The sequence below is a fragment of the Xanthomonas sp. AC360 genome (assembly GCF_979258225.1).
Window position 1 is genome coordinate 3672771 of record NZ_OZ409846.1, and the last position, 57338, is coordinate 3730108.

The following is a 57338-nucleotide window of genomic DNA, read 5'->3' on the forward strand; positions in this document are numbered from 1 at the left end:
CGTGGTGCAGGGCGATGCGGAGTTGCTCGGTGAATCCGCCGACCTGCTGTACCACCTGATCGTGCTGCTGCGCGCGCGCGGCCTGGGCCTGGGCGATGCAGTGGCATTGTTGGAGTCGCGGCACAAATAAAGCGATTGGTAGGAGCGCACCCGGGCGCGACGCGTTACCGACACGGCCCGCGTCGCGCCCGGGTGCGCTCCTACGACGTGGTGTGCCCGTCTCATTCACCTGGCCGCAGAGCAGGTACACGTCCCGCCGGTCTTTGCGTAGGAGCGCACCTGGGCGCGAAGGGGTGTTACCGGTAAAGCCCCGTCGCGCCCTGGTGCGCTCCTACGATGCGGTGCGGTGCGATGTGGTTTGCACGCCCGCGCCGTCCACGTTGGCTCGGCGGGTACAATTTCCGTTGGTCTTATCGCGGGAACACGCATGCAGCTTCGCTTCGCTCTTCTAGCCCTGGGTGTGCTCGCCGGCAGCGCGTATGCACGCGATGCGGTGGTCGATGGCATCGTGTACGAAGAGCGCGACGGGCGTGCCGGTCGCGGTGCCGATGAGTCCGGTGTTGCCGATGTGGCGGTGTCCAACGGCACGCAGATCGTGCGTACCGATGCACAAGGTCGCTATCGTTTGCCGGTGCGCGAGGGGCAGACGGTGTTCGTGATCAAACCGGGCGATCGCAGTTTTGTGCCCGCCGCCGATGGCTTGCCCGGGTTCTGGCGGCACTACGCGCCGCGCGGTTCGATCAATCGCAAATATCGCGGCATCGCCGCTACCGGTCGCAAGACGCATGACTGGAATTTCGCGCTGACGCCGCGCACGCAGGCGGCAGGCAGCGGGTTCGACATGCTGGTGTTTGCCGACACCCAGACCGCCAGCCTCACCGATGTGGGCTACTACCAGCGCGATATCGTGGCGCCGCTGGTCGGCAAGACCGCCGCCCGGCTCGGCACCACATTGGGCGACATCGTCAGCGACGATCTGAGCCTGTATCCGGCTTTGAACAAGGTCACCACGCAGCTCGGCGTGCCGTGGTTCCATGTGCCCGGCAATCACGATCTGAATTTCGATGCCGGCGATGATCTGCAGTCGCTCGACAGCTGGCGTGCAGTGTACGGGCCAGACACCTACGCGGTGGAAGAAGCCAACGCCAGCTTCGTGTTTCTGGATGATGTGATCTATACGCCCGGCGGCAAGCCGGCGTATGTGGGTGGTCTGCGCGAAGATCAGTTCGTGTTTCTGCAGAACTATCTGGCGCAGCTGCCACGCGAGCGCCTGCTGGTGCTGGGCATGCATATCCCGTTGTTCGATGCAGCCCCGGGGCAGGAGACCTTCCGGCATGCCGACCGTAGCCGCCTGTTCGCGCTGCTGAAAGATTTCCCGCATGTGCTGGTGCTCAGCGGGCATAGCCACACGCAGCGGCAGGTGGAGCATGGCGCGGACGAAGGCTGGCAGGGCGCGCGCCCGTTGCACGAATACAACGTCGGCGCGGCCTGCGGTGCGTTCTGGTCCGGCGTCAAGGATGCCGACGGCATTCCTGCTGCGACGATGAGCGACGGCACGCCCAACGGTTATGCGGTGCTGAAGGTCGCTCCCAGCGGCGACTACACCCTGGCCTATCACGCCGCGCGCGCGGCCGACGATGCACAGCTGTCGCTGTCTGCGCCCAAGGTGCTGCGGCAGGGTGCGTATGCGGCCTGGGGCGTGTACGCCAATGTGTTCATGGGGCAGGACAGCACCGTGGTGGAGTCGCGTATCGACGGTGGGCCGTGGCAGGCGATGAAGCGCGTCGAGCGTGCGGACCCAGTGCTGCTTGCGGAGAATGCGCGCGACGATGCAGCGCCGGAACTGCGTGGTTACGACCGCTCGCCCGAAGCCACGCCATCGACGCATCTGTGGCGCAGCGCGTTGCCGACCACGCTCGGCGTTGGCGAACATGTTGTCGAGGTGCGCGCTACTTTGCCGACCGGGCAATACAGCGCACGCACGGTGTATCGCTTGCAGCGCGCCGATCCTTGAGCAGATGCGCGCGTGCAAGGTGGCAAGAGGCGGAGCGGTAACGCCCGCCGCGCCCAAGTCCGCTCCTGCGGCATCGCTGGTGACTCGGTATCGAGCCCCACAAACGCAAGCGCCTCCACAAAGGAGGCGTCTTGAGATCCGGGCTGGCAGGCGAAGGCGCGCTGGCGAAGATCGGTGCTGGCTGGCGGAGTGCTGGCTGGCTGCGCGAGTGTAGCGATGCGCAGATATTGCTGGCGAAATGAGAATTAGTCTCAGCGCGTCGCCTTTATCGCGATGATGCGGGCGTAGGGCGAGTCGGCGCTTTGCGTCGCGACACAGTCGATGCCGCTCCCGCGGTATCGGCTGCTGGTTCGGCGTCAGCCTCGCTCTGTGCTTCGGCGTCCATATCGGCGTTGTGGTCGACCTCCAGCGGCGGATACGGATAGGCAATTGCTGGGCCGAGGTGCAGCCCGGCGCGCCAGCGCGCCACTACCGGCGCAATGCGCCGGCCCAACGATTGTTGCGGCAATGACGGCAACTCGCCGTCCTGTTTCTCGCGCGCGGTGATCGCGGTCTTGGCGATGTCGAAGGCGGCCAGCGGATCGTCGCTGCGGTTCATCGCATCGATCAGCCAGGCTTGGCCGAAGTAAGTGGCATTGGACGTGTTGCCACAGCCGAACGATGGCCGATCGGCACGTGCCGCGGTCAGGATTAGCGTGTCCGGCGAGCGCAGCGCCGGAATGAAGCCGCCCGAATAGCAGGCCGACAGCACGATGATGCGATTGTCGATACCGGAATCGTCCAGTGCCTTGCGCAGATCCTGCGGGCTGATGAAGTCTTCTTCGTTCTGATCCACCTGCACATACAGCGTGTGGTCTTCGGTACCGTGGGTGGTGACGAACAGCAGCAGCGCATCTTCCTTGCGATCCATGCGCTTGCCGATCGCAGCGAGCGTGTCGTAGAGATTGTCGTAGGTCGCTAGCGGTGCGTACGGCTGCTCGCCCAGATTGTCAGGATTGTTGACCAGCGTGACCACGCGGCCGCGCGCGTCGAAGCGTTGTTCGAACAATTGCTTGAGGTACAGCGTTTCGTTACGAAACACGTCGTCGCTGGCATCGCCGGCAAAGCCGACGACATACAGGTCGGTGACGCCGGGGCGTTGCGGCTGCACGGCGGCCAGCGCTTTTTTCAGCGCGGCCTGGTCGACCGGGTCCACCTGCGCCGCATCGTCTGCGGTCTGTGCGGGCAACGCCGCGCCCGCATCGGGATGACAGCCGGCAACCAGCAAGACCACGGCGAGTAGCACCAGCATCCGGCGCATCAACGCGTGCGACACCAAGCGTGATTGGAGCGATGGGGACAACGCCGATGCCTCGATGATGCGTGGAATGGGAATGTGTGGAGCGGTCGATCGAACGTTGCATCTGGCGACTGCGACTGCCCTCAGACAGATGCGGCGACTGCTCAAGCCAGAAGGGGCGGGGCGCAGATCAGAACGCATCGTCCAGCTTGCAAGCCGCTGCGCATCGTCTTCCAACCCGTGGTTGGCGCATGCATCAGCTGGCGAACCAGTTAATCCACTGACGCATGCACGAGCTGGCATGCGGTTGCGCCAAGCCAGCCTGCTTCGGTCGCTGCAACACGGCTGTGCTGCTTACAAGATGCCCTCATGCGACCGCAATCAGTCGTCGTACAAGGGCCAATCCGTCACATGACGCTTCGGTCCAGGTGCCTGGAGGTCCTACGTGCAACGCACCACACAGGGCGTTCTTGTAACCTCACCGGCCGCCGCACCGCGACAGCCGATGTCTCAGCGAACTTGCCAGCTCAAAACACCAGCTGCGAGAAACTTTCCACGCGCAGGTGGCTGCCCACGTCCTCGGCCGAGCGTGGCGTTGGGTAGTCTTCGCGGCGGTCCAGCAGCGCGGTGCGCATGCCGGTGCGCTTGGCGGCGTCGAGTTCTTCGATCACGTCCGACAAGAACAGGATCTCCGTTGCAGGCTTGCCGATGCGCTCGATAATGCGGCGATAGCTGGCGCTCTCGCGCTTGGGGCCAAGCTCGGTATCGAACCAGTCGGTGATCAAACCACTCAGGTCGCCGGCATCGCTATGCGCGAAGAACAGCTTCTGTGCCGGTACCGAGCCGGACGAATACACGTACAGCGGAATGCCCTGCGCGTGCCAGGCCTGCAGCTGGATCGCCGCATCGGCATAGATGTGCGCGGTGAAGTCAGCGGTCTTGTAGCCGTCGCCCCAGATCAGGCCTTGCAAGGCCTTGAGCGCGGTGTGCTTGCGGTCCTCGTCGATCCAGGTCTGCAGCGTGGTGATCAACACCTCGTCCGGCACGTCTTCTCCGATCTCGTCGGCCACCTGGTTGAGCCAGTGACGCACCTGCGGGTGATTGCCGTGCTCGCGCACGTAGGCGGGCATGGCACGGCGTGCATACGGAAACAGTACGTCCTTGACGAACGAAATGCTGCTGGTCGTACCTTCGATATCGGTGAGGATCGCTTGCGGTCGTGTCATCGTCAGCTGGCCTTGTGAGGTGTCTCGGGGGCGTAGCGGGGGAATTGTTTGGCGATTTCGGTGCCGGTGAAATGTCCGACCCAGCCGTCCGGCTCGGTGAAGAAGCGGATCGCCACAAAACGCGGCTCCGGCCCCATGTCGAACCAGTGCAAGGTGCCATCGGGCACCGCGATCAGGTCATCCTTGACGCACTCGATCTCGTAGACCTTGGCATCCACGTGCAGCGTGAACAAGCCCGAGCCGGCGACGAAGAAACGCACCTCGTCTTCCTTGTGAAAGTGTTCGTCCAGGAACTTGGCGCGCATTTCTTCGCGCTTGGGGTTATCCGGCGCGATGCTCACCACGTCCACGGTCTTGAAGCCGCGCTCGCTGCTGATACGGTCGATATCGGCGCGATAGGCGGCCATCACTTGTTCGGGCGTGGCGCCGGGTTCGACCGGCTGGCTGGCAGCCCAGCGCTCGAAGGTGACGCCGATCTTGACCAGCTCGGCGGCGATCGCATCGCCATCGCGGCTGTCGAATTCCGGTGTGGTCGGGTTGGTGTCGGCAAAGATACGCAGTCGGCTCATGGCGGTCTGGCTCACGAATGGGGGACGGACAACACTCAGCGCGGGCCGCGCAGTTTCAGCAGTTCGAGTTCGCAATGCAGCAGGAATTCGAACGCTTCCAGATGGCGGCGTGCCTCGGCCATGTTGCGGCCCCAGGCATACAGGCCGTGTCCTTCGATGAGATACCCCCACATGCTCTGTTTGTCCAGCAAGGCCTCGACCTGTGCGGCCAGCACCTGCATGTCCTGGGTGTTGGCAAACACCGGCACGTCCATCGCGGTGTCGTGAGTGGTATTGCCTTCGAACGCCTTGAGCAATTCGTAGCCTTCCAGACGGATCGCGCCGCTGCCTGCATAAAGGCGGGACGCAATCGTCTGCACTGGCGAATGCGTATGCAGCACGCAGCCGATCTCCGGGAAGCGGCGATACAGCTGGGTGTGCAGCAGCGTCTCGGCGGATGGACGCAGCGGGCGGCCAACGGCCTGGCCATCGAAGTCCACCACCATGATGTCTTCTTCGACCAGGCGACCCTTGTCGCGGCCGGAGACGGTAATCGCGGCGTGCTGTTCGTCCAGGCGATGAGAAAAATTGCTGCTGGTGGCGGGCGTCCAGCCGGCCTGGGCCAGCTCGCGGATGTTGCCGATAAGCAACTGCGCCAGCTCGTGCAAACGGGCGGCGCTATAGGGCAGGGGGGCAGTGGTCGCATTCATACGGCTATTCTACTGCCCCACCAGATTACGGTCAGGTGCAGCGCAGCAGGGTGTTCGACCTGCCACGCCCGGACTCCGCACATGCGCAGGGTCAGCGGCTGTCGCGCAGACGGCTGTGGCGATAGCCGTAGCCGAAATAGACCACCAGCCCGACCAAGGTCCATAGACCCATCAGCATCCAGTTGTGCAAGGTCATTGCCGACAGCAAGGCCAGGCAGCTCAGCACACCGGCGCTGCAGATCAGCCACGCGGCCGGCATGCGGAACGGACGCGGCAGTTCCGGATGCGTACGGCGCAGGATCAAGACACCGGCGCAGACGGCAGCGAAGGCGATCAGCGTGCCCATCGAGGTCAGCTCGCCCAGCACATCCAGCGGGAAGATGGCAGCCAGTAGTGCGATGCCTACACCGGTGATGACGGTATTGATGTGCGGCGTGCGGTACTTGGGATGGATGCGGGTGAAGATCGCCGGCAGCAGGCCATCGCGCGCGATGATCATGAAGATGCGCGGCTGCCCGATGATCATCACCAGCACCACCGACGACAACCCGATCAGCGCGCCCACTTCCACCACCACCCGCAACCAGGCCAGCTGCGGATGCGCAGCCACAGCCGTCACCACAGGCTCGTCGGTGCCCAGCTGGGTGAACGGCACCAGGCCAGTCATCACTGCGGCCATGGCGATGTAGAGCACGGTGCAGATCACCAGCGACAGCATCATGCCGATCGGCAGGTCGCGCTGCGGCCGGTGCGACTCCTGCGCCGCCACCGACACCGCCTCGAAGCCGATATAGGCGAAGAACACCATCGCGGCGCCGCGCAGCACGCCCTCCATGCCGTACTTGCCCGGTGCTTCGTTGGCAGGAATGAAGGGATGCCAGTTGGCCGGGTCCACGTATTTCCAGCCCGCCGCGATGACCAGGATGATCAGCCCGGTCTTGAGGATCACCATCGCCATGTTCATCGCCGACGACTTGCGGATGCCGACATAGCACAGCCAGGTCAGCAACAAGACGATGCCGGCAGCCGGCAGATTGGCGATTGCGCCGGTGCGTTGCAGCTTGCCGTCCAGCGGTGCGCTGACCAGGGAGGCCGGTAAATGGATGCCGAAGTGTTCCAGCAGGCTGAGGAAGTAGCCGGTCCAGCTGACTGCCACCGCCGAAGCAGAGACGCCGTATTCCAGCACCAGCATCCAGCCGATGAACCAGGCCGCCAGCTCGCCGAAGGTGGCGTAGGTATAGGTGTAGGCGCTGCCGGACACCGGCACCATGGCCGCAAATTCGGCGTAGGCCATGGCGCAGAACGCGCAGCAGATCGCCGCGAGCACGAACGACAGCACGATCGCCGGGCCCGCATGGTCGGCCGCGGCCTGACCGGTGATCACGAAGATGCCGCCGCCGATCACCGCGCCGATGCCCAGGGCGGTCAGCCCCCAGGGACCGAGCGCGCGTTGAAGGCCCAGCCCGTCGGCCGCCTCATGGCTGGCGTGCGGGTGTTTGGTAGCCCAAAGTTGTTTGAACATGGAGCGGTTCCTGTTGAATCCCTGCGCGTGACGGTGCGTGCTTGTGCGGGATGTGCGGGCTGTTGCGAGGGACTCGCGTTGTCAAATCCCCGCACACGGATGTGCGGGCTGTTGCGAGGGACTCGCATTGTCAAATCCCCGCACACGGATGTGCGGGCTGTTGCGAGGGACTCGCAATCAAGCCTTGCGGGCCAGACGGCTATGGTGGATGCCATAGCCGAAATAGATGAACAGGCCGATCACGGTCCAGCCCACGAACACCTTCCAGTGCTCCTGGAAGGCCTGGAAGAACAGGAACAGGCAGGCCAATGCGCCCAGCGGGCAGATCACCATCGCCAGCGGCACCCGGAACGGGCGCTCCAGCTCGGGCTTGGTGAAGCGCAGCACCATCACGCCGGCGCACACGGTGGCGAAGGCGAGCAGGGTGCCCATCGACACCAGTTCACCCAGCACATTCAAGGGGATTACCCCGGCCAGCAGCGCCGCGACCACGCCGACGAAGATGGTGCCGACGTAGGGCGTATGGAATTTCGGGTGCACCTTGCCGAACAGCTTGGGCATCAATCCATCTTTGGCCATGGTGTAGAAGATGCGCGGCTGCGCCATCAGCATCACCAGCACTACCGAGGACAGGCCGGCGATCGCGCCGATCTCCACCGCGGTCTTGAGCCAGCTCAATTGCGGGTGCGCTTCCAGCGCAGTGGCCACCGGCTTGGCGGTGCCGAGCTGGGTATAGGGCAGCAATCCGGTCAATACCGCACAGACGATGATGTAAATAACCGTGCAGACCGCCAGCGACACCAGGATGCCGATCGGCATGTTTTTCTGCGGGTCCTTGGTCTCGCCAGCGGAGGTGGAGACCGCGTCGAAACCGATGTAGGAGAAGAACACGATGGACGCCGCGCGGAACACCCCATCCCAGCCGAACTGGCCCGGACCGGTGTTTTCCGGGATGAAGGGGTGCCAGTTCGCCGGGTCGATGTAGGCGATGCCGAAGCCGACGAACAGGCAGATCACCACGACCTTGATCGCCACCACGATCGCGTTGGCGAACGCCGATTGGGTGACGCCCACGTAGCACAGCATGCTCACCGCGGCGACGATCAGCACCGCCGGCAGGTTGACGATGTTGCCGGAGCTGACAAAGCCATGACCGTCCCAGGCCAATGGCGCACCCGCAAGTTCCGCCGGGAACGGCAATCCGAGCGTGCCGGTCAGGAAGCTGATGAGGTAGGCGGACCAACCGACCGCGACGCTGGAACCGGCAAACAGGTATTCCAGCACCAGGCACCAGCCGATGAACCAGGCGATACCTTCGCCGAGGGTGGCATACGAGTACGAATACGCGCTGCCGGAGACCGGCATCATCGCCGCGAACTCGGCGTAGCACAGGCCGGCGAAGGCGCAGGCGATACCGGCGAAGACGAACGACAACATCACTGCGGGGCCGGCGTGATTGGCCGCGGCCTGGCCGGTCAACACGAAGATACCGGCGCCGATCACTGCGCCGATGCCGAGCATGATCAGGTGCTTGGCGGTGAGGGTCCGTTGTAGCGTCGCTTCGCCCTGCAGGCTGCCGTCGACCGGTTCGCCCGCATCCACATGTCCAGCGGGCTCGATCGGTTTGACCCTCAACAGAGACTTCAGCATTCGGTACATCCCTAAGTGGCAGAACAAAGGCGCGCGCGCCTGGGCGAAGGTGTGCGCCGCATCCCAGTGGGACAGGCAAGCGGCCTACCTTGCCAAAGCTACACGCTCACGACAAGCGCGTACGCAGCATGAATGGCGATAATGGTCGCTGATCCATGCGCAGCCGAGAACGACAGATGGTGGATGCAACCCTGCGGCAGCAACTGGCTGCCTACCGCGCACGTTGGCCGGACGAGGCCGAGGTGGCCGACCAGTTCGTGCAGCTGCTGGACGATGCCACCGATCCGTTCGTGCGCGAGCGTGTCGAAGGTCATTTCACCGGCTCGGCCTGGGTGGTCAGCGCCGACGGCAGCCGCACGCTGCTGACCCACCACCGCAAGTTGCAGCGCTGGTTGCAGCTGGGCGGCCACGCCGACGGCGACCGCGATCTGGCGCAGGTAGCGTTGCGCGAAGCCGAAGAAGAATCCGGTCTGACCGGTTTGCGGCTGGCAGATGCCGAGCTGTTCGACCTGGACCGCCACTGGATCCCCGCGCGCGGCGAGGTGGCGGGGCACTGGCATTTCGACGCGCGTTACGTGGTGGTCGCAGGCGCGGACGAAGCGTTCGAAGTCAGCGAAGAGTCGCTGGCCCTGGCGTGGCGCCCGATTACCGAGCTGCTGGCCGAGCCGGAGCTAGATCCGTCGATGCGGCGCATGGCCGAAAAGTGGATGGCCCGAGGCGTGTGATGGGTGCTCAAGGAGTGCGCCCTCATCCGCCCTGCGGGCACCTTCTCCCGCAGGCGGGAGAAGGGATCAAGCGCGCGATAAGCGATGAAGCGCGCGATAAGCGATGAAGCGCGCGAGAAGGGATCAGGTGGGAGAAGGGAGCCTGCGGCAGAAGGGATCAAGCGGGAGAAGGCAGCAAGCGGGAGAAGGTAGCAAGCGGGAGAAGGCAGCACGCGGGAGAAGGATGACCTGCACTCCCTTCTCCCGCTTGCGGGAGAAGGTGGCGCAAAGCGCCGGATGAGGGCCGCTCCTCCACCAACACCTCAATACAAAATCCGCGTCCGCAGTGTCCCTTCGATCAAGGCCAGGCCTTCCTTCAGCGCGGTGGCCTGCGCTTCGCTGGCGCTGACGTCGATCACCACGTAGCCGACCTTGGCATCGGTACGCAGGAACTGGCCGTCGATGTTGACGTTGTGGCGCGAGAACAACTCGTTGATCTTGGACAGCACGCCCGGCACGTTGCGGTGGATATGCAGCAATCGCAGGCTGTCGGGGTGCTCGGGCAGCGTCACTTCCGGGAAATTCACCGCCGACAAGGTGCTGCCGTTATCGCTGTAGCGCACCAGCTTGGCGGCCACTTCGATGCCGATATTGTCCTGCGCTTCCAGCGTGCTGCCGCCTACATGCGGGGTCAGGATCACGTTGTCGTGCGCAATCAACGGCGATTCGAATGCATCGCCATTGCCCTTGGGCTCGATCGGGAACACGTCCACCGCCGCGCCGCCGATCTGGCCGGAGGTGAGTGCTGCATCCAGCGCGTCGATGTCGATCACGGTGCCGCGCGAGGCGTTGATCAGATGCGCGCCAGGCTTCATGCGGGCGATTTCTGCTGCGCCGATCATGTCCTTGGTGGATGGCGTCTCCGGCACGTGCAGCGTCACCACGTCCGAGCGCGCCAGCAGGTCGTCCAGATCGATCGCCGCACGGGCGTTACCCAGCGACAGCTTGGTTTCGATGTCGTGGAAGATCACCTGCATCCCCAAGGATTCGGCCAGCACGCCAACCTGGGTGCCGATGTGCCCATAGCCGACGATGCCCAGCACCTTGCCGCGCGTTTCGTGGCTGCCAGCAGCCGATTTGGACCAGCCGCCGCGATGGCATTCGGCATTTTTCTGCGGGATGCCGCGCAACAGCAGGATCGCCTCGGCGATCACCAGCTCGGCCACGCTGCGGGTGTTGGAGTAGGGCGCGTTGAACACCGGAATGCCGGCCAGCTCGGCCGCGTCCAGGTCGATCTGATTGGTGCCGATACAGAAGCAGCCCACCGCCATCAGCCGCTTGGCATGCGCCAGCACCTCGGCGCTCAACTGCGTACGCGAGCGGATGCCAACGATATGCGCGTCGGCGATGCGCGCGATGAGCTCGTCTTCGGGCAACGACTTGGCGTGCAATTCGATCTGCGAATAACCGGCGGCGCGGAATACATCCACGGCGGTGGGGCTGATGCCTTCCAGCAACAGGACGCGGATGTCCTGCTTGGGAAACGAGGTTCTCTTCGGCGACATGGGGGAGCGCATTGCAGCAATCGGGTCGGCAACTATGCCAGATGAGGTGCCGGATTGGGCGCTCGCCATGCATGGGTTGCACGCGGCAATCCCTTGCGCTGCAACGGTTTCAGCTGAATCCAACGCAGCGCAAGCGCACCACAGCGCAACTGGACGAGGCCGGCGCGCACTGGCACGCTGTGCGGTTCCTACTGCCGCGCCGTGCCCCATGACCGATCCCCGCATTCTTTCGTTGCAACAGGCCGTGCCGGCATTGCGTTTGAAGACCGAGCCGGCCGACCTGGAGCATTACGGCCGCGACTGGACCCGTCGCTGGACGCCCAATCCGCTGGCCATTGCACTGCCAGGCTCGGTCGAAGAAGTGCAGGCCGTGGTGCAATGGGCGAATGCGCAAGGCGTGGCGGTGGTGCCATCGGGCGGCCGTACCGGGTTGTCCGGTGGCGCGGTGGCCGCCAACGGCGAGCTGGTGCTCAGCCTGGAACGCTTGAATAAGCCGCTGAACTTCAACGCGGTGGATCGCACGCTCACCGTGGAGGCCGGCATGCCGCTGGAAGCGGTGCACAACGCCGCGCGCGACCACGGGCTGGTGTATCCGGTGGATTTCGCCGCACGCGGGTCCTGCTCGATCGGCGGCAACATCGCCACCAATGCCGGTGGCATTCGCGTGATCCGCTACGGCAACACGCGCGAATGGGTGGCCGGTCTGAAAGTGGTCACCGGCGGCGGCGAGTTACTCGAGCTCAACAATGCGTTGGTGAAAAATTCCAGCGGCTACGATTTCCGTCATTTGATGATCGGTTCCGAAGGCACGCTCGGCATCGTGGTCGAAGCGACGCTGCGGCTGACCGACCCGCCGCCGCCGAGCAATGTGATGCTGCTGGCACTGCCCTCGTTCGAGGTGTTGATGCAGGTGTTTGCCGCGTTCCGCGCGCAGCTGCGTCTGGAAGCGTTCGAGTTCTTCACCGACCGCGCGCTGGAGCACGTGCTCGCGCACGGCGCGCAGGCACCGTTTGCCGAGGTCCACCCGTATTACGTGGTCACCGAGTTCGCGGCCGGCGATGCAGCGCAGGAAGCTGCCGCGATGGCTGCGTTTGAAACCTGCATGGAGCAGGGCTGGGTCAGCGACGGGGTGATCAGCCAGAGCGATGCACAGGCCGCGCAACTGTGGCGGCTGCGCGAGGGCATCACCGAAGCGGTGGCGCGCTATACGCCGTACAAGAACGACGTGTCGGTGCGCATCTCGGCAATGCCGGCGTTTCTGGCCGAAACCCAGGCGTTGCTCGGCGAGGCGTATCCGCACTTCGATGTGGTGTGGTTCGGTCATATCGGCGACGGCAACCTGCATATCAATGTGCTCAAGCCCGACGACACCAGTCAGGCTGATTTTGTGACGGCCTGCGATCAGGTCACCAAGGTGCTGGCGCACGCGTTGCAGCGCTTTGGCGGCAGCATTTCCGCCGAACACGGCATTGGCCTGGTCAAGAAGCCGTACCTGTGGAGCACGCGCTCTGCTGCAGAAATCGCGCTGATGCGTGGCGTCAAACATGTGCTGGATCCTCAGCTTTTGCTGAATCCCGGCAAGCTGTTCGACATGGACAACGTGCCCGGCGCGACGCCTGCCGGGTAGTCTCTTCATCACCTCACATGGAATCGACACGCCGATGATGCGCTCTCTGGTGTTTTGTGCTTTGACCCTGCTGCCGCTGGCAGCCGCCGCATCCAGTCTTGCGGGTACTTCGGCCGGTGCATCGTCCGCCGGTTCGTCCAACAGCAGTAGTTCCGGCGACGACAAGGTGGTTGTCGACGCACGCGAAGATGCGGCCGGCTTTGTCGCCAGCGATGGCGCCATTCGCGGCGCGCGTCTGGAAGCGGCGTTGCTGCAATTGCGCAGTCGCAGCGATGCGGCGCGTGTGTCCAGCGATCTGGAACTGGCTCAGTCCATCCTGGCGCAGTGAATCGTCGTCGCCGGTGCGCATGGCTGTGGCTGGCCGCAGCGATCGCACCGGCGGCGCAAGCCCAATCGCAGCTTTCGCCTAAGCTGCAGGTGACGGTTGTCGCATCGGAGTTGACTGCGTCAGAGCGCGCTGCCAGCCAGGCGCTGGTGCAGCAAGTCTTACAGCGGTTGCCGCCGGACTGGGTAGGGCGCGACGCGGAACCCGTTCAATTGCAGTGGCGCCGCGATCTGCCAGCGCAGGTGCACGGCCGCGCGATCGGCAATCGCATCCTGCTCGATCATGCGTTGTTGCAAGCCTGGAGCGTGCAGTCCGCCAGTGCACGCTCCGACATCGGCGCGCCAGCCACGCGGGCGGCGATGGCAGCGGTGGTGCACGAATTGGCGCATGTGCGCGACCGTGGCACCGGCAGCAGCTTGTCGCGCGACCCACGCCTGCGCGATCTTGCCGGCTGGCAGGTGCGTCCCTGGCGGGTCGGACGCGGCGTAAACCGTTTCAGCGACCGTAGTCCCGATGCGTACGAGCGACATAGCCCGACCGAATTCGTTGCGGTCAATCTTGAGCATTACGTGCTGGATGCGGACTATGCCTGCCGCCGTCCCGCGCTGGCGGCGTGGTTTTCCGAGCGGCTAGGGCCGCCGCAGGAGGCGGCAGCATGCGCGCCGACCTTGCCGTATCTGCAGGCCGACAACGATGCCGGTGCGATGTCGTTGCTGACGCTGGATCCATCGCGGGTCTATGCGGTGGACTATCTGCTTGCCGAAGGCAACGAGCAGCCGATGAGTCGCTGGGGCCACAGCATGTTGCGGCTGGTGATCTGCGCGCCAGGTCGCGTGCCCGGGCCGGCATGCCGGCTGGATCTGCAGTATCACCGCGTGCTGTCGTTTCGGGCCTTCGTCGGTGATGTGCAGATCTCAAGCTGGCGCGGGCTGACCGGCTCGTATCCGTCGCGGCTGTTCGTGCTGCCGTTGAACCAGGTCATCGACGAATACACCAAGGTGGAACTGCGTGCCCTGTCGTCGGTGCCGCTGGCGCTGAGCCCGTATGAGATCGCCGCTTTGCTGACGCGCGCCGCGCAGGTGCACTGGAGCTACGACGGGCGCTATTACTTCATCAGCAACAACTGCGCGGTGGAAACCTACAAGTTGTTGCACGATGGCGTGCCGCGTCTGGCCGCAGCCGGCCTGTCATCGATCACTCCGCGCGGCGTGCGCCAGCGCCTGCAGCGTGCCGGCCTTGCCGATCTGCGCGTGCTGGACGACCGCGCGCAGGCCACGCGTCAGGGCTATTACTTCGAATCGGCGGCCGCGCATTATCAGGCCATGTTCGATGTGCTTCGACGCGGTATCCCGGTGCCGCAGACGAGTGTCGCGCAATGGCTGGATGCCGCGCCTGATGCACGCGCGCAGTGGTTCGAGCGCGGTGGCCTGCGCGAAACCGCAGCCGCATTGCTGCTGGAACAAGCCGCGTTACGGCGGCAGGAACTGGTGGCGCGCGATGCGCTCAAGCGCCTGTTGCGGCCCGGCATTGCCGAGCGTGCAGCAGTGCAGGAGCAGCTGCAGAGTCTGTTCGCCCGGCAGGCGCAGCTCAGTCACCCGGCGGCGCTTCTCGATGACTCCGATCTCGATGGCTCCAGTTTCGATGGCCCCGGCTACGGACTGCCGCAGGCCGACGAGCAGCAACGTGTGAGCGCGCAGGTCGCCCAGGCGAGCAGCGGCCTGGCCGATGGGTGGAGGCAATTGCAGGCCTTGGGCCGACAACAGTTGCCAGCCGAGTTGCGTACCGGTCTGGAGCAGGGTGAGGCGAACGTGGAAAGACTGCGTGCACGACTGCGGGTGCTTGCACAGCCGGTGCAGGCAGCTGCGGCGGTGCCGGTGCAGCAGGCGCTTGGCGAGCAATAACATGGGCGTCTGCGTGGGTTGGTGATTGCGCTGCAGACATTGCGCAAGTGCAGCCGAGAACCGGACAGGCGTGCGACTAGGTGGCTCTTCTAGACAAAGCGAGCAATTCGTTGCCGACGACCGCGCGCGTAGCGTTACCGCGCAAAAAATGCGAAAAATACGCGCTATCCAGCATGTTTCGGCGTGTAAGAGCGGCTTGTTTCAGCATGGAAGAACGGCGTGCTGCCATCGAGTGCGCAGCAAACCGGTACATCTCTCGCACGCACTGCTCAGCTCGCCGGCTGCAACTCCGCCTGGGTGGCGTATTGCCGCAACCACTGGCTCACCTGTGCATCGTTGCGGTACCGCTGCATCAGCTTGGCAAGGCGGGCCGGTGCCGGTGTGCAGAACTGCGCAATCGCCACTTCGATTTCGTGGCGACGGTCGGCGTCGTAGGGCTCTTCACCGGCGAAGTGTTCGCAGGTGTCGTAGTCCTCCACCAGCTTGCGCACATCCTCCGGCATGCCGCACAGGCCTGCCGGATGTTGCAGCCATTCTTCTTCCACCTTGGGATCGGTGCAGGCGACCGCAGCGGAGGCCGGCGCAGGGGCCGGTTCCGTGGTGCAGGCAGCCAGCAGCCCCAACGTCAGGGCAACGGCCAAGCGACGCATCAGTCGGCGCGGCCGGCAAATTCGCCGGTGGTGGTGTTGACCAGCACGCGCTCACCGTTGGTGATGTACTCGGGCACCATGATTTCCATGCCGGTGTTGAGCTTGGCCGGTTTGGGACGCTTGGTGGCTGTGCCGCCCTTGAGCTCCGGCGGCGTCTCGATCACTTCCAGCGTCACCGTCTGCGGCAGCTGCACCGCCACCGGCTGGTCGTCGATCACCTGCACATAGATGCCAGTCAAACCATCGGTGATGTAGCCGGCGTCGGTGCCGATCACATCGGCGTCCAGCGTGTATGGCGTGAAGTCTTCGTCGTCCATGAACACGAACGCTTCGCCATCCTTGTACGAAAACGTGGACAGGCGACGCAGCAGTTCCACTTCGGGCAGATTGTCGTCGGCATCGAAACTGGCATCGGTTTTTACGCCGCCCGGCACGCTGTACATGATGAAGCGGAAGCGCACGTTGCCGCCGCGCCCCTGCGGCGAGCTGCGCTCGATGTCGCGAATCTGGTAAATGCCGCCGTTGTATTCGACGACGTTGCCTTTCTTGATGTCGTTAGCTTTCATGGGAATCGTGAGTAGGGAATGGGGAATTGGAAAAGCCGGTAGCGGGGTGCTGAGAGTGGGGCGCCGTTGCGATTCCCCATTCTCGATTCCCCATTCCCGGCCTACTTGGGCGCCAACCGCACGCCGCCGTCCAGGCGAATCGTTTCGCCGTTGAGGTAGCGGTTGCGCAGGATGAAGGCGACGGTGTCGGCGTATTCGTCGGGTTGACCCAGGCGCGAGGGGAACGGGATGGAGGCGGACAGCGATTGCTGCACGGCCTCGGGCATGCCGTCGACCATCGGAGTCCAGAACACGCCCGGTGCAATCGTCATCACGCGGATGCCGAAGCGCGCCAATTCGCGCGCCATCGGCAGGGTCATGCTGACCACGCCGCCCTTGCTGGCGGCATAGGCCGCCTGGCCGATCTGACCTTCATAAGCGGCCACCGAGGCGGTGTTGATGATCACCCCGCGCTCGCCATCCTCGCCGGCGGCGTTGTGCTGCATCACATCGGCCGCGGCCTTGGCGACATTGAAGCTGCCGACCAGGTTGACCAGCACGGTGGTGCGGAAGGTCGCCAGCGGCATCGGCGCCTCCTTGCCCAGCACACGGCCGGCGCCGAGGATGCCGGCGCAATTCACCGCAAGATTCAGCCCGCCCAGCGCTTGCGCGGCCTGCGCGATATTGGCGGCAACCTGCGCCTCATCCGTGACATCGGTGGCGAAGTAATGCGCGTTGCCGGCACCCAGCAAGGCCAGCGCCGCATCGGCCTTGTCGGCATTGACGTCGAACAACGCGACCTTGCCGCCGTCGGCCACGATGCGTTGCGCCACTGCCAGGCCCAGGCCCGACACGCCACCGGTGATGACGGCAAGAACAGAAGATGGCTGCATGCGGTGGTTCCCTGGTAAAGACAAGCATGGCGGCGGATGCCGGCATGCGAACGGTGGACGAGGCGGCCGGCAATTCTAGCCGAAGCTTTTGCGTGATCGCGCCGGTGGACGCTGCCACTGCAACGGCAGCGGCGCGGTGTCAGCCGGCGGCCGCCAGCGCCTTGCCGACCTTGCTGCCGGTGTCGCGGCCCAGTAGCTGCGCCAGCCAGCGGCCAGTGTGGGCGAGGGCAGGCAGGTCGATCCCGGTCGAGATGCCCAAGCCGTGCAACAGATACACCACGTCTTCGCTGGCGACATTGCCGCTGGCGCCCTTGGCGTACGGGCAACCGCCGGCGCCGGACACTGCGGCATCGACCACGCGCACGCCTTGCTCCAGGCAGGCCGCGATATTGGCCAGCGCCTGCCCATAGGTGTCGTGGAAATGCACCGCTAGCGCGTGCATCGGCACCACCTCTGCCACCGCGGCCAGCATCTGGCGCGCCTTGCGCGGGGTGCCGACGCCAATGGTGTCGCCCAGCGAAATTTCGTAGCAGCCCAGCGCGTACAGCCGCTGCGCGACATCCACCACGTCCGCCACTGGCACCTCGCCTTGATAGGGGCAACCCAGCACGGTGGAGACGTAGCCGCGCACTCGCACGCCGTCGCTGGCAGCCTGTGCAAGGATCGGCCGGAACCGCTCGATCGATTCGTCGATACCGGCATTGGTATTGGTGCGGTTGAAGGCCTCCGACGCTGCGGTGAAGACCGCCACTTCCTGTGCGCCGGCTGCCTGCGCACGGGTGTAACCCTGCAGGTTCGGCACCAGCACCGGATAGGCGATGCCTGGCGCCTGGGTGATGCCAGCGAATACTTCGGCTGCGTCGGCCAGCTGCGGCACCCAGCGCGGGCTCACGAAGCTGGTCGCCTCGATGGTGCGCAGGCCGGTGGCCGACAACCGATCGATCAACGCGATCTTGTCGGCAGTGGCGATCGGCTGCGCCTCGTTCTGCAGCCCATCGCGCGGGCCGACTTCGACAATGCGGACGAAGTCGCTCATGCGCGAGCCCCGCTGCCTGCAGTAGTGCGAACAGCGACCAACACCACACCGCGCACCGTCGCTGCGGTGCGTCGGCAATCATCAGTGAAAGACATCGTTAACGTGCTCATGCGGCGCGGTGACAGACCACTTCGATGTTGTTGCCATCGGGGTCGAGTACGAAAGCGCTGTAATAGTCAGGGTGATACTGCGTGCGCAGGCCAGGTGCACCATGGTTGCGGCCGCCTGCAGCGAGCGCAGCCCGATGAAACGCATCGACCTCGGCGCGGTGGGTGGCGGCCAACGCCAGATGCGTATTGCCCGGCGCCTGTGGGTCGGCGCCCAGCCAGAGAAATGGCCGCTCGATACCGAAGCCGGCGTGGGCGCGGGTGCCTGTTTGTTCTGCACTCAGCTCCGTGATCAATGCAATGTTCAATGGAGCCAATGCGGCCTGATAGAACGCCACGCTGGCGCCCAGGTCGCTGCATGCAAGTCCCACATGATCGATCACGCTCATCCCGCGTTCTCCGGCATCCAGGCCGGCGAGCGTTTTTCCAGGAATGCGCCCAGGCCCTCCTGGCCTTCGGGCGAGACGCGCAAGCGGGCGATCCACGCGGCGTTGGCGGCATCGATGGCATCGCGGTCGGCGGCCGGCAGCATCGAACGGACCAGCGACTTGGCCGTACTGGCGGCCAGCGGCGCGGCCGCCAGCAGCAGACGCACCTGCCGCTCCACCGCAATGTCCAGTTGATCGGCCGCCACCAGTTGATGCAGCAGCCCCAACAACTGCGCGGTGCCGGCGTCGAAGATCTCGCCGGTGGCGAACCAGCGGCGCGCCTGGCGTGCGCCGATGGCGGCGATGACATACGGCGAAATCACCGCGGGCAAGAGCCCCAGCTTGCTCTCGGTCAGGCCGAAGCGCGCCTCGGTGCAGCCGATGGCGATATCGCAGCACGCCACCAGCCCCACGCCGCCGCCGAAGGCTGCGCCGTTGACGCGCGCGATGGTGGGTTTGGGCAGTTCGTCGAGCGTGCGCATCAGGCGCGCCAGCGCCAGTGCATCGGCGGCATTCTCGGCCTCGCTGGCGGTGGCCATGCCGCGCATCCAGTGCAGGTCGGCGCCGGCGGAGAAGGCGCCGCCGTCACCGGTCAGGATCACCACGCGAATGTGCGCCGCCGTGCCGGCCTGCTGCAGTGCGTCGGTCAACGCGGCAATCAAGGTCGCATCGAAGGCGTTGTGGACGGTCGGGCGGTGCAGTCGCAAGCTGCGGACCGGTCCCTGGTCCTCAACGATCAAGCCGGTGTCCTGCATTGCGCATACGTCCATGAATGGGATGCGAACCATGATAGCGGCACGGGTCGCCGGAGCCATGACGCGGTGCGTCGATGCTAGAATTGAGAACCATTCCTAACAATCAGGCCGTCTTTGTGACGCTGTCCGACATGCCTTTGCATCGCGCCGCCATCGTGGACTCCGTGGAGGATCGTCTCCCCAACGACACGATCGCCCGGCGCCTGCGCGAGCTGGGGTTTGTCGCAGGCGAGGAAGTGACCGTGCTGGCCACCGGGCCGGTCGGCCGCGAACCGTTGCTGGTGCAGGTGGGCTACACGCGTTTTGCCCTGCGCCGCAGCGAGGCCGCGCGCGTGCAGGTGCGGACAGACGGAGCATCGGCATGAATGCGGCGGCCGTGCCGCTGCGTCTGGCGCTGGTGGGCAACCCCAACAGCGGCAAGACCGCGCTGTTCAACCAGCTGACCGGCAGTCGCCAGAAGGTAGCCAATTACACCGGCGTCACTGTCGAGCGTAAGGAAGGGCATTTCCGTGCGCCGTCCGGTCGCGACTTTGCGGTGCTCGATCTGCCCGGCGCCTACAGCCTGCAACCGGCCAGCCTGGACGAAGCGATCACCCGCGACCTGTGCCGTGGTTTCTACCCCGGCGAGCCGGCGCCGGACGTGCTGGTGTGCGTGATGGATGCCACCAACCTGCGCCTGCATCTGCGCTTTGCGCTGGAGCTGCGCGAGTTGGGGCGGCCGATGATCGTGGCACTGAACATGGTCGACGCCGCGCAACGGCGTGGCATCGTGATCGATCTGCCGGCGCTGGAGCAGGCGCTCGGCGTGCCGGTGGTGCAGACCGTCGCGGTGCGACGCGGTGGCGCCAGGGCGCTGGTCGAGCGCATCGATGCGCAGGCCGCCAGCCTGGTGGCACCGACCGCCACGCCGCCTGCCGACGGTAATTATCATGCGCAGGTGCGGCAGATCCTGAGCGCGGCGGTGACCATGCCGACGCGGACCTCGCGCGTGGACGATGCGCTGGACCGCTGGCTGCTGCACCCGATCTGGGGGTTGGTGACGTTGGCGGTGGTGATGTTCCTGATCTTCCAGGCGGTGTATGCCTGGGCCACGCCGATGATGGACCTGATCGATGCCGGCACTGCACTGCTGGGCGAATGGGTGGGCACCACGCTGCCGGAGGGCCCGCTCAACAGCCTGCTCAAGGACGGCATCATTGCCGGTCTGGGCGGGGTGATCGTCTTCCTGCCGCAGATCCTGATCCTGTTCGCCTTCATTCTGGCACTGGAAGAATCCGGCTATCTGCCGCGTGCGGCATTCCTGCTCGATCGCATGATGGCGGCAGCCGGCCTGTCCGGGCGCTCGTTCATTCCGTTGCTGTCGAGCTTTGCCTGTGCGGTGCCGGGCATCATGTCCACGCGCAGCATCCAGGACCCGCGCGACCGGCTCGCCACCATCATGGTCGCCCCATTGATGACGTGCTCGGCGCGCCTGCCGGTGTACGCGCTGCTGATCGGTGCGTTCATTCCGCAGAAAACCGTCTGGGGCATCTTCAATCAGCAGGGGCTGATCCTGTTCGCCCTGTATGCCGCCGCCATCGTCAGTGCGTTGTTGGTGTCGTGGACGATGAAGAAGTGGCGTCGCGACAAAAGCGAGCATCCCTTGATGCTGGAGCTACCGTCGTACCGCGTGCCGCAGCTGCGCGACCTGGCCTTGGGCTTGTGGGAACGCGCGGTGATCTTTCTCAAGCGCGTCGGCGGCATCATCCTGGCGCTGACCATCCTGCTGTGGTTCCTGCTGTCGTTCCCGGCCGCGCCGGTCAATGCGACCTTACCGCCGATCGACTACAGCTTTGCCGGCCGCATCGGCCACGCGATGGCGGTGTTCTTCGCGCCGCTGGGTTTCAACTGGCAGATCTGCATCGCGTTGATTCCCGGGCTGGCCGCGCGCGAAGTGGCGGTGGCGTCGCTGGCCACCGTCTATGCGTTGTCGGCTGCCGATGACGACGCAGCGGCGCAGGCCTTGTCGCCGCTGATCAGCGACGGCTGGTCGCTGGCCACCGCGCTGTCGCTGCTGGTCTGGTACATCTACGCGCCGATGTGCATCTCCACCCTGGCCACGATCAAGCGCGAAACCAACTCGTGGAAGCAGATGACCATCAGTGCGGTCTACCTGTTCGCACTGGCCTATCTGGCCTCGCTGGTGACCTACCAGCTGGCCATGTTGTTTGGCGCCGGCTGACATGGATCTTTCGCTCACCCTGCAATACCTGGTCATCGCTATCGCGGTGCTGATCAGCCTGTGGGTGGTGATGAAGAAGCAATTCCCGAGCGCCTTGCGACGCATGCGCGGCGCGCTGGCGCTGGCGTTGCTGCGCGATGGGCGACCGGCCTGGATGCAGGCCCTGGGGCGACGCGTGGCGCCGCCGGCCACGCAAAGCAGTGCGGCCTGCGGTGGTTGCGACAGTTGCGGCCCAGTGCCAACGCGCAAGCACTGATCCCGTTCGCCTCGGTTAAACTTGCACGGCCGCAGGACGCGGCGTGACAGGGGGCAGTACATGCGTTTGCTGGTGTTGTTGGCGGTTTTGGCCGCGGTTGCGGGGTTGTACAACTATGGTGGCAACGCGCTCGACGAGACGCAGGTGCGCGATTTCTACGCGGCGCACGACAAGGCGATGGTGAGTCAGGATGGTGAGGCGCTCTGCGCCATGACCGCGCCGGAATTCGAAATGGTGGTGCTGTACCGCATGGACTCCCATCAGAAACGCGAGACCGTCAGTCGCGCCAAGTACTGCAAGTCCAACGGCGAGTGGGCACAGGTGCTGCAGCAGATGCGCTCTGTGGCCGAGCCGGAAGAGCTGATGGACTACAAGCATTCGATTACCAAGATCGAGATCGCGCCCGATGAGCAATCGGCGATAGTCGAAACACGTGCAACGCTCGGCTTGCCGGGTCTGCGCATGACATTCCGTTCGCGCGACAAGGTGGTGCGCAAGCGCTGGAAGACTTTGATCACGCGTAGCGAAGGCACCGCCTGGGTTGGTCCGGCGTATCGGTAGCTCGTAGCGTGGCGCCTTTTTTGCTGCCGCCAAGAGCGTCTAACGACGCGACTGCGCGCACCGCCAGTTGGGCGCGGTCGATGCTCGGTGCGGCAGTGTCCACTCGTCCGCTCCGGTTCTAGGCGCGACCGTCCACACCCACCTGGCGACGGCTCGCTACGTTCTGTCAGCGCTCTACATCGCAGCACGCACGCTGCAGTGCACAGCGCCGGCGTTACGGGCGTTGGGTATGCTTGCGGCATGACGACCTCCTTCCAGATCTCCCGACGTGCGCAGGCGCTGACCAGTTCGGCGATTCGCGAAATCCTCAAGGTGACCGAGCGGCCGGAGGTGACGTCCTTCGCCGGCGGTCTGCCATCGCCGGCGACCTTTCCGGTCGAGCGCATGCGTGCGGCCAGCGATCAGGTACTGCGCGATGCGCCGCAGGTAGCGTTGCAATACGGCCCCACCGAGGGCTATGCGCCGCTGCGCGAATGGGTGGCCGCGCGGCTGAGTCGCGATGGCGCCACGATCCGGCCCAGCCAGGTGCTGATCACCACCGGCTCGCAGCAAGGCCTGGATCTGCTCGGCAAGGTGTTCATCGACGAAGGCAGCAAGGTGCTGGTGGAGACGCCGAGTTATCTGGGCGCATTGCAGGCATTTTCGCTGTTCCAACCAGCGTTTGTCGGCATGCCATCGGACGACGATGGCGTGGTGGTGGATGCGCTGGATCCGGCGCTGCTGGCCGATGCGCGCTTTCTGTATTGCCTGCCCAATTTTCAGAATCCCACTGGTCGTCGCCTGCCATTGGCGCGACGTCAGGCGCTGGTCGCGCGTGCGGCCGAGGCCGGTGTGCCGATCGTCGAAGACGACCCGTACGGCGAGCTGTACTACAGCGGCGAACCCTTACCGAGCCTGTTGTCGATGAACCCGGAAGGCGTCATCTACATGGGCTCATTCTCCAAGGTGTTGGCGCCCGGGTTGCGGTTGGGGTATGTCGTCGCGCCGGAGGCGGTGCTGGGCAAGCTGATCCAGGCCAAGCAGGCGGCCGATCTGCATACGCCTTCGTTCACCCAGCGCATGGTGTATCAGACGCTGCAGGACGACTTTCTCGACACGCATATCCCGCAGATCCGCGCGCTGTATGCGCGGCAGTGCAGCCTGATGTTGGAAGCCTTGGACCGCCACTTCCCGGCGCAGGTGCAGTGGAATCGCCCCGAAGGCGGCATGTTCCTGTGGGTGACGCTGCCGCCGGGTCTGGATGGCACCGTGCTGCTGGCGCGTGCGATCGCACGCAATGTCGCCTTCGTGCCGGGTGCGCCGTTCTTTGCGACCTTGCCGCAAGTCAACACGCTGCGGCTGTCGTTCGTCACCGTGCCGGGCGAGAAGATCGATGCCGGTATCCAGGTGCTGGGTGAGGTGCTGCGCGAGGCGCTGGCCGAACTGCCAGGGCAGGGCGCATGACATCGCCCGCATTGGTGTCGCAAGCGCCGGTTGCCACGCACATCGATAGCGTGGCAATTGGTGTTGCGCGCGACTTCACCCGCCCCGGCAGCCGCAGCGCGATCGACAAGCGCGTCGTACACGGGTCGCTGCAGGTGGGTGTCGAAGGACTGCAAGGCGACGAGCAGGGCGACCGGCGCGTGCATGGCGGGCCGGACAAGGCGATTCATCATTATCCGCGCGACCACTATGCTGCCTGGCGCAACGAGATTGGCGCGCATGCACTGCTGGAAGCGGCCGGCGCGTTCGGCGAGAACCTCAGCAGCACCGGCCTGACCGAGGCCACGGTCTGCCTTGGCGATCGCTTTAGGTTGGGCACGGCCGTGGTGGATGTCTCGCAGCTGCGTCAACCGTGCTGGAAGCTGTCGGACCGCTTCGGTGTGCGCGACATGGCGCGCCGGGTGCAGGAAACCGGCCGCACCGGCTGGTATTACCGCGTACTGCAGCCCGGTGCCGTGGCCTCCGGCGACACGCTGACACTGCAGGAGCGGCCGCATCCGAAGTGGAGCCTGTCGCGGGTACAGCAGGTGCTGTATGCACGCGAAGTCGATGTCGCGGCCATCACCGAGCTGCTACGTCTTCCGTTGGTGCCGTCGTGGCAGGCCTTGTTCGAGCGCCGCCTGCAGCGCAGCGAAGTGGAAAGCTGGAGCAGGCGCCTGACCGGCGTCGACGAATAAGAGCAGCTAACAAACCGACTGTGCTCACCGCCAGGCGGGCGCGGCCGGTGCTCGGAATCCTCTTGTACGACTCGTACGCGTCAGTTGCTGTGCGCCGTGCACACCCAGCTGACGACTGCTCGCTACGTTTTGTTAGCCGCTCCGGGCAGTCGTCGCGCTCTGCGGTTAGTGATTAGCCGGCGGTGGCCGCCCGCGCAGAACCGCGCAAAACAACGTCACCCGCCGCATCAGCGCTGAAGGCCAAAGCGCATCGCCGCGCACGCACAGTCTCCACAGATGCGCGCAGCCAGCCGCGGCGCCACTGCAAACATCAGCAAGCAACAGGCCACTCCACATCCACCAAACCACGACATCCCCCCAATCGCTCAGACCGCACACACCGCTCTGACGATTCCCCAATCCCGATTCCCGATTCCCGCACCTTGTGCAACCCCCACCGCCTCGCTAGCCTGCGGGCATGACAACGTCCCCTGTAAAAGTGTTGATCCACGGCGCCTCCGGGCGGATGGGCAAGGCATTGCTGCGCCTGGCGGCTGAAGACGACGCGTTGCATGTCGTCGGCGCGGTGGTAGGGCGCTCGCCATCGCAGCGTGTGGTGGACGGCGTGCCGTTCTTTGCCGCCAGCGAACTCGGCGGTGCACCAGCCTTCGATGTGGCCATCGACTTCAGCCTGCCGCAAGGTTTTGCGCCGATTCTGGCGCTGTGCGCGCAGCGCGGTAAGCCGCTGGTGTCCGGCACCACGGGGCTGGACGAAGTGCAACGCACCGCGCTGCGCGATGCCGCGCAACAGATTCCGTTGGTGTGGGCCTCCAACTTCAGCCTGGGTGTCGCGGTGCTCACCGAATTGGTCGAGCGCGCCGCCGGCACCTTGCCAGGCTGGGATTGCGACATCATCGAAGCGCATCACGTGCACAAACAGGACGCGCCATCCGGTACCGCATTGACGCTGGGCGAAGCGGCCACCGGCAGCGGCGCGCAGCCGAGGTTTGCCAGCCTGCGGGCCGGCGACATCGTCGGCGAGCACACGGTGCAGTTCACCGGGCTGGGCGAGCGCGTCGAGCTGGTGCACCGCGCCACCAATCGCGACATCTTCGCGCGCGGCGCCCTGCACGCGGCCAAACGCCTGATCGGCCGGCCGGCCGGCAGCTACCGGGTACGCGACCTGGTGCTGTAAGACATCGCGCAACCGCGTATGAACAACTGCGCGGTTGCGCGGCCTATTCATGCCGCCGTTGCGATGCGCCCGGCGCATTGACTGCGCTGCAGGCTGGCAAGCCGGGGCACTTGCCTTTACAATTCTCGCTTGCCCGAACCAGCGTCGGACCGGTCCCCAGCACCGCGTCCGCGCTTTGCTGCAACCGGAATTTGGCCGGAAGCGCATCGGAGTCCCAGGCAGCCAGAGCGAGACCCCACGTGACCCAACCCGCAATCCTTGTCCTCGAAGACGGCACCGTGTTCGAGGGCGAATCCGTAGGCGCCACCGGGCTTTCCGTCGGTGAAGTGGTGTTCAACACCGCCATGACCGGCTATCAGGAAGTCCTGACCGATCCCTCCTACGCCCGCCAGATGGTCACGCTGACCTATCCGCACATCGGCAATACCGGCTTTACCGACCAGGACGACGAGGCCCGCAAGATCTGGGCCGCCGGCCTGATCGTGCGCGATGTGCCGCGCCGCCCCAGCAACTGGCGCAGCCAGGTGGCCTTGCCGGAGTGGCTACAGGCCCGCGGCGTGGTCGCCATCTCCGGCATCGACACCCGCAAGCTGACCCGCCTGTTGCGCGAGAAGGGCGCCCAGAACGGCGCGCTGATGGCCGGCGAGATCGACGTCGAAAAGGCACTGGAAGCCGCGCGCAAGTTCCCCGGCCTAAAGGGCATGGATCTGGCCAAGGTGGTCTCCACCGAGACGCGTTACACCTGGCAGGAAGGCTCACTCGATCTGAACTCCGGCACCTTTCTCGGCCTCGGTGCGTTGAAGAGTGGGAAGTCCGCAGATGCAGGTGCGGACTCTGTCGAGGGACGCACGTTCAAGGTCGTGGCCTACGACTACGGTGTGAAGATCAACATCCTGCGCATGCTGGCCGAGCGCGGGTGCGACGTCACCGTGGTGCCGGCTCAGACCCCGGTAGCTGAGGTGCTGGCGATGCAGCCCGATGGCGTGTTCCTGTCCAACGGCCCAGGCGACCCGGAGCCCTGCGATTACGCGATTGCCGCGATCAAGGAACTGATCGCGCAGAAGATGCCCACCTTCGGCATCTGCCTGGGCCACCAGTTGCTGGCGCTGGCCGCCGGCGCGAAGACGGTGAAGATGACCACCGGCCACCACGGCGCCAATCACCCGGTGCAGGATCTGGATGGCGGGCGGGTGATGATCACCTCGCAGAATCATGGCTTTGCGGTGGACGAAACCACACTGCCGGCTAATGTGCAGGTCACCCATCGCTCGCTGTTCGATGGCACCAACCAGGGCATCGCCCTGACCGACGCACCGGCGTTCTCGTTCCAGGGCCACCCGGAAGCCTCGCCAGGTCCGCGCGATGTGGGGCCGTTGTTCGACCGGTTTACCGCGTTGATGGCGGCCAGGGCCTGATGATGGCGTCGTTGGCTCTGCCGTCGCGACCGCGCCGTTGGCGTGTGTACGTGTTGGCGGCGCTGGCGCTGGCGGCCTATCCGGCGTTCGTGCTGGTTGCGGTGTATTCGCAGTGGCTCGGCGCTGGGTTGGCAGGTGGACGCAACGGCCCGGCCGATGCGTATCGGCACAGCCTTGCAAGCGCCATCGTCGCCTACACCTTGTCCCCGCGCTGCGTGGATTTGGTGACCGCGGTGATGGAGCGCGGCGGGCAGGGCAACGCCAGTCGGGCGATGGATGCCCACAACAACACGATCGGCGCGCGCATTGGCGCGGCCGCTCCGAGCTGGGCCGCGATGCAGCGAGAGGTTCGCGCCGCGGTCGACCATGGTGCGATCGATGCCCGATCGCCCGACCAGATTACCTGGCGCGCCCCTGCGGCGTGGCAGGACCGACTTTACTGAGGACCCCCATGCCAAAGCGCACCGACCTAAAAACCATTCTGATCATCGGCGCCGGCCCGATCGTCATCGGCCAGGCCTGCGAGTTCGATTACTCCGGCGCGCAGGCGTGCAAGGCGCTGCGCGACGAGGGCTACCGCGTGGTGCTGGTCAACAGCAACCCGGCCACGATCATGACCGACCCGGACATGGCCGATGCGGTGTACATCGAGCCGATCAACTGGCAGACGGTCGAAAAGATCATCGCCAAGGAAAAGCCCGATGCGCTGCTGCCGACCATGGGCGGGCAGACCGCGCTGAACTGCGCGCTGGATCTGGCCGACCACGGCGTGCTGGAGAAGTACAACGTCGAGTTGATTGGCGCCAAGCGCGAAGCGATTCGCATGGCCGAAGACCGCGAGCTGTTCCGCGTGGCGATGGGCGAAATCGGCCTGGATTGCCCCAAGGCCGAAGTGGCGCACACGCTGGAAGAAGCGCTGGATATCCAGACCCGCGTCGGCTACCCGACCATCATCCGCCCCAGCTTCACCCTGGGCGGTAGCGGTGGCGGCATCGCCTACAACCGCGAAGAACTGATCGACATCGTCGGCCGCGGCCTGGAACTGTCGCCGACCACCGAAGTGCTGGTGGAAGAATCGGTGCTGGGCTGGAAGGAATTCGAGATGGAAGTTGTGCGCGATACCGCGGACAACTGCATCATCGTCTGCGCGATCGAAAACCTCGACCCGATGGGCGTGCACACCGGCGACTCGATCACCGTGGCGCCGGCACAAACGCTCACCGACAAGGAATATCAGCGCCTGCGCGATGCGTCCATTGCAGTGCTGCGCAAGATCGGCGTGGATACCGGCGGCTCCAACGTGCAGTTCGGCATCAGCCCGACCAATGGCCGGGTGGTGGTGATCGAGATGAATCCGCGCGTGTCGCGTTCGTCGGCGCTGGCCTCCAAGGCCACCGGTTTCCCGATCGCCAAGGTCGCCGCCAAGCTGGCGGTGGGCTACACGCTGGACGAATTGCGCAACGAGATCACCGGTGGGTTGACCCCGGCCTCGTTCGAGCCGTCGATCGATTATGTGGTCACCAAGATTCCGCGCTTTGCGTTCGAAAAATTCCCGCAGGCCGATGCGCGCCTGACCACGCAGATGAAGTCGGTGGGCGAGGTGATGGCGATGGGCCGCACCTTCCAGGAATCGCTGCAGAAGGCGCTGCGTGGCCTGGAAACCGGCAAGATCGGGCTGGACCCGACCGGCCTGGATCTGGGTAGCGAAGACGATATCGCTGCGCTCAAGCGCGAGCTCAAGGCTCCCGGCCCGGAGCGTCTGTTCTATGTGGCCGATGCGTTCCGCGCCGGCATGAGCGTGGACGAGGTGTATGCGCTGTCGTTCATCGACCCCTGGTTCCTGGATCAGATCGAAGAGCTCGTCAGCCACGAGCAGCAGCTGGCCGACGATGGCATGGCCGCGCTGGACGCGCCGCGTCTGCGCAAGCTCAAGCGCGCAGGTTTCTCCGATGCGCGCCTGGCCGAGCTGATCGGCAGCAACGAAGAATCGGTGCGCACGCTGCGTCGCGCGTTGAAGGTGCGCCCGGTCTACAAGCGCGTCGACTCGTGCGCGGCCGAATTCGCCACCAGCACCGCGTACCTGTATTCGACCTACGAGGACGAATGCGAAGCGCTGCCGACCAATCGCGACAAGATCATGATCTTGGGCGGTGGCCCCAACCGCATCGGTCAGGGTATCGAGTTCGATTACTGCTGCGTGCATGCGGCGCTGGCGCTGCGCGATGACGGCTACGAGACCATCATGGTCAACTGCAACCCGGAAACCGTCTCCACCGATTACGACACCTCCGACCGTCTGTACTTCGAGCCGCTGACGCTGGAAGACGTGCTGGAAATCGTCGAGCTGGAACAGCCCAAGGGCGTGATCGTGCAATACGGCGGCCAGACCCCGCTGAAGCTGGCGCGCGCGCTGGAAGCCAATGGTGTGCCGGTGATCGGCACCTCGCCGGACTCGATCGATCTGGCCGAAGACCGCGAGCGTTTCCAGCAGCTGGTCGACAAGCTGGGCCTGAAGCAGCCGCCGAACCGCATTGCCCGCAATCCGGAAGAAGCGCTGGTGCTGGCGCGCGAGATCGGCTACCCGCTGGTGGTGCGCCCGAGCTACGTGCTGGGCGGCCGCGCCATGGAGATCGTGTACGGCGAATCCGATCTGGCGCGCTATGTGCGCGATGCGGTGAAGGTGTCCAACGATTCGCCGGTGCTGCTGGACCGCTTCCTCGACAATGCGGTGGAAGTGGACGTGGACATCATTGCCGACAAGGACGGCAACGTGTTGATCGGCGGGCTGATGGAGCACATCGAAGAAGCCGGCGTGCACTCGGGCGACTCGTCGTGCTCGCTGCCGCCGTATTCGCTCTCGCCCAAGACTCAGGCCGAGCTGCGTCGCCAGGTGGTGATGCTGGCCGAAGGTTTGAACGTGGTTGGCCTGATGAACACCCAGTTTGCGGTGCAGGTGGATGAGGCCGGCGACGATGTTGTGTTCCTGCTGGAAGTGAACCCGCGTGCTTCGCGCACCGTGCCGTTCGTGTCCAAGGCCATCGGCATCCCGCTGGCCAAGATCGCCGCACGCTGCATGGCCGGTAAGACGCTGGCCGAGCAGGGCGCCACCAAGGAAATCGTGCCGGACTATTACTCGGTGAAGGAGGCGATCTTCCCGTTCGCCAAGTTCCAGGGCGTGGACCCGATCCTCGGGCCGGAGATGCGCTCCACCGGTGAGGTGATGGGCGTGGGCCGCAGCTTCAGCGCCGCGTTTGCGCGCGCGCAGGAAGCCGGCGGCATCAAGGCACCGCCTGTGGGCAAGGCCTTCGTCTCGGTGCGCGACCCGGACAAGAAGCGCGTGCTGCCGGTGGCGCAGGCGTTGGTGGAACGCGGCTTCAGCCTGGTGGCCACGCGCGGCACCGGTGCCTGGCTGCAACAGAACGGGCTGAGTTGCGAGATCGTCAACAAGGTGGCCGAAGGCCGCCCGCATATCGTCGACTCGATCAAGAACGGCGAGATCGTCTATATCGTCAACACCACCGAAGGTCGCGCCGCCATCTCGGATTCGTTCTCGATCCGTCGTGAAGCGCTGCAGCATCGCGTGACCTATTCGACCACTGTCGCCGGCGCCAAGGCGCTGGTGCATTCGCTGGAATTCCGCGGCACCGGCCCTGTCTGGTCGCTGCAGGAACTGCACAAGGAGCTGGAAGCATGAGAGCACCCATGACCGCGAAGGGCGCGCTGCGCCTGCGCGAAGAACTCGATCAGTTGAAGTCGGTCAAGCGTCCGGCGGTGATCAGTGCGATCGCCGAAGCGCGCGCGCACGGCGACCTGAAGGAAAACGCCGAATACCATGCCGCGCGTGAGCAGCAGAGCTTCATCGAAGGCCGCATCAAGCAGCTGGAAGGCGAGCTCTCGCATGCCGAGATCATCGACATCACCAAGTTGTCGGCCGGCAGCAAGATCGTGTTCGGCGCCACCGTGACCCTGGCCGATACCGAGACCGACGAAGAGAAGCGCTACCAGATCGTTGGCGATCTGGAGGCGGACATCAAGATGGGCATGATCGCGATTTCTTCGCCGTTGGCGCGCGCCCTGATCGGCAAGCTGGAAGGCGATTCGGTCACCATCGACGCGCCGGCGGGCCAACGCGAGTACGAAGTGGTCACCGTCGCGTATCTGGATTGACGCACTGACGCCTGAGCGATGACGACCGCAACGCTGCTGCTGCCCGAAAAACGCCGTCTGCCCGGAACGCTGGACAACGCGGTAGTGGCCAGTGCCCTGGCGCGCGCCGATCTGCACACCGCCGATGTCGGCGAAGTGGCGCAGTTGCAGCGGCATTTCACGCTGACGCCAGCGCAGTGGCCGGTGGCGGCATTGACCCGGCAACTGGATGCCGGCGATGCCGCAGGCGCCACCTGGGTGCGTGCCGACCCGGCCTATGTGGTGCCGGACATGCAGGGCGCACGCCTGATGGGCTACGGCGAGGCGCTTGGCGCCACCGCCGAGGACCTGGCGGTGCTGCTGCCGATCCTCAAACCGATGTTCGGCGATGCCGGATTTGTGCTCGATGCGCCGACGCCATCGCGCTGGTATCTGCGTCTGTCGCCGGATGCCAAGCTGCCGGACTTCGCGCCGCCGGATGTGGCGATCGGCGACGACCTGTTCGAGCATCTGCCGGCCGGCGATTCCGGCCGGCGCTGGCGTGCCTTGCTGACCGAAGCGCAGGTGTTGCTGCATCAGCATCCGTGGAACGAAGGCCGCGTGGCCAGTGGCAAGCCGGCGATTAATTCGCTGTGGTTCTGGGGCGGCGGCGCACTGCCGCATGCAGTGACATCGCCGCATCGGCAGGTGCGCAGCCGCGAGTCGTTGCTGCGCGCGCTGGCGCTGGCGGCCAGTGCCGATGCGCAGGGCGATCAACGCGTGGATGCGTTGGTGGACTTGCGCCATCTGCGCTCGCTGCAGCAGTTTGGCGACGACGCAGTGGCACCACTGCTGGCGGCGATGGCACGTAGCGAACTGGATCGGCTGGTGCTGGATTTCCAGGACGGCGAAACGCTGACGTTGGCACGCACGCAACGCTGGCGGTTCTGGCGCACGCCACGGCAGCAACTGGCGCAATGACCTCCACTCCCCGGATCGTCCGGCGCCCGCCAGGGCAGGCCGGAAGCTGGCCCGATGCCATGTTGCCGCTACTGCGCCGCATCTACGCCGCGCGCGGTGTCCGCGATGCGCAGGGCGCGCAGCCGCGGCTGGGCCAGTTGCTCTCGCCGGAGCTGCTGCACAACAGCGACGTGGCCGCCAACCTGCTGGCCGATGCGATCGCTCAGCAACGGCGCATCCTGGTGGTAGGCGATTTCGACTGCGATGGCGCCACCGCCTGCGCGGTTGGCGTGCGCGGTTTGCGCATGCTCGGCGCGCTGGATGTGCACCACGCCGTGCCCAATCGCATGGTGCACGGCTATGGCCTGTCGCCTGCCTTGGTGGACGAGCTGGCTGCGCTGCAACCGGAGGTGCTGGTCACCGTCGATCACGGCATCGCCTGCCATGCCGGCGTGGCCGCCGCCAAGGCGCGCGGCTGGACGGTGCTGGTCACCGACCACCATCTACCAGGCGAGGTGCTGCCGCCGGCCGATGCGATCGTCGACCCGAACCTGGCGGTCGACAGCTTTCCCAGCAAATCGCTGGCCGGCGTCGGCGTGATCTTTTACGTGTTGCTGGCGCTGCGCAGTGCGCTGCGCGCGCGCGGCGCGTTTGCCGACCGCGCCGAGCCGGATCTGTCGGTGTTGCTGGATCTGGTCGCCGTCGGCACGGTGGCCGATCTGGTGCCGCTGGATACCAATAACCGCGCGCTGGTGTCGGCCGGGTTGCGTCGGCTGCGCGAGGGCAAGGGCTGCATCGGATTGCGCGCGCTGATCGATGCCAGCGGCCGCGATGTCGCGCGTCTGAGCGCCAGCGATATCGGCTTCGCGCTCGGGCCGCGCTTGAACGCGGCCGGCCGGCTGGAAGACATGGCATTGGGCATCGAGCTGCTGCTCAGCGAAGACTGGAACCGGGCGCGCGAGATCGCCGCCACACTCGAAGAGATCAATGCCGAGCGCCGCGCGGTGCAGCAGTTGATGACCGACGATGCCGAGCAGGCGGTGACCAAGGTGGTGCTGGATGCCGATGGCGCCTTGCCGATCGCCGCCTGCCTGTTCGATGCGGAATGGCACCCCGGCGTGATCGGCTTGGTCGCCTCCAAATTGAAAGACCGGTTGCACCGTCCGGTGATCGCGTTGGCCCCGGCCGAGCCGGGCAGCAGCCAGTTGCGCGGTTCGGCGCGGTCCATTCCCGGCCTGCATATCCGCGACGTGCTGGCGGCGGTGGATGCGCGTCATCCGGGCTTACTGCAGAAGTTCGGCGGCCATGCGATGGCGGCGGGCTTGAGCATGGATCATGCCGCGCTGGCGACCTTCGAGCAGGCGTTTCAGGCGCAGGTGCACGCGATGGTGGATGCGTCGCTGCTGCATGCCGAGTTGCACAGCGATGGCGAGCTGGCCGCGCACGAACTCGATCACGTGCATGCCGAAGCGCTGCGTGTGGCCGGACCGTGGGGGCAGGGCTTTCCAGAGCCGCTGTTCGACGGCGAGTTCGAGATATTGCAATGGCGTCTGCTCAAGGAACGCCATCTCAAGCTGACCTTGCGGTGCGCCGGTCGTGCCGAGCCGCTCAATGCCATCCATTTCAACGGTTGGCGCGGCAGCGAACCGGCACGCAAGGTGCGGCTGGCGTATCGGTTGGTCAGCGACGATTACCGCGGCGGCACTGCGGTGCAATTGATCGTCGAGCATTGCGAACCGGTCGTGGTCACGGCCTGAGCCGAATGCGTGGCGACTTGCCTGCCTGCGCTGGCTTGGTATGAGTGCAAATAACTGCGGGCGCCCAATGGCGCCCGCAGCTGTCAGACAACAACGCTGTTACTTCTTGACTGCGGTCACCAGCGTGGGGAGCTGCCAGGCACCGCCGGCGATGCCGCGGCACAGACCGGAATTGGATTTGGCGGTCTGCACAAAGCGCTGTCCAGTCCAGCCCCAGCTGGCATCGACCGAGCAATCGCCCAGCCCACGTCCCTTCTGCGACGAGCGAATCGTCGACCCGCTCAGATCGGTGCCCTGCAGGGTCACCAGCACAGGTGCGAACGGCGCGCGGGCGTTGACCACCCAATACCCCATGCCGAGGTTGTAGGCACCCAGCGTGCAGGCAGCCGACACCAGCAGCTTGTCGTTGCTCAGGCGCGCGATGTTCAGCGGTTCCTGCGCGCCGCCAGGCTCCAGTGCCTGGCATTGCTCGTTGGCAGGTAGAGCGGTTTTCAGCGCGGCATACAGCGCCGGCAGACGCGCCAGCTTGGCATCTCCGGGTTGCGCGGCAGCGAGCTTGGCCAGGTGCACCTGTGGAGCCGGCAGTGCCGGCAACACCGCCGATTCATTGCCCTTGCCCTTGCGGACCAGCGCGCCGCGGGTGCCCAGGCGGCCCTGGAACTCATCCATCTTGAGCAGCACGGCGCTGGCGCCCTGATCGGAGAGCTGCCAACGGCGGCCATCGTTACCCACCGCCGCAATGGCTGCGCTCTCACCGGTCAGTGCCGTCAGCAGTGCGCTGGTCTGGGCGGCGCTCAGCGTGGCGCTGCCTGTCGCGCCTTGCAGATTCAGGGGGCCGAGATCGCGCTTGCCGATGGACAGTGTCAGTGTCGAGGGAACGGTAGCCTGCTTGAGCTGCCCGATTTTGAGCTGCGCGGTCACCGGTTGTGCAGCTCCGGCCTTGCGGGTGAGCAGCACAGAGACCGCCGGTTCGGTGTCCTCCGGTTGGTAGCCGGCGGCACGGCAGGTGCGGGTGTTGTCGCAGGCGATCGTCCAGTCCTTGTGACTGAAGTCGATACCGGTTGCGGAGGCGGCGGCAAGTGCTGCGCCAGGCGAGAGTATCAGTGCGGCGGCGATCAGGTTGATGCGCATGTCTTTCTTTCAGGGTGGATCGAGCCGGCATCTTGAGCGCTCGTTTCCAACGCCGTCTATACGGTCTCGCGCTGCTACCTAGTAGATCCGTGGAGCCGTTCAGTTCGACGCGCGTGGCCGGCAGCGCTACCGCTGCGGCCTTGCGAAATCTTGTCCGTTCATGCGATCTGCAGTGCAGAGATTCAGGCTGGAGCCGGCTAGGTCGAACGACATCGCTGAGCAGAAATCCGGCGGTGGCTGTTCTCTGCGGCGGTCGCGGCCGCACGGCTACGGGCGGCCGCACTGTCCCTTGCCTGGATCAAGGTGACTGCTTGACCTCGGCCACCACCGTTGGCAGTTCCCAGGCGCCGCCGGCGGCCACCAGTCGGCACAGGCCCGATGTGGATTTGGAGGTCTGCACGAAGCGACGGCCGTCCCAGGTCCAGCGCTCCTCGCTGTAGCAATCGCTCAGGCCGCGGCCTTTTTGCGAGGACAGGATGGTGGAGCCATCCAGATCGCTGGCATGCGTGGTGATCAAGGTCGGTGCAAACGGCGCACGCGCGTTGACCACCCAGAAGCCGGTGCCGATGTTGTAGGCGCCCATCCAGCAATCGGTCGACACCAGCAGCTTGTCGCTGCTCAGGCGGGCGATGGTCAGCGGTTCGGCGGCATCGCTGGCATCCAGGCCCTTGCATTCTTCATCGGCCGGAAGCGTGGCGCGTAGTGCCTGGTATAGCGCCGGCAAGCTGCCCAGACCTGCGTCGCCGGCCTGCGCTGCGGCCAGCTTGGCCGCGCGGACCTGCGGGACCGGCAACGCCGGCAGCACGGTTGCCTCGTCGCGATCTCCCTTGCGCACCAGCGCGCCGCGCGTGCCCAGCCGGCCCTGAAATTCGTCCATCTTCAGCAGCGTTGCCGCCGCGCCGCGATCGGATAGCTGCCAGCGGCGGCCATCGTCGCCGAGCGCCACGATCTTGCTGCTGCGGGTCAGTGCCGCCAGCAGTGCGGCGACCTGCGTGCTGCTCAAGACTGCGGTGCCGCTCTTGCCATCCAGCGCCAGCTTGCCCAGATCGCGCTGATCGATCTGCAGGCTCAGCGACGCCGGCAGCTTGATCTCGTCGTACTGGCCCAGCATCAGCTCGGCCGTCACCGCCTGGCCGGCACCGGCCTTGCGCGTCAGCAGCACCGATACCGGCAGGTGCTCGCCTTCGTCCGGCTGGTATCCGGCGGCGCGGCAGGTGCGTGTGTTGTCGCAGGCGATGGTCCAGTCGTCATGACTGAAATCGACACTGGTGGCAGGCGCGGCAAGCGCGAGTGCGGGGCTGCACAGCAAGGCCGCGGCAAGCAGGTCGTAACGCATCGAAGTTCCTTCATCGCAGGTCCGGGCCGGCATCTTGCGATGCCGACCGCAGGGCGTCCAGGCGAATCGTCCGCAGGCAGTGGAGGCAATTCATGACGGCGAGTGTGTCAACTCGCTGCGGTGCATCTGCGCGCCCCCGTGATCGACCACACTGCGCGCTGCAGATGGACTGCGATCTGCGCGCGGTGCCCGGGTTGTTCTGGCGACGATGCGCTAACGGCATTGTCTGTGCGGTCTTGTCTGCCGGCCTGTCGCTTTCAGCGATCACACCTGCGTCAGCGTTGCCGTGGCGCGCACCCTGGTCGGCGATTCCCGCATCGGCATCCCGAACAGCGGACGCAGCCAGCGCACGCGGCGGATAAGGTATTCGTGCAATAGCAGGCAGCCGGCAACGGTGGAGGCGAACACCAGCGACGGTTCCAGCCACGGGCCCAGGTGCAACGGCGCCAACCAGTACAGCGCCAGGATGATCAGGCTCTGATGCAGGATGTACCAGGGGAACACGGCTTGGGTGCAGTACGGCAGCCACGCGAAGGGGCGGTTCAAGCCATGCCTTGCCCAGCCGAACAGGGTCAGCAATGCCAGCCAGGTGTAGGCGGCGCGCGCCAGCCGCTCGACTACGTCCCAGGGAACTGCAGCCAGCAGGGCGGGCAGCTGCACCGGATCGAGCGAGCGGCCCAGATGGCGGATGCTCAGCTCGGTGGCGATCGCCAGCAGTGCGGCGATCAGAGTTGGCCAACGCAGCTGCACTGACCACGTCCAGAAGCGTGCGTGATGGGCCAGCGCATATCCCAGCACGAACAACGGAAACGACTCGGCATGCACAAACCAGTCGCCAACCAGGGCGTGGGTCGGTGGGTGGCGCGGCATCACCCACAGCAGGCAGAAGGCCTCCCACAGGATGGGTGCCAGCAGCAGGGCCGGCAGCGCGATGGACGCCGGCACTGCTCGCAGCGACACGGGCAGCATGCGGCCCAGCGCGACCATGGCCATCAGTAACAAGGTGTAAGGCAGCAGATAGGCCAGATACCACAGATGGTTCCAGGTGATGCCGTGTTCCCAGCCATCGAAGCTGCCGGCCGGCCACGGCCGGACCTGCCAATAGCGCAGCAGGAAGTTGCCGAAGCCGGGCACGACCTTGCCGTTGCTGACGCCCTGGCAGTACGCCTGCACCGCCACCACCACGAACATGCCGAACAGCAGGGGTGGCAATAACCGGCCGCAGCGTCGCCAGGCGAACTGCCACGGCGCACGTTCTGCCCGCGCCAGACCGATCGCGATGCCGGAGATCATGAACAGCAACGGCATCCGCCAGCGGTTGAGCGCGATCATGGGCGCCTGCAGCCAGTCGGTGGTGTACGCACTCTTCAAATGGAAGTCCCAGCCGGCCACGTAGGCCATGCCCACGTGATAGAGGATCAGCAGGGCAAAGGCGAAGACGCGCAAGGCATCGATATCGTGGCGGCGCTCGGTCATGGGGGCGGTTGGTCGAGGAAGTGCACGCATCCTGCCCGCCGACCCGCATAAAGAAAGGGGCCAGGGGTGGAAACGCCCGCGCGCAGTGACCAGTCGCATCCTCCCAGGGACGAACGGGAGCAGTGGGGATGACGGTGTCGCCCCGTTGCGCAGGCCTCTATCATCGGCAGCTGCCAACTACGGACGTGCGCAATGGAAACGACCGGGCCGCGCCCGCCGACACCTCAGGACGGTGCGCGTCACTTCGCCACGCGCTGGGCAGTGACGATCTGGTTGCTGGTGTTTTACCTGAGCGCACTGGGCAACACGCTGACCGCATGGTTGGCGGGGCGTCGCGATGGCGAGGCGATCGTGCTGTGGCAGGTACTGAGCTGGGAGCTGACCAGCGCCATGGCATCGCTATTGTTGCTACCCGCGGTGTTCTGGCTCTGCGCACGTTGGCCGCTGCATGCCGATGTCTGGCGTCGCCATGTGCCGGTCTATCTGGCGGCTGCATTGGGTTGGTGGCTGGCGCACGTTGCCGGCATGGTGCTGTTGCGCAAGCTGGTTTACGCGCTGGCCGGTAGCCATTACGACTTCGGAGGCTGGCCGCTGCAGTGGTTTTATGAGTTGTCCAAGGATCTGCGTACCTTTGCGATGCTGGTGGCGTTGCAGCACGCATTGGGCTGGTACGCGCGGCGGCGCCAGGGCGAGGCCCATCTGTTTGCGGCACCGGACGAAGGCGCGCCGGAGGAGCCGCTGGACCGCCCGGAGCGCTTTCTGGTGCGCAAACTCGGCCGCGACTTTTTGGTCGCTACCGCCGATATCGAATGGGTCCAGGCCTCCGGCAACTACGTCAACCTGCGCGTGCGCGGCCATGACTATCCGTTACGCAGCACGATGGCGGCGATCGAAGCTAAATTGGACCCCGCAGTGTTCGTGCGGATCCATCGCAGCTATCTGGTGAATCTGGACCAGGTGCAGGCGATCGAACCGGTCGATTCTGGCGATGCGCGCGTGCATCTGCGCGACGCCACGGTGTTGCCGTGCAGTCGCAGTCATCTGGCCGACGTACGCGCGCGGGCAGGGCAGGGTGCCGTTGCGCGCCGCACAGATGCAGTGACGGTCTGAGGGCGCTAGAGCCATTGCGGAGCGGCACAGCTGGCCACGGCGCCTTGCATATCCGTCGCAGCCACTTCGCCCATGTTGCCGCCGCTGCGACATCAGCGCGTTGTGGTGAGGGGGGCCCGCAAGCCCTGCGGTCGCGCGCAACCGCAAGGCGGGCATCGAGACTGCCGGCTCTGAAGCGTGTGCAGCCCCGGCGCAACCGCGTTCCGCCACCGTCGCCCGCTTGCTAAACTAGCCCGCTTGTTTGCCGGAAGTCCGTCATGATCGAAACCAATCCGATCCGCCAGCGCATCACCGATCTCAACGATCGCGTGCTCTCGCTCAGGGGGTATCTTTGACTACGACGCCAAGAAAGAGCGTCTAGAGGAAGTCAGCCGGGAGCTCGAGAGCCCGGACGTGTGGAACGACGCCGAGCGTGCCCAGGCCCTGGGACGTGAGCGTTCCATGCTGGAAAAGACCGTCATCGGCATCGCCGATGTGCTGGCCGGCCTCACCGATGCCGGCGATCTGCTGGAACTGGCCGACAGTGAGCAGGACGAGGACACCGCGGTGGCGGTGATCGCCGATCTGGACAAGTACCAGATCCATGTCGAGAAGCTGGAATTCCAGCGCATGTTCTCCGGCGAGATGGACGGCTCCAATGCGTTCGTCGATATCCAGGCCGGCGCCGGTGGTACCGAGGCGCAGGACTGGGCGGAAATCCTGTTGCGCATGTATCTGCGCTGGGCTGAGTCGCGTGGCTGGAAGACCGAGCTGATGGAAGTGTCCGGCGGCGAAGTGGCAGGCATCAAATCGGCCACGATCCGCATCGAGGGCGAATACGCTTACGGCTGGTTGAAGACCGAGATCGGTGTGCACCGGCTGGTGCGCAAGTCGCCGTTCGACTCCGACAACCGCCGGCATACCAGCTTCACTTCGGTGTTCGTGTCGCCGGAAGTGGACGACAACATCGAGATCGACATCAACCCGGCCGACCTGCGTACCGACGTGTACCGCTCGTCCGGCGCCGGTGGTCAGCACGTCAACAAGACCGAATCGGCGGTGCGTATCACGCATATCCCGACCAATACGGTGGTTGCCTGCCAGACCGGCCGCAGCCAGCATCAGAACCGCGACAACGCGATGAAGATGCTGGCCGCCAAGTTGTACGAACTGGAAGTGCAAAAACGCAACGTCGAACGCGACGCGCTGGAAGCCACCAAGTCCGACATCGGTTGGGGCAGCCAGATCCGCAACTACGTGCTCGATCAGAGCCGTATCAAGGATCTGCGTACCGGCATCGAACGCAGCGACACGCAAAAAGTGCTGGACGGCGACCTGGACGAATTCGTCGAGGCCAGCCTGAAGGCCGGTCTGGCGGCAGGCTCCAAACGCCTGGACGCCTGACCACCGCGCGAGGTCGCAGCGGATGCGACGACCTTGCACGACGCTAGGCTGCATGCAGCGCAGCGCTACCCCGCGTTGCGGCAGCCAGACGTCAGGCCACCGACGCGCGACACCGTCAATGTAAGAGAGCCCGGCGCTGCCGGGCGCTCACTCCTCACCGGGCACGCGCCCGACTTCTAGCAGACCGACCCCGCCATGACCGAACAGACCCCCGCGCCACACCTTCCCGTCGACGAGAACAGCCTCATCGCCGAGCGTCGCGCGAAACTGGGCGCGTTGCGCGGCCAGGGCATCGCGTATCCCAACGACTTCGTGCGCGAGCATTTCGCCGGCGATCTGCAGGCCGAATTCGCCGATGCCGACAGCTGGACCCCCGAAGCGCTGGAAGCCAGCGGTCGCACCGTCAAGATGGCCGGCCGGCTGATGGCCAAGCGGGTGATGGGCAAGGCCAGCTTTGCGCAGATCCAGGACGAATCCGGGCGCGTGCAGTTGTTCCTGCAGGGCAATGTGCTCGGCGATGCCTATACCGCGTTCAAGGGCTGGGATGTCGGTGACATCGTGGCGGTGGAGGGCGGTCTGACCCGGACCAAGACCGGAGAGTTGTCGGTCAAGGCCAGCGCGCTGCGGCTGCTGACCAAGTCGCTGCGCCCGTTGCCGGACAAGTGGCACGGCCTGTCGGACGTGGAGCAGCGCTACCGCCAGCGCTACGTCGACCTGATCGTCACCCCGGAGGCACGCGAGGTCTTCATCAAGCGCTCCAAGATCATCCGTGCGATGCGCGCGTGGCTGGATGCGCGGCGTTTTCTGGAAGTGGAAACGCCGATGATGCATTACATCCCCGGCGGCGCCACCGCCAAGCCGTTCACCACCCACCACAACGCGCTGGATCTGGATCTGTACCTGCGCGTGGCGCCGGAGCTGTATCTCAAGCGGCTGGTAGTCGGTGGCCTGGAGCGCGTCTACGAGATCAACCGCAACTTCCGCAACGAAGGCGTGTCGACCCGGCACAACCCCGAGTTCACCATGCTCGAGCTCTACGAGGCCTACGCCACGTACCACGAGATCATGGATCTGACCGAGCAGGTCATCCGCGATACCGCGCACACGGTGCTGGGCACCACCCAGGTGAGCTGGGATGGCGCCGACATCGATCTGGCGCCGGCTTTCCGTCGCTGGCGCATGGATGAGGCCGTTCGTCACCACAATCCGGAAATCAGTGCGGCCGATTGCACCGATCGCGCCGCGCTGCTGCGCCATTGCGAACGGCTGAAGATCCGCACCAAGCCGTCTTACGGCTGGGGCAAGCTGCTGCTGGAAATCTTCGAAGCCACCGTCGAGCACACCCTGGTGCAACCGACCTTCATCACCGACCATCCGGTGGAGGTGTCGCCGCTGGCGCGTTCCAGCGACACCGAGCCGGGGTACACCGACCGCTTCGAGCTGTTCATCAACGGCAAGGAGCTGGCCAATGGCTTCTCCGAGCTCAACGACCCCGAAGATCAGGCCGCGCGCTTCCAGGCGCAGGTGCAGGCCAAGGACGGCGGCGACGACGAAGCGATGCACTACGACGCCGATTACATCCGTGCGTTGGAGTACGGAATGGCGCCGACCGGCGGCCTGGGCATCGGCATCGACCGGCTGGTGATGCTGCTGACCGGGAGCACCTCGATCCGTGATGTCCTGCTGTTTCCTTACATGCGCCCGGAAGCCTGATTTTTTTTGTGCGAACGCGTGCTCACGGCACAGATACTGCATATGCTAGGGCACAGCTCCGGACAGCGTTAGGTCCGGGGGAGTCGACACAGGGGTCGGCGTCACGCTTTTCCGTTCTCGGGATAGAGGAGCAACGGCTATGCAGGATGTTTTAGGGAATCCGGGCGGCATGGTGTCGGCGGATACATGGGGAAGCTGGGCGGAAAAGGCGGATCTGGGATTGAACATCGTCATTGTCGATGATCAGATGTCCGCGCGGACGATGCTGCGCCATGTTATCGAGGACATCGCGCCGGAGCTGAAGGTCTACGACTTCGGTGACCCGCTCGACGCGTTGGCCTGGTGCGAAGCCGGGCGCGTGGATCTGTTGCTGCTCGACTACCGCATGCCCGGGATGGATGGCCTGGAGTTCGCGCGGCGCCTGCGCCGGCTGCCGAGCCATCGCGATATTCCGATCATCCTGATCACCATCGTCGGCGACGAGCCGATCCGCCAGGCGGCGCTGGAAGCCGGGGTGATCGATTTCCTGGTCAAGCCGATCCGCCCGCGCGAGCTGCGAGCACGCTGCTCCAATCTGTTGCAGCTGCGTCAGCAGAGCGAGAGCGTCAAGCAACGCGCGCTGTCGCTGGAACAACGCCTGCTGGCCAGCATGAACGAGGTCGAAGAGCGCGAGCGCGAAACCTTGTCGCGGCTGGCGCGCGCCATCGAATATCGCGATTCGGGCACCAGCGCGTTCCTGGAGCGCATGTCGCATGTGGCCGGCCTGATCGCCGAACAGCTGGGATTGTCGGAAGAAGAAGTGCGCATCATCGAGATGGCCGCACCGCTGCACGACATGGGCAAGATCGCCATTCCCGACTCGGTGCTGCTCAAGCCAGGCAAGCTCACCGACGACGAGATGAGCGTGATGAAGCGCCACCCGCGGATCGGCTACGAGTTGCTCAGCGGCAGCCAGAACCGCTTCATCCAGGTGGGCGCCTTGATCGCGCTGCGCCACCACGAGCGCTACGACGGCACCGGGTATCCGGACGGCCTGGTCGGCGAGGCGATTCCGCTGGAAGCGCGCATCGTGGCGGTGGCCGACGTGTTCGACGCCCTGCTGTCGCCGCGCCCGTACAAGGAAGCGTGGACGATGGATGCCGCCCTGGCGTATCTCTACGCGCAACGCGGCCGCCTGTTCGACCCGCGCTGCGTGGATGCACTATTGCGCGGTCGCGCGCAGCTGGACCAGATCTGCGGTGAGTTCTCCACCGCATCGGCGCGGCCCGGGGTATAGGCCATGAACTCGTTCGGATGGATCCGGCAGCGGCTGACGAATCGACCTGACAGCGAACATGGTCAAGCGATTGTTCGCATCGTTTTGATCACCTTGATCCTGTGTTACGTCCTGCTGCCAAGCGTCCATCACAGCTTGCCCCCGACCCAACACGCCAGCGTGTTGGGCATTATCCTCACAGGCTTAAGCCTCGGGCTTGCATTGTTCGGCTGGTTGCTATGGCGCCCCGGCCACTCGGATGCGCGTCGCATCCTGGGGATGCTGGCCGATTACGGCTTGATGGCAGCCGGCATGATCCAGATGGGGGAACCCTTGGCCTGGGTCTATGTGGTGGTCATGTGGGTCACCGTCGGCAACGGCCTGCGATACGGCAACCGCTATCTTTACCTTGCAGTGGTGATGGCTGTTGCGAGTTTTGCCACGACAGTTGCAATGACCGACTACTGGCGTCTCAACCAACGTCTTGGGGTCGGGCTGACAATTGGCCTGGCTGCTGTTCCGCTGTATTTCTCTAGCCTTTTACGGCAGCTGACCCGCGCCACGACGGAGGCACGTCGTGCCAGTGAGGCCAAGAGCCGCTTTCTCGCGAACATGAGTCACGAATTCCGTACGCCACTCAACGGGTTGTCCGGAATGACCGAGGTGTTGGCGACTACGCGTCTGGATAGCGAGCAGCGCGAATGTCTTAAAACGATTCAAGCCTCCACACGTAGCCTGCTTGCGCTTGTGGAAGAGGTGTTGGACATCTCGGCCATCGAGGCCGGCAAGCTCCGGATCACTATTTCGGATTTTGCGCTGCACTCTACATTGCAGGCGATTGGCCTCATCCTCAAACCGCAAGCCAAGGCAAAGGGCTTGAGCTACGAGATGACCGTCGCCGCGGACGTGCCCCCGCAGATTCAAGGGGATGCCGGTCACTTGCAGCAAATCTTGCTCAACCTGGTCGGTAACGCAGTCAAGTTCACCGATCAAGGCAGTGTGCAGTTGAAGGTGTCGACAGGCTTGCCTAGCGGCCATGCCGGGGTGTTGCTGCGCTTTGAAGTGCTCGATACAGGTATCGGTGTGCCGGCCGACATGCGGCCACGTCTGTTCGATGCGTTTGAGCAGGCGGATACCGGGCTGGCGCGCCGGTTCGAAGGCAGCGGTCTGGGGACCACGATTGCGAAGGGGCTGGTGCAGTCGATGGGCGGCGCGATTGGTTTTGCGGAAAATCCGACCGGCGGCAGTCTGTTCTGGTTTGAGCTCCCATTTGGTCTGGTGGCAGAAAAGCCCGCAACGGCGCTAGCGCCACTGCCCGTGTCGCAGGATGCAGACGCGACAACGATTCCGGGCAACGTCATCGCGTTTGCCGATCCATTTCTGCGTCACCGTGCCCGCGTGCGCAGCATGCACATCCTGGTGGCAGACGACCATCTGGCAAATCGTCTTGTGCTGCAACGTTTGCTGCAAAAGGCGGGGCATCGCGTCACCTGCGTCGACGGTGGCGAAGCAGTGCTCGACGCGCTTGCTGCGACGGATTTCGACCTTGCGATCGTGGATCTGCACATGCCTGGCGTCAGCGGTCTGGACATGCTGAAGCAGCTCCGTGTCATGCAGGCCGGAGGCCAACCGGGTACTCCGGTGGTGGTGCTGAGCGCTGACGTAACCCCAGAGTCAATCCGTAGTTGTGAACAGGCCGGGGCTTACGCCTTCCTGGCAAAGCCGGTGGCGGCAATCAAGCTGCTGGATACGCTGGCCGAGATCGCCGTCAATCAAAAACTGCGCCAGACGGATTTGACGATTGGCATCCGCGGACCGGTTGTGACCGGCACCGTGCTGGATCCTGCCGTGCTGGACGAACTGGCGGAGCTGGGGATGGGCAATGAATTCGAGCGCGAGTTCATTCAACAATGTCTCAGCGATGTCAGCGCGTGTGTCGTTCAACTGGGTAAATCCGCTGCCGACGAAGATTGGGCACGGTTGCGTGAGCATGCGCATGCCGTCAAGGGTGTCTCCAGCAATCTTGGACTGGTGATCTTGGCCGAACAGGGCGGAGAGTTGATGCGACTGCCAGAGGCGCAGCTGCGGGCCGAGTGGCGTCAGCGGCTGGAGCAACTCAAGGATGGATTGCAGCAAGGACGCGATGCGCTCGCTCAACGTGCACGACTGAAGTCCCAGGAAGGCGCCAGTGGAAATGGCGATCTTGGATGAAAGCCCGGCAATAGGCCGGGCCTGATCCCCCTGCATTGGATCTACCAAAATCAGGCGGGACCTACGCCCATTCGTCGATTCTGTGCCTTGACCAGCCGGTCCATCGTACGCAACGATTTGTTGCTCAATGCCAGTGCTGCATCCACCCATATTTCGGTGATGCGCAGCAATTCTTCATACGGAACCGACTGTGCCACGTTGCGCGCCGCATTCATCGCAAGGTAGGAGTTGGGGATACGTTTTTGCTGACGAATGAGATTTTCAGTCGCCATCACGCCTTGCCCCTTCGGGACCAGTACGTCCACGATCCCCATCGCGTGCATTTCTTCGCTGCTGTAGATGCGTCCGTCAAGAATGATTTTTTCTGCCAGATGAGGCGCGACGCGGCGGCATAGGAAGGAATATGCGCCCATTCCAGGGAATAGATCGAACAAGACCTCGGGAAGTCCCATGCCGATGCCTTCCTCGGCGACGATGGTGTGACAGGCAAGGGCCATCTCCAGTCCGCCGCCCAGTGCATCGCCCTGCAGTAGCGCGATGCTGCGGACGTCGCCACCAAAGCCCACGTGCAGATGGTGCACACCTTCCACACACCGTTTTGCATAGCGCAACAAGTGATCGCGATTTTGCTCGCGGATCAGGCGTGCAAACAGATCCAGATCCCCGCCTAGATTGAAAGCGCTTGAGTCAGACGCAAGAACGAAATGACGCAGCTCGCCATTACGCCTTTCGTGCGGAGCACGTGTGATTGAACCCATGACATCCCATATTTCGTCCAATAACTCGGGGTTGCAGCAAGGGCGTACACCGAGGTGCGCGTTTGCATGCATGTATAACCAATGGGTGCCTTCAGCTGCTGAGCAGTCGACACGAATGGTGGAGTGGGGGCGGCCGAGGGAAATCTTTTCAATCGTGTTCATGGGCTTATCCTGGAAGTGCCCGCTTCGGGAGAGTGGATGTCGGCGGGCGCGCACGATCCACTCGAAATCGATGCTACACCGGCACTATCTCCATAATGGCAAGGGGTTTCTTCCAAGTGTGAAGGATCAACGAACCGAATCTTTCGGTGAGCCTTCGTTATAGGGCGTGTGGCGTTGTGAGCTCAATTCTTTCGAAAATGAGCCCGGTTGTCATAATTATCTAGCTTGGCGTTAGCTATGTTTTGATGGTCGATTTTTCTCCTCACTGGATGAGGTTTATTGCGATGCGGTTAGAGGAGCGAGCTCTTCCGAATTGCGAGTTGCGTTGTAGAAGATCGGGCGCGTGCTGGTTGCGGTTGCTTCAGAGGCGAGCCTTTATCGCTAAGCTAAGAGTCAAAGTAAGGCAGCGTTTTTCATGTCGATGATTGGCGCCCCGAGTACGTGGCGCTATTAAAAATCGGTGTCGCAATGTTGCGCGTAGCCGTCTGTGGCTTATTCTGAATTCTTGTCGGTGGTTCTTTCATTGCGGTAGATGGTGCTCTGTCGCAATCCAGTATTTTCATGATGATGTCGCCAAGCGTTCGCATCAGTGGGCTGGTGATATGGCTCTCGCTAGCGCTGCAATTTTAGTGGTTAGTCGAGTCCTTGGTGAGCGCGCCGGCGGGTGGTGTACGCTCGGTGCAAAGGCGCTCTAACCAGCGGTTCGTCTGATTGTTCTCGGCCCTCACCCGAGTCGTGGCGATCGCGCTTCGATGCTTCGCTTTGATCAAATGGGAACGCACGGTCTTTCCGTTATCAAACTTCCTACTTCCCCTCATCGCTGCGAACGTGAGGCTGAGTATATGTAGCGTGGTGTTCCCTTGCTTGCTTCCAGCCTTCATCGCGATCGCTTCTTTCACTTTCATGCTTCTTGACGTCTTGGATCCCTCTGCGGCCGTCTAGCATGAAGCATGCAGTGAAGTACGACAGGTAGAGCATGTATTCGTTTTCTGATGATTCCTGGGCTGAAATGTAGACGCCCGCAAGGCCTTGTGGCGTTGCGGGCGTCATGACGACTGAACGTCTTCAACTCTGCGGTCGCACGATGGACTACGCCTTCGGCGCATCCCGCAGTTCGCGCCGCAGGATCTTGCCGACGTTGGTTTTTGGCAATTCCTTGCGGAATTCGATCACGCGGGGCTGCTTGTAGCCGGTCAGATTGGTCCGGCAATGCGCCTTCACATCGTCGGCGGTCAGGGCAGGGTCTTTCTTGACGATCACGACCTTGACGATTTCGCCTGATTTTTCGTCCGGTACGCCGACCGCCGCCACTTCCAGCACGCCGGGCATGGTGGCGATGACGTCTTCGATCTCGTTCGGGTAGACGTTGAAACCGGACACCAGAATCATGTCTTTTTTGCGGTCGACGATGTAGACGAAGCCCAGCTCGTCCATCCGCGCGATGTCGCCGGTGTGCAGCCAGCCGTCCGCGTCCATCACCTTTGCGGTTTCGGCGGGCTGCTTCCAATAGCCCTTCATCACCTGCGGGCCCTTGATGCACAACTCGCCAATCTCGCCGATCGCCAGTTCCGCACCGGCGTCGTCCTTGATGCAGGCATCGGTGGAGGGAATCGGCAGGCCGATCGAGGCGTTGTAATCCTTCAGGTCCATCGGGTTGATGCAGGCGGCCGGCGACGTCTCGGTCAGGCCGTAGGCCTCCACCAGGGTTTGGCCGGTGACTTTCTTCCACCGCTCGGCGACCGAACGCTGCACGGCCATGCCGCCGCCCAGCGTCATCTTGAGCGAGGAGAAGTCGATCTGGTCGAAACCGGGCGTATTGAGCAGGCCGTTGAACAGCGTGTTGACGCCGGTAAACGCAGTAAAGCGGGTCTTCTTCAGTTCCTTGACGAAGCCGGGCATGTCGCGCGGATTGCTGATCAGGTGATTGCAGCCGCCGATCTTCATGAAGACCAGTCCGTTCGCCGTCAGCGCGAAGATGTGATAAAGCGGCAGCGCGGTGATCACCACCTCGTTGCCTTCTTCCAGCTTGCCGGTGCCGGACAGCCACTGGTGCGCCTGCTGCATGTTGGCGACCAGGTTGCGGTGGGTCAGCATCGCGCCCTTGGCCACGCCGGTGGTGCCGCCGGTGTACTGCAAAAACGCAATGTCGTCCGATTCGATCTGCAGCGTCGGCACGCTGTGCTTGCGGCCCAGCGCCAATGCATCGCGAAAGCGGATGGCACCGTTGATGCGGTAGTCGGGCACCAGCTTCTTGACGTATTTGACGACGAAATTGACCAGCGCTGCTTTTGGAAAGCCGAGCATGTCGCCCAGGCCGGTGGTGATCACCTGCTTGACCGGGGTGTCGGCGATGACCTGCTGCACGGTGGTGCCGAAGTTGTCGATGACCACCAGCACGCTGGCGCCGGAATCGATCAGCTGGTGCTTCAACTCACGCGGTGTGTAGAGCGGGTTGACGTTGACCACGGTCAGGCCAGCACGCAGGACGCCGAAGGTGGCGATGGGATACTGCAGGCAGTTGGGCATCATCAAGGCGACGCGGTCGCCTTTCTTCAACTGCAGCTCGCCGAGCAGGTAGGCCGCGAATTGTTCCACCAGCTGATCGGCTTCCCGATAGGTGATGGTCTTGCCGAAGCTGTGATACGCAGGACGATCGGCAAAGCGCGCGACGGATGTCGCGAACACTTCGGCAATGGTGCGGAACTGCTCGAGATCGATCTCGGCGGCGACGCCGGCCGGATAACTTTGCAACCAAGGACGTGCCTGATTCATCTGCCCCCCTCCAGGGTGTTTAGTACGTGACGCGGTGTGTTCCACGGCACTACAACTCCTGGCAGCATACCGTCATGGATGGAAAAGGCGAAGCGTGATGCACGGCAGCATTCGGCAGTGGAAGCGGCTGTGGTGGCTGGTGATTTGTGCAGTGCTCCTGGCCGCTTGCGGGCGCGATGCGCCGGAGCAACGCCTGCGCGCGACCTTGCAACACATGCATGAGGCGATCGAAGCGCGCGATATCGGCGACGCGATGGCGCCGGTGTCCGCCGATTTCGTAGGCGAAAACGGTCTGGACGCGGCCGGGTTGCGGCGCCTGATGCAGCTGCAGATGCTGGGGAATCGACAGATCGGCGTCACCGTGGGCCCGTTGGAGGTAGAGCTGCGCGGGCAGACGGCAACCGTGCGCTTCACGGCCTTGCTCACCGGCGGCAGTGGTGGCTGGGTGCCCGAGCAGGCGCAGACCTATCAGGTGGTCACTGGCTGGCGGCTGCAGGACGGCGATTGGAGGCTGTACCACGCGCAATGGGAGCCGGCGGGGCAGTGAGGGCGGTCGGGTGCCGCGTATGCCGGCCCTAACGCCACCGCCATGACGGGCGAGCCGCAGGGTAAGACGATGACGTGGCGGACGAACGCGTTGTTGCCTGGCAAGCGCGTGCACTGCATGGACAGCCCGCAGCATGCGTCGCACTCCGCTACAAACGCACCGGACCCAGAAACGACATTCCCGCCAAGCGGCGGGAATGTCGGTCCAGCGTCAGCGGCTAAGGATCAGCCCGCCTTGCGTGCAGCCAGCTGGCGCAGAACGTACTGCAGCAAGCCGCCGTGCTTGAAGTACTCCACTTCCTTCGGCGTCAGCAACAGCACCTTCACCTGGAACTGCTTGACGCTGCCATCGGACTTCTTGGCATCGACGGTGGCGCGACGGCTGGCACCGTCCTGCAGGCCGGTGATGTCCAAGACCTCGGAGCCATCCAGGCCCAGCGTCTGCGCGTTTTCGTTTTCCAGGAACTGCAGCGGCAGCACGCCCATGCCGACCAGGTTGGAGCGATGGATGCGCTCGAAGCTCTCTGCGATCACCGCCTTGACGCCCAGCAGGTTGGTGCCCTTGGCCGCCCAGTCGCGCGAGGAGCCGGTGCCGTATTCCTTGCCGGCCAGCACCACCAGCGGCACGCCATCGGCCTTGTACTTCACCGCCGCGTCGTAGATCGCCAGCTTTTCCGGCTGACCGCCAGCTGCGGGGTAATACAGCGTGTTGCCGCCTTCTTCGCCACCGAACATCAGGTTCTTGATGCGGATGTTGGCGAAAGTGCCGCGCACCATCACATCGTCGTTGCCGCGGCGGCTGCCGTAGCTGTTGAAGTCGGCCGGTTGTACGCCGCGTTCCTGCAGGAAGCGTCCTGCCGGCGAATCCTTCTTGATGTTGCCGGCCGGGGAGATGTGGTCGGTGGTGATCGAGTCGCCGAACAGGCCCATGATGCGCGCGCCGTGCACGTCCTCCACATGGCCGACCTGCATGGTCATGCCCTCGAAGTAGGGCGGGTTCTTGATGTAGGTGGATGCGGCATCCCACTCGTACAACGCGCCATCTGGCGAGGCGATGGTGTTCCAGCGCGAATCGCCCTTGAACACATCGGCGTAGTTCTGCTTGAACATCTCCGGGCCAACGGTCGCGGCGATGGTGTCGCCGATTTCCTTGTTGCTCGGCCAGATGTCGCGCAGGTACACCGGCTGACCATCACTACCTGTGCCCAGCGGCTCGGTGGTGAGGTCGATATCGGTGGTGCCGGCGATCGCATAGGCGACGACCAGCGGCGGCGAGGCCAGGTAATTCATCTTGACTTCGGGATGCACGCGGCCTTCGAAGTTGCGGTTGCCCGACAGCACCGAGGCCACGACCAGATCGTCTTTGGCAATCGCGGCGGACACGTCTTCCGGCAGCGGGCCGGAGTTGCCGATGCAGGTGGTGCAGCCGTAGCCGACCACGTAAAAGCCGAGCGTTTCCAGGTCGGCCAGCACGCCGGCCTTGCTCAGATAATCGGTGACCACGCGCGAGCCCGGCCCGAGCGAGGTCTTGACCCACGGCTGCGCCTTCAAGCCCTTGGCGGCCGCGTTGCGTGCCAGCAGGCCGGCACCGAGCATCACTGCCGGGTTGGAGGTGTTGGTGCACGAGGTGATGGCGGCGATCACCACCGAGCCGTCGCGCAGCTGCCAGCCGGCGCCGCTGTCGGCCGCGCCTTCGGCATGGGCCGCCTTGGCGCCGACTGCGGTGCCGCCGCCGCCTTCGTTCTTCAGGCGATCTTCCTGTTTGATGTCGCCCAGCCGCTTGCTGCGCGCCTCGGCGAACGGCTTGAGGCTTTCGCGGTAATTGGCTTGCATGTCTTCCAGCAGCACGCGGTCCTGCGGGCGCTTGGGGCCGGCCAGCGACGGCTTGACCTCACCCATGTCCAGTTCCAGCGTGGCGCTGTACTGCGCAGGCGGGGTGGTGGCGTCGTGCCACAGGCCCTGCGCCTTTGCGTAGGCTTCCACCAGCGCAATCTGCTCTTCGCTGCGGCCTGACAGGCGCAGATAGGTCAGCGATTCTTCGTCGACCGGGAAGATGCCGCAGGTGGCGCCGTATTCCGGCGCCATGTTGCCGATGGTGGCGCGGTCGGCCAGCGGCAGGTGCTGTAGGCCCTCGCCGAAGAACTCGACGAACTTGCCCACCACACCGGCCTTGCGCAGCATCTGGGTGACGGTGAGCACGAGATCGGTGGCGGTGGCGCCTTCGGGCAGTTTGCCGGTGAGCCTGAAGCCCACCACCTGCGGAATCAGCATCGACGACGGCTGGCCCAGCATCGCGGCCTCGGCTTCGATGCCACCCACGCCCCAGCCCAGCACGCCGATGCCATTGATCATGGTGGTGTGGCTGTCGGTACCGAACACGGTGTCGGGATAGGCGACCAGGGTGCCGTCCTTGTCCGCGCTCATCACCACGCGGGCGAGGTTTTCCAGATTGACCTGGTGGACGATGCCGGTATTGGGCGGCACCACCTTGAAGTTTTCGAACGCCTTCTGGCCCCAGCGCAGGAAGCCGTAGCGTTCCTGGTTACGCTGGAATTCGATCTTGCCATTGAGGTCGAGCGCGTCGGGCTTGCCGAACACGTCCACCTGCACCGAGTGGTCGATGACCAGTTCGGAGGGAATCTGCGGGTTGATCTGGTCGGCGTCGCCGCCCAGCTTGACCACTGCATCGCGCATCGCGGCCAGGTCGACCACGCACGGCACGCCGGTGAAATCCTGCAGCACCACGCGCGCGGGCATGAAGGCGATTTCGATCTCAGGCTCGGCCTTGGGGTCCCATTTGGCGACTGCCTCAATGTGGTCCTTGCCGACGGTCACGCCGCCGTCCTCGTGCCGGAGCAGATTCTCCAGCAGGATCTTCATCGAGTAGGGCAGGTGGGCGATATCGAATCGCTCGCCCAGTTTGGGCAGGCTGTAATAGTCGTAGCGCTTGCCGTGGACCTCAAATGAGGCGCGGGTGGAAAAGGAATCGCTCATGCATCACTCCTATGGCGTCGAAGGCTTTAGGTAGGGGCCTATTCTGAGCAGTTCAGTGTGTACGCACGGTGTGTCCGAGTCGATCTGCTCGCTTGAGTACGACCGCCCAAGTACGTATCATGTGCGCATACTTTCTGGAGCATGCTCATGGAAGCCACTGTTGCCGAACGTGGACAGATCACGTTGCCCAAGGCCGTGCGCGATGCCCTGGGCCTGACCAAGGGCACCACCCTCAAGATCGAACTCGATGGTGGGCGCATCATCTTGCGTAAGGATGTCAGCGAAGCGCTGCGCAAGGTGCGCGGCAAGTTCAAGCTGGTCGACGGCCTGACCAGCACTGACGAAGCCATGCGCGCCATCCGTGGCCGTGCGCCCGGGGATCCGTTCGACCCATGATCGCCCTGGATTCCTCGGTGCTGCTAGACATCCTCATCGGCGACCCGGTGTACGGCGAGGTGTCGGAAATCTGCATCGGCGATGCACTGGCGCGCGACGAGGTCGTGGTCTGCGATGCGGTGGTGGCCGAAGTGCTGGCCATGCTGGACACCCAGGTCGACCTGATGGAAACCCTGGCCTCGATCGGGGTGCGTTACGAAGCCACCCAGGAAGCGGCGGCAGTGCGCGCCGGCCATATGAACAAGCGCTTCCGTGCACGCGGCGGCAAGCGCGAGCGGGTGGTGGCCGATTTTCTGATCGGCGCCCACGCGATGCTCCAGTGCGATGGGTTGATTACCCGCGACGAGGGCTTCTTCCGCGATTACTTCAAGGGCTTGAAGATCACCGTCCCCAAGCCCGTTGCCTGATCCACGCCTTCTGATCCACGTCTGACGTTTTTACACATTCACTGCTGTCCTTTTGGAGAACCCGCATGTTGGAAGCCTATCGCCACCACGTTGCAGAGCGCGCTGCGCTCGGTATCCCGCCGCTGCCGCTGACCGCGCAGCAGACCGCCGAGGTCATCGAACTGTTGAAGGCTCCGCCCGCCGGCGAAGAAGCCTTTTTGGTCGAGCTGCTGAGCCAGCGCGTGCCGGCCGGCGTCGACGACGCCGCCAAGGTCAAGGCCTCGTACCTGGCCGCCGTGGCGTTCGGTACCGAGAAAACCGCACTGATCAGCCCCACGCGTGCGACCGAGCTGCTGGGCACCATGCTGGGCGGCTACAACATCCAGCCGCTGATCGACCTGCTGGACAACGCCGAGCTGGGCGCCACCGCCGCCGAAGCGCTCAAGCACACCTTGCTGGTGTTCGATGCGTTCCATGACGTGCAGGAAAAGGCCGACACCGGCAACGCGCACGCCAAGTCCGTGCTGCAGAGCTGGGCCGATGCCGAATGGTTCACCAGCAAGCCGGAAGTGCCGCAAAGCATGACCGTCACCGTGTTCAAGGTGCCGGGCGAAACCAACACCGACGACCTGTCGCCGGCGCCGGATGCGACCACCCGCCCGGACATCCCGCTGCACGCGCTGGCGATGCTGAAGAACACCCGCGAAGGCGCGGCGTTCGTGCCGGAAGAAGACGGCAAGCGTGGCCCGATCCAGGCCATTGCAGACCTCAAGGACAAGGGCCATCTGGTGGCCTATGTGGGCGACGTGGTCGGCACCGGTTCTTCGCGCAAGTCGGCGACCAACTCGGTGCTGTGGTGGACCGGCGAAGACATTCCGTACATCCCCAACAAGCGCTTCGGCGGCGTGTGCCTGGGTAGCAAGATCGCCCCGATCTTCTACAACACCATGGAAGACGCCGGCGCGCTGCCGATCGAGCTGGACGTGTCGCAGATGGAGCACGGCGACGTGGTCGAGCTGCGTCCGTATGACGGCAAGGCGCTGAAGAACGGGCAGGTGATTGCCGAGTTCGCGATGAAGTCGGACGTGCTGTTCGACGAAGTGCGCGCCGGTGGCCGCATTCCGCTGATCGTGGGCCGTGGCCTCACCGCCAAGGCGCGCGAATTCCTGGGCCTGCCGGCCTCGGATCTGTTCCGCCTGCCGATGGACCCGCCGGACACCGGCAAGGGCTTCTCGCTGGCGCAGAAGATGGTCGGCCGCGCCTGCGGTTTGCCGGAAGGCCAGGGCATGCGCCCGGGCACCTATTGCGAGCCGAAGATGACCTCGGTGGGTTCGCAGGACACCACCGGCCCGATGACCCGCGACGAGCTGAAGGATCTGGCCTGCCTGGGCTTTTCGGCCGACCTGGTGATGCAGTCGTTCTGCCACACCGCCGCTTACCCGAAGCCGGTGGACGTCAAGACCCACCACACGCTGCCGGAATTCATCTCCACCCGTGGCGGCGTGTCGCTGCGTCCAGGCGATGGCGTGATCCACAGCTGGCTCAATCGCATGCTGCTGCCCGACACCGTGGGCACCGGTGGTGACTCGCACACGCGTTTCCCGATCGGTATCTCGTTCCCGGCCGGCTCCGGCCTGGTGGCGTTTGCCGCCGCCACCGGGGTGATGCCGCTGGACATGCCCGAGAGCGTGCTGGTGCGTTTCAAGGGTGAGATGCAGCCGGGCGTGACCCTGCGCGACCTGGTCAACGCGATCCCGCTGTACGCGATCAAGGACGGTCTGCTGACCGTGGCCAAGCAGGGCAAGAAGAACATCTTCTCCGGCCGCATCCTGGAAATCGAAGGCTTGCCGAATCTGAAGGTGGAGCAGGCGTTCGAACTGTCCGACGCCTCGGCCGAGCGTTCGGCGGCCGGTTGCAGCGTGCACCTGGACAAGGCGCCGATCATCGAATACCTGACCAGCAACATCACCCTGCTGCGCTGGATGATCGCCGAAGGCTATGCCGACGCGCGCACCCTGGGCCGCCGCATCAAGAAGATGGAAGAGTGGCTGGCCGACCCGCAGCTGCTGCAGCCCGATGCCGATGCCGAGTATGCCGCGGTCATCGAGATCGACCTGGCCGACATCCACGAGCCGATCGTGGCGTGCCCGAACGACCCGGACGACGTCAAGACGCTGTCCGACGTAGCCGGTGCGGCGATCGACGAAGTGTTCATCGGTTCGTGCATGACCAACATCGGTCACTTCCGTGCCGCGGCCAAGCTGCTGGAAGGCAAGCGCGACATCCCGACCCGTCTGTGGGTGGCACCGCCGACCAAGATGGATGCCTCCGAGCTGACCAAGGAAGGCCATTACGGCACCTTCGGCGCGGCCGGTGCGCGCATGGAAATGCCGGGCTGCTCGCTGTGCATGGGCAACCAGGCGCAGGCTCGCGAGGGCGCCACGGTGTTCTCCACCTCCACGCGTAACTTCCCCAACCGTCTGGGCCGCAACACCAATGTGTACCTGGGCTCGGCGGAACTGGCGGCGATCTGCTCGCGCCTGGGCCGGATTCCGACCAAGGAGGAGTACATGGCCGATGTGGGCGTGATCAAGACCAGTGGCGACCAGATCTACCGCTACATGAACTTCGATCAGATCCAGGAATATCAGGACGTTGCGGATACCGTCGCTGCCTGATCCAGCGGATTGGATGGAGCTTAGAACGCCCGGCAATGCCGGGCGTTTTTCGTTTATCGGGCAATGATTTCGCTTCGTTTAGAGCGTGACGTGCGTCAAAACAAATCGCAGTTAAACCGCTTGCCGCACTGCAACAAATTTCTGATGTGAAGAGGTCTAGAGTTCCGCCGCCCTCCCATTTATGTCGATGCCGATGCCTTCTTGCACGATCGCAGGTCAAACACTCCATTACACCCAGCACGGTCAAGGTTTTCCGATCCTGCTCGGCCACAGCTACCTCTGGGACGCAGCGATGTGGGAGCCGCAGATCCAGGCGCTTTCGCAGCACTACCAGGTGATCGTTCCTGAGCTGTGGGGCCATGGGCAGTCGGGCGAACTGCCGCAAGGCACGCAGGGAATCGACGATCTTGCCCGGCAGATGCTTGGCCTGCTGGACGCGCTGGAGCTGCCGCAGTGCGCGGTGGTGGGCCTGTCGGTGGGCGGCATGTGGGGCGCCGAGCTTGCTTTGATGGCGCCGGAGCGCGTGCGCAGCCTGGTGTTGATGGACACCTTCCTGGGCGCCGAGCCGCAGGACACGCGTGCGCGCTACTTCGGCATGCTGGATGCGATCGAAGCGGCCGGGCAGGTGACGCCTGCGCTGATCGAGGCGATCGTGCCGATCTTCTTCAGCCCCGGCATCGATCTGACCTCGGCATTGCCGGCCGCGTTCGCGCAGCGCCTGGCGGCGATGACGGCCGAGCAGCTACGGACGTCGATCGTGCCGCTTGGCCGCCTGATCTTCGGACGTGCCGACCGACTGGATGCCATGTCTGCGCTGGATCCTGCCAACACCTTCCTGCTTGGTGGCGACGCGGATGTTGCGCGGCCGCCGGAAGAGCTGTGGATGATGGCCGAAGCGATCTGCTGCGATTACGAACT

At 64.5% G+C, this 57338-nt stretch carries 49 protein-coding genes and 2 other RNA genes (2 of these 51 cut by a window edge); 31 read left to right on the top strand and 20 right to left on the bottom strand.

From position 1 onward, the window contains the following. Both hisIE and ACZZ0O_RS15785 read left to right on the top strand, forming a co-directional pair. On the top strand, window positions 1-130 hold the final stretch of the coding sequence (gene hisIE / locus ACZZ0O_RS15780; protein ID WP_104615444.1) for a bifunctional phosphoribosyl-AMP cyclohydrolase/phosphoribosyl-ATP diphosphatase HisIE. The gene continues 491 nt to the left of window position 1, outside the view; only the last 130 of its 621 coding nucleotides appear in the window; its start codon lies beyond the left edge, outside the window; it ends in the stop codon at window positions 128-130. A 297-nt stretch (window positions 131-427) separates the two neighbouring features. Next, a complete protein-coding gene (locus ACZZ0O_RS15785; RefSeq protein WP_463591223.1) occupies window positions 428-2014 on the top strand; it encodes a calcineurin-like phosphoesterase C-terminal domain-containing protein in 1587 nt (528 codons plus the stop codon). A 265-nt stretch (window positions 2015-2279) separates the two neighbouring features. Here the strand turns inward: ACZZ0O_RS15785 and ACZZ0O_RS15790 are convergent, their stop codons facing one another. The 6 genes from ACZZ0O_RS15790 to ACZZ0O_RS15815 all read right to left on the bottom strand — a co-directional run bounded on the left by ACZZ0O_RS15790 (window position 2280) and on the right by ACZZ0O_RS15815 (window position 8949). After that, entirely contained in the window at window positions 2280-3305 is a 1026-nt protein-coding gene (locus tag ACZZ0O_RS15790) for a C13 family peptidase (RefSeq protein ID WP_463591224.1), read from the bottom strand. 515 nt (window positions 3306-3820) lie between these two features. After that, window positions 3821-4519 (bottom strand): acireductone synthase, encoded by a 699-nt coding sequence (gene mtnC / locus ACZZ0O_RS15795; protein ID WP_055846422.1) that lies wholly within the window; start codon window positions 4517-4519, stop codon window positions 3821-3823. 2 nt (window positions 4520-4521) lie between these two features. Then, window positions 4522-5088, bottom strand: a complete 567-nt coding sequence (locus ACZZ0O_RS15800; RefSeq protein WP_463591225.1) for a 1,2-dihydroxy-3-keto-5-methylthiopentene dioxygenase — start codon at window positions 5086-5088, stop codon at window positions 4522-4524. A gap of 35 nt (window positions 5089-5123) precedes the next feature. Then, window positions 5124-5777: a methylthioribulose 1-phosphate dehydratase gene (locus tag ACZZ0O_RS15805; RefSeq protein WP_055846428.1), complete on the bottom strand. Its 654-nt coding sequence runs from the start codon at window positions 5775-5777 to the stop codon at window positions 5124-5126. Window positions 5778-5868: 91 nt separating this feature from the next. Then, entirely contained in the window at window positions 5869-7299 is a 1431-nt protein-coding gene (locus tag ACZZ0O_RS15810; RefSeq protein ID WP_055846430.1) for an amino acid permease, read from the bottom strand. A 177-nt stretch (window positions 7300-7476) separates the two neighbouring features. Further along, window positions 7477-8949 carry an amino acid permease gene (locus ACZZ0O_RS15815; RefSeq protein WP_463591226.1) on the bottom strand — a complete coding sequence of 491 codons (1473 nt, stop codon included), beginning with the start codon at window positions 8947-8949 and terminating at the stop codon, window positions 7477-7479. A gap of 176 nt (window positions 8950-9125) precedes the next feature. Here ACZZ0O_RS15815 and ACZZ0O_RS15820 point away from each other — a divergent pair, with 176 nt between their 5' ends. Beyond that, entirely contained in the window at window positions 9126-9674 is a 549-nt protein-coding gene (locus ACZZ0O_RS15820) for an NUDIX hydrolase (protein ID WP_463591227.1), read from the top strand. A 302-nt stretch (window positions 9675-9976) separates the two neighbouring features. Here ACZZ0O_RS15820 and serA read toward each other — a convergent pair whose 3' ends face one another. Then, window positions 9977-11218 (bottom strand): phosphoglycerate dehydrogenase, encoded by a 1242-nt coding sequence (gene serA, locus ACZZ0O_RS15825; protein WP_463591228.1) that lies wholly within the window; start codon window positions 11216-11218, stop codon window positions 9977-9979. 208 nt (window positions 11219-11426) lie between these two features. On the opposite strand from serA, the gene ACZZ0O_RS15830 reads away from it, so the two are divergent. From ACZZ0O_RS15830 to ACZZ0O_RS15840, 3 genes are read left to right on the top strand one after another with little or no spacing between them, the layout of a single operon-like run. Continuing rightward, on the top strand, window positions 11427-12845 hold the full coding sequence (locus tag ACZZ0O_RS15830) for an FAD-binding oxidoreductase (protein ID WP_463591229.1): 1419 nt from the start codon (window positions 11427-11429) through the stop codon (window positions 12843-12845). A 34-nt stretch (window positions 12846-12879) separates the two neighbouring features. Beyond that, window positions 12880-13173, top strand: coding sequence for a DUF2388 domain-containing protein (locus ACZZ0O_RS15835; protein ID WP_228877040.1), 294 nt, complete (start codon window positions 12880-12882; stop codon window positions 13171-13173). Then, window positions 13170-15071: a DUF7844 domain-containing protein gene (locus ACZZ0O_RS15840; RefSeq protein WP_463591230.1), complete on the top strand. Its 1902-nt coding sequence runs from the start codon at window positions 13170-13172 to the stop codon at window positions 15069-15071. The genes ACZZ0O_RS15835 and ACZZ0O_RS15840 overlap by 4 nt, the downstream gene beginning before the upstream one ends. A 269-nt stretch (window positions 15072-15340) precedes the next feature. Here the strand turns inward: ACZZ0O_RS15840 and ACZZ0O_RS15845 are convergent, their stop codons facing one another. The 6 genes from ACZZ0O_RS15845 to ACZZ0O_RS15870 form a co-directional block, all read right to left on the bottom strand. Then, window positions 15341-15721 (bottom strand): hypothetical protein, encoded by a 381-nt coding sequence (locus ACZZ0O_RS15845; protein WP_323526035.1) that lies wholly within the window; start codon window positions 15719-15721, stop codon window positions 15341-15343. After that, a complete protein-coding gene (yeiP, locus tag ACZZ0O_RS15850) occupies window positions 15721-16287 on the bottom strand; it encodes an elongation factor P-like protein YeiP (RefSeq protein ID WP_104615458.1) in 567 nt (188 codons plus the stop codon). Before yeiP ends, ACZZ0O_RS15845 begins: the two co-directional genes overlap by 1 nt. A gap of 101 nt (window positions 16288-16388) precedes the next feature. Next, entirely contained in the window at window positions 16389-17159 is a 771-nt protein-coding gene (locus ACZZ0O_RS15855) for an SDR family oxidoreductase (RefSeq protein WP_463591231.1), read from the bottom strand. A gap of 139 nt (window positions 17160-17298) precedes the next feature. Then, window positions 17299-18195, bottom strand: a complete 897-nt coding sequence (locus ACZZ0O_RS15860; protein WP_463591232.1) for a hydroxymethylglutaryl-CoA lyase — start codon at window positions 18193-18195, stop codon at window positions 17299-17301. Between the two features lie 106 nt (window positions 18196-18301). Beyond that, window positions 18302-18691 (bottom strand): VOC family protein, encoded by a 390-nt coding sequence (locus ACZZ0O_RS15865; protein WP_463591233.1) that lies wholly within the window; start codon window positions 18689-18691, stop codon window positions 18302-18304. Next, entirely contained in the window at window positions 18688-19485 is a 798-nt protein-coding gene (locus tag ACZZ0O_RS15870) for an enoyl-CoA hydratase-related protein (RefSeq protein ID WP_463592469.1), read from the bottom strand. Before ACZZ0O_RS15870 ends, ACZZ0O_RS15865 begins: the two co-directional genes overlap by 4 nt. A gap of 116 nt (window positions 19486-19601) precedes the next feature. On the opposite strand from ACZZ0O_RS15870, the gene ACZZ0O_RS15875 reads away from it, so the two are divergent. The 15 genes from ACZZ0O_RS15875 to recJ all read left to right on the top strand — a co-directional run bounded on the left by ACZZ0O_RS15875 (window position 19602) and on the right by recJ (window position 34113). Then, a complete protein-coding gene (locus tag ACZZ0O_RS15875; protein ID WP_055846464.1) occupies window positions 19602-19850 on the top strand; it encodes a FeoA family protein in 249 nt (82 codons plus the stop codon). Then, window positions 19847-21706 (top strand): ferrous iron transporter B, encoded by a 1860-nt coding sequence (feoB, locus tag ACZZ0O_RS15880; protein WP_463591234.1) that lies wholly within the window; start codon window positions 19847-19849, stop codon window positions 21704-21706. The genes ACZZ0O_RS15875 and feoB overlap by 4 nt, the downstream gene beginning before the upstream one ends. Window position 21707: 1 nt before the next feature. After that, on the top strand, window positions 21708-21962 hold the full coding sequence (locus ACZZ0O_RS15885; RefSeq protein WP_463591235.1) for a DUF6587 family protein: 255 nt from the start codon (window positions 21708-21710) through the stop codon (window positions 21960-21962). A 60-nt stretch (window positions 21963-22022) separates the two neighbouring features. Next, window positions 22023-22523: a nuclear transport factor 2 family protein gene (locus ACZZ0O_RS15890; RefSeq protein ID WP_463591236.1), complete on the top strand. Its 501-nt coding sequence runs from the start codon at window positions 22023-22025 to the stop codon at window positions 22521-22523. A gap of 94 nt (window positions 22524-22617) precedes the next feature. Then, a non-coding RNA gene (locus tag ACZZ0O_RS15895) (sX9 sRNA) lies at window positions 22618-22695 on the top strand. A 68-nt stretch (window positions 22696-22763) separates the two neighbouring features. Beyond that, on the top strand, window positions 22764-23966 hold the full coding sequence (locus tag ACZZ0O_RS15900; RefSeq protein ID WP_463591237.1) for an aminotransferase-like domain-containing protein: 1203 nt from the start codon (window positions 22764-22766) through the stop codon (window positions 23964-23966). After that, entirely contained in the window at window positions 23963-24682 is a 720-nt protein-coding gene (locus ACZZ0O_RS15905; RefSeq protein ID WP_463591238.1) for an MOSC domain-containing protein, read from the top strand. The genes ACZZ0O_RS15900 and ACZZ0O_RS15905 overlap by 4 nt, the downstream gene beginning before the upstream one ends. 62 nt (window positions 24683-24744) lie before the next feature. Continuing rightward, a non-coding RNA gene (locus tag ACZZ0O_RS15910) (sX9 sRNA) lies at window positions 24745-24820 on the top strand. A gap of 319 nt (window positions 24821-25139) precedes the next feature. Next, complete coding sequence (dapB, locus tag ACZZ0O_RS15915) at window positions 25140-25856, top strand: 4-hydroxy-tetrahydrodipicolinate reductase (protein WP_463591239.1); 717 nt, start codon at window positions 25140-25142, stop codon at window positions 25854-25856. 239 nt (window positions 25857-26095) lie between these two features. Beyond that, window positions 26096-27271 carry a glutamine-hydrolyzing carbamoyl-phosphate synthase small subunit gene (gene carA / locus ACZZ0O_RS15920; RefSeq protein ID WP_463591240.1) on the top strand — a complete coding sequence of 392 codons (1176 nt, stop codon included), beginning with the start codon at window positions 26096-26098 and terminating at the stop codon, window positions 27269-27271. Next, window positions 27271-27714 carry a DUF6973 domain-containing protein gene (locus tag ACZZ0O_RS15925; protein ID WP_115561927.1) on the top strand — a complete coding sequence of 148 codons (444 nt, stop codon included), beginning with the start codon at window positions 27271-27273 and terminating at the stop codon, window positions 27712-27714. The genes carA and ACZZ0O_RS15925 overlap by 1 nt, the downstream gene beginning before the upstream one ends. Window positions 27715-27722: 8 nt before the next feature. Continuing rightward, window positions 27723-30965, top strand: coding sequence for a carbamoyl-phosphate synthase large subunit (carB, locus tag ACZZ0O_RS15930; protein WP_323523045.1), 3243 nt, complete (start codon window positions 27723-27725; stop codon window positions 30963-30965). Window positions 30966-30973: 8 nt separating this feature from the next. Further along, complete coding sequence (gene greA, locus ACZZ0O_RS15935) at window positions 30974-31438, top strand: transcription elongation factor GreA (RefSeq protein ID WP_193552439.1); 465 nt, start codon at window positions 30974-30976, stop codon at window positions 31436-31438. A gap of 18 nt (window positions 31439-31456) precedes the next feature. Further along, on the top strand, window positions 31457-32377 hold the full coding sequence (locus ACZZ0O_RS15940; protein WP_463591241.1) for a phosphoglycerate mutase: 921 nt from the start codon (window positions 31457-31459) through the stop codon (window positions 32375-32377). Next, a complete protein-coding gene (recJ, locus tag ACZZ0O_RS15945) occupies window positions 32374-34113 on the top strand; it encodes a single-stranded-DNA-specific exonuclease RecJ (RefSeq protein ID WP_463591242.1) in 1740 nt (579 codons plus the stop codon). The genes ACZZ0O_RS15940 and recJ overlap by 4 nt, the downstream gene beginning before the upstream one ends. A gap of 99 nt (window positions 34114-34212) precedes the next feature. On the opposite strand, the gene ACZZ0O_RS15950 is transcribed toward recJ, so the two are convergent. The 3 genes from ACZZ0O_RS15950 to ACZZ0O_RS15960 all read right to left on the bottom strand — a co-directional run bounded on the left by ACZZ0O_RS15950 (window position 34213) and on the right by ACZZ0O_RS15960 (window position 38056). Next, the gene (locus ACZZ0O_RS15950; RefSeq protein ID WP_463591243.1) at window positions 34213-35244 is read right to left on the bottom strand and encodes a DUF1176 domain-containing protein; all 1032 of its coding nucleotides are present in this window, start codon (window positions 35242-35244) and stop codon (window positions 34213-34215) included. A gap of 298 nt (window positions 35245-35542) precedes the next feature. Further along, complete coding sequence (locus ACZZ0O_RS15955) at window positions 35543-36580, bottom strand: DUF1176 domain-containing protein (protein ID WP_463591244.1); 1038 nt, start codon at window positions 36578-36580, stop codon at window positions 35543-35545. Between the two features lie 264 nt (window positions 36581-36844). Next, window positions 36845-38056: an acyltransferase family protein gene (locus tag ACZZ0O_RS15960; RefSeq protein WP_463591245.1), complete on the bottom strand. Its 1212-nt coding sequence runs from the start codon at window positions 38054-38056 to the stop codon at window positions 36845-36847. Between the two features lie 159 nt (window positions 38057-38215). Between ACZZ0O_RS15960 and ACZZ0O_RS15965 the strand changes: the two genes are divergently transcribed. From ACZZ0O_RS15965 to ACZZ0O_RS15985, 5 genes are all read left to right on the top strand, one after another. Further along, window positions 38216-39166, top strand: coding sequence for a LytTR family DNA-binding domain-containing protein (locus tag ACZZ0O_RS15965; protein WP_463592470.1), 951 nt, complete (start codon window positions 38216-38218; stop codon window positions 39164-39166). A 257-nt stretch (window positions 39167-39423) separates the two neighbouring features. After that, a protein-coding gene (gene prfB, locus ACZZ0O_RS15970) for a peptide chain release factor 2 (RefSeq protein ID WP_311239807.1) occupies window positions 39424-40549 on the top strand; the annotation gives its coding sequence in 2 pieces (ribosomal slippage) (window positions 39424-39498 and window positions 39500-40549; 1125 coding nt in all). Between the two features lie 195 nt (window positions 40550-40744). Next, entirely contained in the window at window positions 40745-42262 is a 1518-nt protein-coding gene (gene lysS, locus ACZZ0O_RS15975; protein WP_115527696.1) for a lysine--tRNA ligase, read from the top strand. 139 nt (window positions 42263-42401) lie between these two features. Beyond that, window positions 42402-43538 carry a cyclic di-GMP phosphodiesterase response regulator RpfG gene (gene rpfG / locus ACZZ0O_RS15980; RefSeq protein WP_115553653.1) on the top strand — a complete coding sequence of 379 codons (1137 nt, stop codon included), beginning with the start codon at window positions 42402-42404 and terminating at the stop codon, window positions 43536-43538. Window positions 43539-43541: 3 nt separating this feature from the next. Further along, entirely contained in the window at window positions 43542-45728 is a 2187-nt protein-coding gene (locus ACZZ0O_RS15985) for an ATP-binding protein (RefSeq protein WP_463591246.1), read from the top strand. A 50-nt stretch (window positions 45729-45778) separates the two neighbouring features. On the opposite strand, the gene ACZZ0O_RS15990 is transcribed toward ACZZ0O_RS15985, so the two are convergent. From ACZZ0O_RS15990 to rpfB, 3 genes are all read right to left on the bottom strand, one after another. Then, on the bottom strand, window positions 45779-46648 hold the full coding sequence (locus tag ACZZ0O_RS15990) for a crotonase/enoyl-CoA hydratase family protein (protein ID WP_463591247.1): 870 nt from the start codon (window positions 46646-46648) through the stop codon (window positions 45779-45781). Between the two features lie 626 nt (window positions 46649-47274). Next, a complete protein-coding gene (locus tag ACZZ0O_RS15995) occupies window positions 47275-47553 on the bottom strand; it encodes a hypothetical protein (protein WP_463591248.1) in 279 nt (92 codons plus the stop codon). Between the two features lie 184 nt (window positions 47554-47737). Then, a complete protein-coding gene (gene rpfB / locus ACZZ0O_RS16000) occupies window positions 47738-49420 on the bottom strand; it encodes a fatty acyl-CoA ligase RpfB (RefSeq protein WP_463591249.1) in 1683 nt (560 codons plus the stop codon). 97 nt (window positions 49421-49517) lie between these two features. On the opposite strand from rpfB, the gene ACZZ0O_RS16005 reads away from it, so the two are divergent. Continuing rightward, the gene (locus ACZZ0O_RS16005; protein WP_463591250.1) at window positions 49518-49967 is read left to right on the top strand and encodes a Cif family virulence factor; all 450 of its coding nucleotides are present in this window, start codon (window positions 49518-49520) and stop codon (window positions 49965-49967) included. Window positions 49968-50191: 224 nt separating this feature from the next. Here ACZZ0O_RS16005 and acnA read toward each other — a convergent pair whose 3' ends face one another. After that, entirely contained in the window at window positions 50192-52960 is a 2769-nt protein-coding gene (gene acnA / locus ACZZ0O_RS16010) for an aconitate hydratase AcnA (RefSeq protein ID WP_463591251.1), read from the bottom strand. Between the two features lie 147 nt (window positions 52961-53107). Here acnA and ACZZ0O_RS16015 point away from each other — a divergent pair, with 147 nt between their 5' ends. The 4 genes from ACZZ0O_RS16015 to ACZZ0O_RS16030 form a co-directional block, all read left to right on the top strand. After that, the gene (locus tag ACZZ0O_RS16015; RefSeq protein WP_016903180.1) at window positions 53108-53356 is read left to right on the top strand and encodes an AbrB/MazE/SpoVT family DNA-binding domain-containing protein; all 249 of its coding nucleotides are present in this window, start codon (window positions 53108-53110) and stop codon (window positions 53354-53356) included. Then, window positions 53353-53763, top strand: coding sequence for a type II toxin-antitoxin system VapC family toxin (locus ACZZ0O_RS16020; protein ID WP_011259444.1), 411 nt, complete (start codon window positions 53353-53355; stop codon window positions 53761-53763). The genes ACZZ0O_RS16015 and ACZZ0O_RS16020 overlap by 4 nt, the downstream gene beginning before the upstream one ends. 65 nt (window positions 53764-53828) lie before the next feature. Beyond that, window positions 53829-56420, top strand: coding sequence for a bifunctional aconitate hydratase 2/2-methylisocitrate dehydratase (acnB, locus tag ACZZ0O_RS16025; RefSeq protein WP_463591252.1), 2592 nt, complete (start codon window positions 53829-53831; stop codon window positions 56418-56420). Window positions 56421-56613: 193 nt separating this feature from the next. After that, window positions 56614-57338: the 5' portion of an alpha/beta fold hydrolase gene (locus tag ACZZ0O_RS16030; protein WP_463591253.1), read on the top strand. The gene runs 91 nt beyond the window's last position; 725 of the gene's 816 nt are visible here — the first part of the coding sequence; its start codon is at window positions 56614-56616; its stop codon lies off the right edge, out of view.

Excerpts from the sequence above, each read along its gene's own strand:
- ACZZ0O_RS15785 (WP_463591223.1), top strand. The coding sequence starts at position 428 with ATGCAGCTTCGCTTCGCTCTTCTAGCCCTGGGTGTGCTCGCCGGCAGC.
- ACZZ0O_RS15790 (WP_463591224.1), bottom strand. The coding sequence starts at position 3,305 with ATGCTGGTGCTACTCGCCGTGGTCTTGCTGGTTGCCGGCTGTCATCCC.
- mtnC (WP_055846422.1), bottom strand. The coding sequence starts at position 4,519 with ATGACACGACCGCAAGCGATCCTCACCGATATCGAAGGTACGACCAGC.
- ACZZ0O_RS15800 (WP_463591225.1), bottom strand. The coding sequence starts at position 5,088 with ATGAGCCGACTGCGTATCTTTGCCGACACCAACCCGACCACACCGGAA.
- ACZZ0O_RS15805 (WP_055846428.1), bottom strand. The coding sequence starts at position 5,777 with ATGAATGCGACCACTGCCCCCCTGCCCTATAGCGCCGCCCGTTTGCAC.
- ACZZ0O_RS15810 (WP_055846430.1), bottom strand. The coding sequence starts at position 7,299 with ATGTTCAAACAACTTTGGGCTACCAAACACCCGCACGCCAGCCATGAG.
- ACZZ0O_RS15815 (WP_463591226.1), bottom strand. The coding sequence starts at position 8,949 with ATGCTGAAGTCTCTGTTGAGGGTCAAACCGATCGAGCCCGCTGGACAT.
- ACZZ0O_RS15820 (WP_463591227.1), top strand. The coding sequence starts at position 9,126 with ATGGTGGATGCAACCCTGCGGCAGCAACTGGCTGCCTACCGCGCACGT.
- serA (WP_463591228.1), bottom strand. The coding sequence starts at position 11,218 with ATGTCGCCGAAGAGAACCTCGTTTCCCAAGCAGGACATCCGCGTCCTG.
- ACZZ0O_RS15830 (WP_463591229.1), top strand. The coding sequence starts at position 11,427 with ATGACCGATCCCCGCATTCTTTCGTTGCAACAGGCCGTGCCGGCATTG.
- ACZZ0O_RS15835 (WP_228877040.1), top strand. The coding sequence starts at position 12,880 with ATGATGCGCTCTCTGGTGTTTTGTGCTTTGACCCTGCTGCCGCTGGCA.
- ACZZ0O_RS15845 (WP_323526035.1), bottom strand. The coding sequence starts at position 15,721 with ATGCGTCGCTTGGCCGTTGCCCTGACGTTGGGGCTGCTGGCTGCCTGC.
- yeiP (WP_104615458.1), bottom strand. The coding sequence starts at position 16,287 with ATGAAAGCTAACGACATCAAGAAAGGCAACGTCGTCGAATACAACGGC.
- ACZZ0O_RS15855 (WP_463591231.1), bottom strand. The coding sequence starts at position 17,159 with ATGCAGCCATCTTCTGTTCTTGCCGTCATCACCGGTGGCGTGTCGGGC.
- ACZZ0O_RS15860 (WP_463591232.1), bottom strand. The coding sequence starts at position 18,195 with ATGAGCGACTTCGTCCGCATTGTCGAAGTCGGCCCGCGCGATGGGCTG.
- ACZZ0O_RS15865 (WP_463591233.1), bottom strand. The coding sequence starts at position 18,691 with ATGAGCGTGATCGATCATGTGGGACTTGCATGCAGCGACCTGGGCGCC.
- ACZZ0O_RS15870 (WP_463592469.1), bottom strand. The coding sequence starts at position 19,485 with ATGCAGGACACCGGCTTGATCGTTGAGGACCAGGGACCGGTCCGCAGC.
- feoB (WP_463591234.1), top strand. The coding sequence starts at position 19,847 with ATGAATGCGGCGGCCGTGCCGCTGCGTCTGGCGCTGGTGGGCAACCCC.
- ACZZ0O_RS15885 (WP_463591235.1), top strand. The coding sequence starts at position 21,708 with ATGGATCTTTCGCTCACCCTGCAATACCTGGTCATCGCTATCGCGGTG.
- ACZZ0O_RS15890 (WP_463591236.1), top strand. The coding sequence starts at position 22,023 with ATGCGTTTGCTGGTGTTGTTGGCGGTTTTGGCCGCGGTTGCGGGGTTG.
- ACZZ0O_RS15900 (WP_463591237.1), top strand. The coding sequence starts at position 22,764 with ATGACGACCTCCTTCCAGATCTCCCGACGTGCGCAGGCGCTGACCAGT.
- ACZZ0O_RS15905 (WP_463591238.1), top strand. The coding sequence starts at position 23,963 with ATGACATCGCCCGCATTGGTGTCGCAAGCGCCGGTTGCCACGCACATC.
- dapB (WP_463591239.1), top strand. The coding sequence starts at position 25,140 with ATGACAACGTCCCCTGTAAAAGTGTTGATCCACGGCGCCTCCGGGCGG.
- ACZZ0O_RS15925 (WP_115561927.1), top strand. The coding sequence starts at position 27,271 with ATGATGGCGTCGTTGGCTCTGCCGTCGCGACCGCGCCGTTGGCGTGTG.
- carB (WP_323523045.1), top strand. The coding sequence starts at position 27,723 with ATGCCAAAGCGCACCGACCTAAAAACCATTCTGATCATCGGCGCCGGC.
- greA (WP_193552439.1), top strand. The coding sequence starts at position 30,974 with ATGACCGCGAAGGGCGCGCTGCGCCTGCGCGAAGAACTCGATCAGTTG.
- ACZZ0O_RS15940 (WP_463591241.1), top strand. The coding sequence starts at position 31,457 with ATGACGACCGCAACGCTGCTGCTGCCCGAAAAACGCCGTCTGCCCGGA.
- recJ (WP_463591242.1), top strand. The coding sequence starts at position 32,374 with ATGACCTCCACTCCCCGGATCGTCCGGCGCCCGCCAGGGCAGGCCGGA.
- ACZZ0O_RS15950 (WP_463591243.1), bottom strand. The coding sequence starts at position 35,244 with ATGCGCATCAACCTGATCGCCGCCGCACTGATACTCTCGCCTGGCGCA.
- ACZZ0O_RS15955 (WP_463591244.1), bottom strand. The coding sequence starts at position 36,580 with ATGCGTTACGACCTGCTTGCCGCGGCCTTGCTGTGCAGCCCCGCACTC.
- ACZZ0O_RS15960 (WP_463591245.1), bottom strand. The coding sequence starts at position 38,056 with ATGACCGAGCGCCGCCACGATATCGATGCCTTGCGCGTCTTCGCCTTT.
- lysS (WP_115527696.1), top strand. The coding sequence starts at position 40,745 with ATGACCGAACAGACCCCCGCGCCACACCTTCCCGTCGACGAGAACAGC.
- rpfG (WP_115553653.1), top strand. The coding sequence starts at position 42,402 with ATGCAGGATGTTTTAGGGAATCCGGGCGGCATGGTGTCGGCGGATACA.
- ACZZ0O_RS15985 (WP_463591246.1), top strand. The coding sequence starts at position 43,542 with ATGAACTCGTTCGGATGGATCCGGCAGCGGCTGACGAATCGACCTGAC.
- ACZZ0O_RS15990 (WP_463591247.1), bottom strand. The coding sequence starts at position 46,648 with ATGAACACGATTGAAAAGATTTCCCTCGGCCGCCCCCACTCCACCATT.
- ACZZ0O_RS15995 (WP_463591248.1), bottom strand. The coding sequence starts at position 47,553 with ATGAAAGTGAAAGAAGCGATCGCGATGAAGGCTGGAAGCAAGCAAGGG.
- rpfB (WP_463591249.1), bottom strand. The coding sequence starts at position 49,420 with ATGAATCAGGCACGTCCTTGGTTGCAAAGTTATCCGGCCGGCGTCGCC.
- ACZZ0O_RS16005 (WP_463591250.1), top strand. The coding sequence starts at position 49,518 with ATGCACGGCAGCATTCGGCAGTGGAAGCGGCTGTGGTGGCTGGTGATT.
- acnA (WP_463591251.1), bottom strand. The coding sequence starts at position 52,960 with ATGAGCGATTCCTTTTCCACCCGCGCCTCATTTGAGGTCCACGGCAAG.
- ACZZ0O_RS16015 (WP_016903180.1), top strand. The coding sequence starts at position 53,108 with ATGGAAGCCACTGTTGCCGAACGTGGACAGATCACGTTGCCCAAGGCC.
- ACZZ0O_RS16020 (WP_011259444.1), top strand. The coding sequence starts at position 53,353 with ATGATCGCCCTGGATTCCTCGGTGCTGCTAGACATCCTCATCGGCGAC.
- acnB (WP_463591252.1), top strand. The coding sequence starts at position 53,829 with ATGTTGGAAGCCTATCGCCACCACGTTGCAGAGCGCGCTGCGCTCGGT.